The organism is Streptomyces viridifaciens (assembly GCF_001888885.2).
GTDB lineage: Bacteria > Actinomycetota > Actinomycetes > Streptomycetales > Streptomycetaceae > Kitasatospora > Kitasatospora aureofaciens.
Map to the genome: position 1 here is coordinate 7,405,557 of NZ_CP090841.1, position 53,626 is coordinate 7,459,182.

Consider the following 53,626-nt stretch of genomic DNA (forward strand, 5'->3'; position numbering starts at 1 on the left):
TACCGCCACGTCTACTCGCCGGTGCTCGGCAAACGCGAGCTGTACGAGACCTCCGGCCACTGGGACCACTACCGCGACGACATGTTCCCACCCATGGAGCTCGGCTCGGAGGAGATGGTGCTGCGCCCGAGCCTGTGCCCGCACCACGCCCTGATCTTCCGCTCCCGCCCCCACAGCTACCGGGAACTTCCGCTTCGGATGGCCGAGTTGGGCGGCATGTACCGCTCCGAACTGTCCGGTGTGCTCGGCGGCCTGACCAGGGTCCGGGCCATCCAGCTGAACGACGCGCACGTCTTCTGCACCCCCGAGCAGGCCGCCGACGAGGCCGTCGCCGCCCTGGAGCTGATCCGCGAGGCGCACCGCGCGCTCGGCGTCGTGCCGGTTCGCTACCGGCTCTCGCTGCCCGGCGAGGGCGGAAAGTACGTGGCCGATCCCGGGCTCTGGCAGCGTGCCACCGCGCTGCTGACCGACGTGCTGGAGCGCTCCGGGGTGCCGTTCGAGGCGGCGGAAGGTGAGGCCGCGTTCTACGGTCCCAAGATCGACGTGCAGATCGCCGACGGCGCCGGGCGCGAGTTCACCCTCTCCACCGTGCAGATCGACTTCCACCAGCCCGAGCGCTTCAACCTCCACTACATCGGTCCGGACGGAGCCAAGCACCGCCCGGTGATGGTGCACCGCAGCGTGATCGGCAGCGTCGAGCGGGTGGTCGCCCACCTGATCGAGCTGTACGGCGGGGCGTTCCCGGCCTGGCTCGCGCCCGCGCAGGTGGTGCTGCTGCCGATCTCCGACGCCGAACTGCCGCAGGCCGAGCGGCTGCGGCAGCGCTGCCTGGACCTCGGGCTGCGGGCCGAGGTCGCCGGTCCCGAGCACGGCAGCCTCGGCGCCCGGATCCGGGAGGCCCGGTTGGTGCCCTACCAGGCGGTGATCGGCGCCAAGGAGGCGGTGGACGACCGGGTCGCGCTGCGGCTGCGGGACGGCCGCCGACTGGATCCGATGCCTGCGGAGGAGGCCTGGTCGCGGATCGGCGCGCTGGTCGCGGACTGCGGCGCCGAGCTGTGGCGGGACGAACCCGCCCGGTGAACCGGGGGCATACGTACGACTAGTGCGATGCCCGGTGTGTCGGCGGGGCCGGGGGCGGCGACCGCCCGTCGAATGAAGGCGCGGCGGCCGAGTCCACGGCCGCCGCTGTCCCCACGGACCGGAGGTACCCGTGCGCAGACCGCGTAGGTTCGTCGTTCCCGTCCTCACCGCCTGTCTCGCCCTCGCCGGGGCGGTGGCCGCCGCCCCGGCGGGTTCTGCCGGGCTCCGCCCGCTGCCCGTACCGGAGGTCCAGTACTGCGCCGCCGTCCTCGGTCATCTGCCCGGCGCCGACGGCGTCCCGCCGGTGCTCGGCCGTGCCTGCTCACCGGACTCCGCCGCCGACGCGCTCGCCCGGGCCGACCACCGTCCCCGCACGCCGGAGCAGCCGGCCGACCGGACGCTGCTGTTGGAGGAGTACAAGGACATCAACTACGGCGGCGGCGTCGTCTACTCCTTCTACGGCGACGCCGGAGGCTGCGACTCCACCGGCTACCACCTGGTCAACTACTTCGATGTGGCGCTGAGCGTCTCCTCGATGAAGGGCTACCACAACTGCAACACCGTCCACCTCTGGTCGACGCTGGGCAAGGAGGAGACGCTGGGCCTGCCGGCCTCCTACCTGGGGCCGGACTTCAACGACGCGGTCCGCGAGTTGCAGGTGTTCCACAGCTGAGCGCTCAGCTGTCGCCGGCCGCCGGGGGAGTACGCCCCGGCGGCCGGTCCGGTGTTCGGCCCGACGCCGGGTCCGATGTCCGGTCCGACGTCGGGTGCGACGTCCGCGCGGCCCTCGGCCGGTCAGTAGGACTGCAGTTCGATCAAGCGACCCTCGGGGTCGCGCAGATGGGCGCTGCGCAGGGTGGGGCCCCACTCCGGGCGGTCGGTCGCCGGGGCGACGAGGGCGCCGCCGTGCTGGAGGCAGAGGGCGAGCGCCTTGTCCACGTCGTCGACCCGGAAGACCAGCATGGCGGCGTCCTGGGCGGGGGCGGTGGGCTGGGCGGGCAGCCCGTCGGTGCCCAGGGCGGCGGCCATCGAGCCGCGGTCGTAGAGCGCCAGGACGGCCTGCTCGTCGACGTCCCAGTTGGCGTACGGACCCTCGGGCGCGCCCTTGACCAGGTTGGCGCCGGTGAGCGCGGGCAGGACCGCGCGGTAGAAGTCGAAGCACTCGGCGAAGCGGGTGACGAGCAGGCGCGGGTAGAGGGCGTCCACGGTCGAACTCCTGGGATCGAAAACGGTGGGTCGGAACCCACTATAGGAAGAGACCCTAGAATTCCGCCATGGACTCCGAGACCCCCGCGCCGTCCGACGGACTCCCGCCGACCCTGCTGGAACTCAGCACCTTCCTGCTCGCCCGGATCGGCCGGACCGCGCGCGGCCGGCTCGGCGAGCAGCTGGCCGAACGCGGCCTGCGGCTCTGGGACATGGCCGTGCTCGCGGCGCTCGCCGACTTCGGGCCGCAGGCGCAGCGGGACCTGGTGCGGCGGCTGGGCATCGACCCGAGCGACCTCGCGAAGGTCGCCGATCAGCTGGGTGCGGCCGGGTACGTCGAGCGCAGCCGGGACCGGGCGGACCGGCGGCGGGTCTCGGTCTCCGTCACCGAGGCCGGGCGGGCGCTGCTGGCCGAACTGGAGGCGCGGGCCCGGGCGGTGCAGGACGAGGTGCTCGCGCCGCTGGACGAGGGGGAGCGGCGGGTGCTGCAGGGACTGTTGCGGCGGGTGAACGAGGGGGCCGCGCTGCGGCGCGGACCGGTGTGAGCTCAGGTGGTCGGCGGCGCGGGTCGGCGGGCGCCCGCGAACTCGCCCGCCCAGCGCGGGAGGTCGAGTACCTTCTCCACCCGCGCGACCAGCGTGCCGGTGCGCTCGGCGTGGATCATCGCGCCGTCGCCCGCGTAGACGCCGACGTGGTGCAGCGGGGCGTCGGGGCGGGAGAAGAACAGCAGGTCGCCGGGGGCGAGGGCGTCGCGTTCGACCGGAGCGCTGCGGTTGAACTGGGCGACGGTGTAGTGCCCGAGCTCGACGGTCCCGTGGCTGGCGCGGTACCAGCAGTAGAGGGACAGGCCGCTGCAGTCGAAGCCGACCGTGCTCTCGCCCAGGCACACGCCGTTGAGGTAGCCGTTGTCCTGGTCGCAGAAGCCGAGGCCGGGCCCCAGCCGGTCGCCGCCGCCCCAGGCGTACGGGACACCGATCTGCGCGGCGGCGACGGCGGCGACCCGCTGGCCCAGCGCGGCGGCGGGCTCGGACGGGCCTGCGGCGTGGGCGGGTTGGGCCGCCTGGCCGAGCGCCGGGACGATGCTCGCGCCGAGCGCGAGGCCGAGCACGCGGCGGCGTCCGACTCCGGAGGCCTGGTCGTGGCCGGGCGGTTGGGGCTCCATCGGTCGGCTCCCGGGTGGTGGTGGCGGCCTGTGCCGCGGCGCTGGTCGCCCTGTTGGCGTGGGCGGGCACCAGGATCGCGGTCCGGTGGCTCGGTCCGCCATCACCCGCACAGGTGAATCATGAGCACACGGGCCTTGGCGGGGCCGGGAGTTCGCCGGAAATCGTTTGACGCTCATTCGTGAGGGGCCAACGATGAGCGCGGACGTTCGGTCGCGATCCTCGGAGGGCCCCATGAGCAGCGCCGTCAAGCTGATCCGCAGCACCCGTCTGACCCCGGCCGTCGACTACGCCTACGCGGCGGTCGTCGACGCTCCGGCCCGCTCGCTCTGGCTCGCCGGGGCCTGTCCGCTGGACGAGGAGGGGCGCACGGTCGCCGTCGGCGACTACGAGGGCCAGACGCACCAGGTGATGCGCAATCTGACAACCGTGCTGGAGGACGCGGGCGCGGGGCTCACGGACATCGCCCGGACCACCGTGTACGTGGCATCCAGCGATCAGGCGGACCTGGTGAAGGTGTGGAACGTGTACCGGGAGTACCTGGGCGAGCATGACGCCCCCAGCACGCTGCTCGGCGTCACGGTGCTCGGCTACACCGACCAGTTGGTGGAGGTGGAGGCGGTGGCCGTGCTGCCCTGACGGCGGTGGTCGACCCCGGCGTTCGGTCGGCTGCCGTCCGGTCCGGTGCCGTTCGGACGGGTGCTGCTCAGGAAGAGGCGCCGGCGAGCAGGGCATCGAGCTTCCGGTAGCCCTCGACCACGCCATGCTCCATTCCGCTGGCCAGGATCGCGTCCCGGGCCGCCAGGCTGTCGACCACCGACAGCACGGTGACCCGGGTGCGGCCCTCGCCGACGGCTTCGAAGACGGCGGTGTCCAGCGAAACACCGTCCGGCACGCCCTCGAAGGTGAAGGTCTGGACGAGCCGGGTGGCCGGCCGGACTTCGTGGAAGGACCCGTAGAAGGCGGCGACCTCCTGGCCGTCACGGTGCATGGAGTAGCGGTAGTGGCCGCCGGTGCGGCCGTCCCAGTCGTCGATCTTCATGTCGAGGTCCTCGGGGCCGAGCCACTGGGCGACCAGCTGGGGCTCGATCCAGGCCCGGAACACCCGCTCCTGCGGGGCGTCGAACTCGCGGACAATCCGGATGGTGGGCAGCGTCGGGTCCGCTTCGATCCGGGTCTCGTGGGTGGAGGTGGAGGTCATGACGGGGCTCCTCGAGTGGGGTCGGGGCGGGGTCGGGTACCAGCGTTCACCGGACCGGTCGGGTCCGGGGGCGGGGTCGGGGGCGGGGTCGGGTGAGTGTCCGGTGCCGGGTGGGCGTCCGGGGTCGCGTCTGCTGCGGCGCCCGGGGCGGTGTCGCGATCGCCCAGGGCGGAGAGCACGGCGTCCAGGCGGCTGAAACGTGCCTCGGCCTGGCGGCGGTAGCGCTCGATCCAGCTCGTCATCAAGTCGAACACCTGCGGCTCCAGGTGGCACGGCCGTCGTTGGGCGTCCCGGCTGCGGCTGACCAGCCCGGCCTCCTCCAGCACCTTGAGGTGCTTGGAGACGGCCTGCATGGACATCGCGTAGGACTCCGCCAGTTCGCCGACGGTCGCGTCCCGGACCGAGAGCCGGGCGACGATGTCGCGCCGGGTCGGGTCGGCCAGGGCGACGAACGCCCGGGAGAGCTGGTCGACGGCCACGGCACACCTCTGTTCATCCTCAACCGTTTGGTTGAGAACAACGGTACTCCGGCCTCGCCGCGTATTCAACCAATTGGTTGCGGGGGGTCGGGGGCGCGTCCCGGGTGGGTTTCGGGTTCCTGATGGGTGGCCGGCGATCAGAAACCGATCATTCGGTTTCTGATCCACAGGGCTCGGTGGAAGGAGTGGGGGTCGGCGGATTGCCCGGAAGGCCCGGATTCCGCTTGACCGAAGAGGGGCTGACGGACCGTGGGGGCGGGCCAAGCGGTGGGGTGGGTGGAGGGGCCGAGCGGGCTGATGGCCCGACATTGCTTGTAGCCCGTCGGTGGCCCGCAGCTAAGATACGGGGTGTTTGGTTTTGTTTCCGGGGCTCAGGGCGGGGTGGTTGCGGTGGTACGGCAAGAACGGGCGCTCCGGACGCGTCGGCTGATCCTGGAGGCTGCGGCGACGGTCTTCGACGAGTTCGGGTACGAGGGCGCCACCATCGGGGAGGTGGTCTCCCGCGCGGGTGTGACGCGTGGAGCCGTGTACTTCCACTTCGCCTCGAAGCGGGAACTCGCGCAAGGTGTCGTCGAGGAACAGTTCGTCCAGGACGGCGTGCCGGAACGCAGCTGCAAACTCCAGGAGTTCGTGGATACCGGGATGACGGTCGCGCACCTGATGCCGCGTAACCCGCTGCTCAGCGCGGGCGCTCGGCTCTCGCTCGGTCAGGACGCGTCCGACGACTTCGGCGGCGGGGCGATCCCCGGCTGGATCGGCCGGATGGAGGCGCTGCTGGTTGCCGCCGGTGAGCGCGGCGAGTTGCTGCCGCACGTCGTTCCGGCCGACACCGCGTGGCTGGTCACCGCCGCCTGGACCGGAGTTCAGATCCAGTCGCAGAAGCTCTGTGGCCGGGCCGACCTGGAGCGGCGGGTTTCCGGTCTGTTCCAGCACCTGATGCCGAGCGTCGCGGTGCCCGGCGTGCTCGGCTCCCTGCAGATGGGCCCGGACCGCGGTGCCCAGGTGGTCACCGAGGTCGCGGCGGCCCGGGCGGCGTGGGAGGGCGGCGGAGGGTCGTCGGCGAAGTCGCGGACCGGGGGCGAGGTGGTCGTGAACGGGGCCGGTGCGGGCTGACCGAACCCGTCCCGAGTGGCTCGGTTCCGGACGGAAGCGCCCCGGGGCCACGGGGATCCGAGGCCGCCTTCGCCTTGCCCGGGGGTAGGCCGTCTGCTCGGCGAGGCGCTCGCCGTGCGGGGCGGCCCGGTCTTCGCCGATGTCCCGGTCGGCGGTCACCGTCTCGTCCCGCCGGGCAGCTCCGGCGGGCGCCGCAGCGGGCCGATGGCGCCGCAGCTCGCCCAACCCGGCCCGCCCGCGGCGGACGGGTCGAATGATGCTCCTATGGGCTGTCAAGCGGCGGTGAGCCAGTCGCGGTAGGCGATGGCGAGGTCGTCGTCTCGGCGGATCCCGCGTTCGAGGGCTGAGATGGTGGTCGGCCAGACCCCGAAGTGGTGGGCCACGGCGGTGAGGGTGATGTTCTTGGACTGCCGCAGGGGTCGCAGGTCGGCGATGCCGGGGACGGTGACCGTAGTCGTCAGGCAGCGGAACATCTCCCGGGCGATGGCTCGTTTCAGGAGCCGGATGATCTCCTTCTTCGTCCGGCCGGCGTCGGTCTGTCGTGCCACGTATTCGCGGGTGCGGGAGTCGCTGGACATGCGGACCAGGGCGATGCGGTAGAGAGCGGCGTTGGCTGCCCGGTCACCGCCTCGTGAGAGGCGGTGCCGGTTGGTCCTGCCGCTGGACGCGGGGACCGGTGCGGCTCCGCAGAGCGCGGCGAAGGCGGCCTCGGTGCGCATGCGTTCGGGGTTGCCGCCGGCGGTGATCAGCAGCTGGGCGGCGGTGTCAGGGCCGACTCCGTAGGCGGCCCGCAGGCCGGGGTTGTGGACGCTGACCTCGGCATCCAGGGCCCGGGTCAGGGCCTCGTGCTCGGCGGTGAGCTCCTTGGCGCGTCGGGCGAGGCTCTTCAGCGCGGTGAGGACCGCGACGTGGACCGCGTTCCCGGCCGGCCGCAGCCGGGCCAGGGCGTCGGTGCGCTCCGCCGCCTTGAGCCGCCCGTACTTGGCACGGATGGTCTCGGGCGCGGTGATGAGGAGGTGGCCGATCTGGTTGAGGGCGGCGGTGCGTGCCTTGACGGCGGAGCGGGCTGCGTTGTGCAGGGCGCGTATGCCGGCGACAGTGCCGTCCTTGGGGGCGCTGGAGGCGCGTCCGGACAGGGCGGCCCGGGCGGCAGCGTAGGCGTCGATGGGGTCGGACTTGCCGATGCGGCGGCGTTCGGCCCGGTCGGGCCGGTTGACCTCGACGACCCGGTGCCCGTGGGAGCGGGCAGCGCGGGTGAATCCGGCTCCGTAGGAGGACGTGCCCTCCACGCCGATCGCGAGCACGTGACCGTGGGCGCCGAGGAAGGCCAGGGCCGCGGCGTATCCGGCAGCGGTGGTGGTGAACTCGGCGTCCGCGAGGTGGCCGCCGTTGTCGCTGATGACGGCGACGTGGAGGGTGTCGGCGTGGGAGTCGACCCCGCCGAACACATCCTGGCCCGCCGGGTCTTCTACGACCGCTGATGTCATGCTGATGACGCCTTCCCAACCGGAGGTTGGCGCCGGCCGGGTGGCGCAGACAGGACATTGAGGGGGCTTCTGGACCAAGCTCCTATCAGGTCATGTTCCGCCCGGCCGGAGCCATGAGAACAGGTCCCGGCGGCCGGACAGAACAATCGGAAGACAGCCCAGCAGGGCGTCAGTCAGTGCCCGAGTCACGACCACCGGAACCTGAGTATCAGCATCAATGTCAGTGCTGCTCGCCATGATGACGGTATGAAGGACGCAGCCACCACGGCCATCCCCGCCGCCCTCGCCTCCCCGGAGGCCTACGCCGACGCCGTCGCCACCGCCGTACGGGCCGCCGCGGCGTACTACTCCGACGGTTCCACCGCGCTGGGGGACGACGAGTACGACGCTCTGGTCCGGGCGGTCGAGGCCTATGAGCGCGAGCACCCCGACCAGGTGCTGCCGGAGTCGCCCACCGGCAAGGTGGCCGGGGGAGCGGCGGTCGGCGACGTCCCGCACAGCACGCCGATGCTCTCGCTGGACAACGTCTTCTCCGCCGAGGAGCTGGAGTCCTGGGCTGCCGGGCTGGAGCGCCGGCTCGGCCGGCCGGTCGCCGCCTGGTGTGTCGAACCCAAGCTGGACGGTCTGGCCGTCGCCGCCCACTACCGGGAGGGCCGGCTGTACCAGGTGCTCACCCGGGGTGACGGCCTGGCCGGGGAGGACATCACCCACGCGGCCGACGCCGTGCTCGGCCTGCCCGCCCGGCTCGCCGAGCCGCTCGACGTCGAACTGCGCGGCGAGGTGCTGCTCACCCACGAGCAGTTCGAACAGGCCAACGCGGTGCGCACCGCCCACGGCGCCACCCCCTTCGCCCACCCGCGCAGCGGCGCCGCGGGCACCCTGCGCGCCAAGGACCGCCCCTACCGGATCGAGCTGACCTTCTTCGGCTACGACGCCCACGGCCTGCCCGTCCTCGGCCACGTCGAACTGCTCACTCGCCTCGCCGAACTCGGCGCCAACACCGCCGCCAGCACCCACGCCGCGCCGCTCCGCTGCGCGACCCTCGCCGAGGCCGAGCAGCGGATCGAGGAGATCGCCGCCCTGCGCGCCGCGCTGCCGTTCGGGATCGACGGCGTGGTGGTCAAGGCGGACGCGGTCGCCGACCAGGAAGCGGCGGGTTCCGGCTCCCGGGCGCCGCGTTGGGCGGTGGCCCGCAAGCTCCAGGCCCATCACAAGGTCACCCGGCTGCTCGGGGTGGAGTGGAACGTCGGCCGCACCGGCATCATCGCGCCGCGGGCGGTGCTCGACCCGGTGGTGATCGACGGCGTCACCGTCACCTACGCGACCCTGCACAACCCCGCGGACATCGAGCGCCGCGGGCTGATGATCGGGGACCAGGTCTTCGTCTACCGCGCCGGGGACGTCATCCCGCGGGTGGAGGCGCCGCTGGTCGACGAGCGCACCGGCGCCGAGCAGCCGATCGCCTTCCCCGAGGTCTGCCCGCGCTGTGGCGACGCCATCGACCGCGCGGAGCAGCGCTGGCGCTGCGTGCGCGGCCGGGGCTGCCAGGCCGTCGCCTCGGTGATCTACGCGGCCGGGCGCGACCAGCTCGACATCGAGGGCCTCGGCGGCACCCGGGCTGTGCAACTGGTCGAGTCCGGACTGGTCGCCGACCTCGCCGACCTGTTCACCCTGACCAAGGAGCAGTTGCTCACCCTGGAGCGGATGGGCGACACCAGCGCCGACAAGCTGCTCGCCGCCATCGAGACCGCCCGCGCCCGCCCGCTGAACCGGGTGTTCTGCGCGCTGGGCATCCGGGGCACCGGGCGGACGATGTCGCGCCGGATCGCCGCGCACTTCGGCAGCATGGCCGCGATCAGGGCCGCCGACGCCGTGGCGCTGGCGGGCGTGGACGGCATCGGGGTGGAGAAGGCCGCCGTGATCGTCGCCGAACTCGCCGCGGTGGCAGAACTTTTGGACCGGCTGGTGGAACAGGGCGTGGGGACGCAGGTGTCCCGGCCGGTGTTCGCGGCGCCAGCGGCCGACGTCGCTGCGGCCGTCACCGGCACGGCCGTCATCGGCGAGGGAGTTACGGGCGAGGGGATCGCGGACGAGGGCGCCACGGCCGGCGGCGCGGCGGCCGGTCCGCTGGCGGGGAAGAGTGTCGTGGTCACCGGCAGCATGACCGGGGCCCTGGCCGCACTCTCCCGCAACGAGATGAACGAGCTGATCGAGCGCGCGGGCGGCAAGGCGTCTTCCTCGGTGTCCAAGCGCACCAGCCTGCTGGTCGCGGGCGAGAAGGCGGGCTCCAAGCGCGCCAAGGCGGAGGAGCTCGGGGTGCCGATCAGCAGCCCGGAGGAGTTCGCCGTCCTGGTGGCCGACTTCCTCGGCTGAGCCACCCGCCGAGCCCGCGGCCGCGACGCAATGGCCGTGATGCCACGGCCGTCACGCCACGGCCGTCACGCCACGGCCGTGATGCCACAGCCGTGACGCCACGGCCACCGAGCCTTGGCCGGGGCGCCTCGGCCAAGGCATGCGGGGGTTGATCACGGCCGGGGCGGGTGCGGTAGGGTGACCGACGCTGAACACGACCGCGAGCCAGGGAGGTGAGACCCATTACCGGTATGTCCGAGCGGGTGCTCCCGGAGCGCGGCCGTGCGGGCGCACCGCGCGCGTAGCGCGGGCGCACCGACGCGGCGTCGGCCCTGGCGGGAGCCCTGACGGAGTCCTCCGTTCTCCTCCCGTCCTCCCCAAGGGGTCCCCTTGCCCGTCTTCGTCTCCGCCGCTCTCCGTTCCTCCGTCGTCTCCCAACTGCGCTCCGCCGGCTGCGTGTTCGCCGAGGACGAGGCGCGCATCCTGCTCACCGCCGCCGCCACGACCGCCGAACTCGCCGCCATGGTCCGCGCCCGCGCCCAGGGCCGGCCGCTCGAACACGTCGTCGGCTGGGCTGAGTTCGCCGGTCTGCGGATCGCCGTCGACCCCGGGGTGTTCGTCCCGCGCCGACGCAGCGAGTTCCTGGCCGCCGAGGCCGCTCGACTCGCCGGACCCGGCGCGGTGGTGGTCGACCTGTGCTGCGGCAGCGGCGCACTCGGCGCCGCCGTCGCGGCCACCACCGGTCGCCCCGTCGAGCTGTACGCGGCCGATCTGGACCCGGTGGCCGTCCGCTGCGCCCGCCGCAACCTGGCGGGGACGGGCGCCCGGGTCTTCGAGGGCGACCTGTTCGCCGCCCTGCCCGACGCGCTGCGCGGCCGGGTCGAGGTGCTGATCGCCAACGTCCCGTACGTGCCGACCGGCGAGATCGAGCTGCTGCCGCCCGAGGCCCGGTTGCACGAGGCGAGGCCCGCGCTGGACGGCGGGACGGACGGGCTGGACGTGCTGCGCCGGGTGGCCGCGGCGGCGCCGCAGTGGCTGGCGGCCGGTGGCGCACTGCTGTTCGAGACCAGCGATCGGCAGGCGGACGGCGCGCTGGCGGTGGCGCGGGAGGCCGGTCTGGCGGCGGCGGTGAGCCGCGAGGAGGAACTGGACGCCACCGTGGTCACGGCGACCCTGGGCTGAGCCGCGGCGGATCCCGGAGGACCCCTCATCCGTCGCTCCGGCCACCGGACCCCCGTGCCGGTGGCCGGAGCGACGGTCGGTCGACCGTCCGACCGGGTCGACCGTTCGGCCGGTCAGATTTTGGCGCCGTACACGTGGTCGACCGGGATGGTGAGCAGCACCCGGCGGTCGGCGACCATCGACTCGCGGTACTCCGCCCAGTCCGGGTGCTCCCCGGCGGCCCGCCGGTAGTAGTCGACCAGCGCCTCGACCTCGGGCCCGTGCGGGTCGGTGCCCGGACCGGTGAGGGTGGCGACGCCCTCGGCGGTGGCCCATGACCGCCCGTCCGGCCCGGTCACCTCCAGGCTGACCCGCGGGTCCCGGCGCAGGTTGGCGGTCTTCGCCAGCCCCTCCCGGGTGGAGATCAGGATGACGTTCGCCTCGCGGTCGTAGAACGGCATGATCGGGGAGAGCTGGGGCCGTCCGTCCGCCTTGATGGTGGCGAGGATGCCGAGGCGGCTCTGTGCGAGCAGGGCGTGGGGGTCGTGATCAGTGGCGGTCATGCGAGCAATCATGGGGCCTCACACCGGTGTGAGGGTCAAGGCCGTGCAGGCGTGTTGTCCCCCGCGCCTGACGGATTCGGCGGTCGGCATGTACGGGGACGCGGCGCATCCGTGAGCGGTCGCGGGTAGTTCTCGCCCGCCGCCCGCCGCCCGCCGCCCGCCGCCCGCCGCCCGCCGCCCGCCGCCCGCCGCCCGCCGCCCGCCGTGCCGGTAAGCCGGTCAGTCGGTCAGTCGGTCCCGAGCTTGCGGACGGCCCCGGCGAGCGCCTCGGCCGTCCGCCGCACATCCGCCTCCGTGGTGCGCCAGTTGCTGAACGCGGCGCGCAGGGCGGGCAGGCCGGCGTAGCGGGTGGGGGTCAGGAAGGCCTCGCCGGAGAGCTCGGCGGCGAGGGCGGCGAGGCGCTCGGGGGTCGGGTCCTCGGCGAGGGTGAAGCAGACGACGTTGAGACGGACCGGGGCGAGCAGGCGCAGGCCGTCGATCGCCTCGATCGCCTCGCCGAGCGCGCGGGCGCCGGTGGTGCAGCGCTCCACGATCTCGCGGTGGCCGGCCCGGCCGTAGGCGCGCAGGGTGAACCAGGCGGCCAGGGCGCGCAGCCGGTGGGAGTTCTCCGGGGTGAGGTGCACGAGGTCGGGGTGCTCGCCGATCGGGCCGAGGTAGGCGGCGGCGTTCTGGAAGACCCGGGCCTGGAGGTCGCGGCGGCGGGTGAACTGCACGGCGCTGTCGTAGGGCACGTTGAGCCACTTGTGCAGGTCCACGCAGACCGAGTCGGCCCGGTCCAGCCCGGCGACCAGCCGCGCGTGCTCCGGGGAGAGGGCCGCGAAGGCGCCGAAGGCCGCGTCGACGTGCAGCCAGAAGCCGTACTGCTCGCGGAGCGCGGCGATCGCGCTCAGGTCGTCGAAGTCGACCGTGTTGACGGTGCCCGCGTTGGCGACCACGATGCACGGGCCGTCGGCCTCGGCGAGCGCCCGCTCCAGCGCGGCCACGTCCACGGCCTCCCGGCCGGGCAGGGTGGGGACGACGGTCAGCGCGGCGCGGCCGAGGCCCAGTACGGACAGCGCCTTGGACACGCTCGAATGCGCGCTGCCCGACAGCACCCGCACCCGGCCCAGCGCGGCCACCCCGTCCTCGGCCACGTCCACCCCGAGCCGCTCGCCCAGCCACTCCCGGGCGACCGCCAGGCCCACGGTGTTGGACATGGTGGCGCCGCTGACGAAGGCGCCGCTGTGCGCGGAGGAGAGCCCGAAGAGCTCGCGCAGCCAGCCGACCGTCTCCCGCTCCAGGTGCTGTCCGGCCGGGTCCAGCGAGGAGTTGGAGTTCTGGTCGGCGGTGGCGGTCAGCCAGTCGCCCACCAGTGCGGCCGGGGTCGCCCCGCCCGTCACGAACCCGAAGTAGCGCGGCCCGGTACTGGCCGACAGCCGGGGTTCCCAGCGCTCGTCGAACTCCGCCAGGGCCGCCCGCAGGCCCCCGCCGTTCTCCTGCAGCGGGCCTGCCGGCGTGGGCCGGTCGGCCTGCCGCGGGATCACCGGCCGGTCGTCGAGCCCGGCGAGGAAGCCGACCGCCCGCTGCCGGGCCTCCTCCAGGAGGGCGGGCAGTTGGTCGAGGTCGGAGGCGAGGTCGGGGTGCATGGGGTTTCTCCGTTGATCGGTTGTCAGGCCGAGGGTAGTGGCGCGCGGAGATCGTGTCGCGGGCCAATCCGCGGTCGGTGGCCTGGGCGTCCCGGGTGGGCGTGTGCCTGGTGTGGGCCCGGGGGGTGGGGACCGCTCGCCGGTGGTAGCGGAGCGTGAGGATTCCTCCGCCGCGGTTGGGGCACGCGCGATGCGACCGAGGAACCGGCACGAGGCGAGGAGGTAACGGTGAACGACATCGCGCAGGGAGGCGCCGGAGGTGTGCCGCTGCACCACGGCTCCGAGGAGGACGGCAGCACCGATCCCCGGGCTCCGGGTGTGACCGGCCGGGACGATGACGGATCGGGCGGCTCCGGCGGGTCAGGGACGACCGGTGGGTCCGGTGCGTCCGGACAGGCGCCTGAGGACCCGGTCGAGGACCAGGGGGACGCGACCACCGCGCAACCCGGCCGGGCGCGCCGGCTCGGGCCCGACGAGTCGGGGGAGACGGAGGTGTCGGACGACGCGTGATCCGGTCGTCGGACGCGTCCACCGCCGCCTGGCGGCCGGGGTCTGCGGACCCCGGCCGCCAGGCGCCCGAGTGTGTGCCGCGTGTGTCGCGTCCGCTCCGCGCCGGGAGGGTTTGGCGCGTCCTCGCGGCGGTACACGCGCCCCGGGGCGGCTTCGGACACCGGACCGCACCGGCCGCTCCGTGCCGAGAACCGTCCGGTCGACTTCGGGAGGACCCTGTGATCGTGCCCCGCGTAGTGGCCCGGCCGTCCGCAGCTCCGGCGGCGGTACGAGACGGGCGTGTGCGTCGTGACGGCTACGCCCGGCTGAGCGCCGCCGATCTCGGCATCGACACCGAGACGTTCGCGACGGACTTCGAGGGCCTCACGGACGCCTGTCGCGACCTGCCCCCGGACCCGTACGCACGGCGGACCAACCGGTTCCGCCGCTACTCCCACGCCGTCCACCTGCCCTGGACCGGGGAGCTGTCCTACGTTCCGGGCGCTCCCGACGACGAGTTCGGCACCGCCACCGAGTACTGGCAGGACGAGCACAACCCCGAGTACCCGCGGATGCGCCGTCGGTTGCCCGACATCCCGCCCGCCCTCCACGGCAACCGACTGCTGGACGCCCTGATCCGTGCCGATCTCGACCACGCCCTGTGGCTGGAGGACCTGCACCGCGTCCCCGTCTACGTGGGTGTCCACCTGATCGCGCTCGCCGTGCGTGACCGCGAGCAGGTCGCGGTGTCCTCGCCGAACTGCCTGCACCAGGACGGTGGTTCGCCGGCGACGTTCACCTTCGCCCACCTCCTCGGGCGGCGCAACGTCGAGGGCGGCGAGAACGTCATCGCCACCCCGGAGAGCGCCGGTCGGCAACCCGACGACCTGCCCCCGGGGGCCGTCCACGACCGGTTCTTCCTGACCGAGCCCCTGGACGGCTACGGTGTGCACGACCAGCGGGTCAGCCACTACGTCGGCCCGGTCCGTCTCGGTGACGAGGAGGGCGACGGGCGGCGCGAGATCCTCATCGTCGGCATCGCCCCGTACGAAGCCGGGCTGTAGCCGGGCGCGCCCGTTCCCGCGGCAGGGTCGGGCCCGTTGTCAGACCTGCCCGCTAGCCTCCGAACGGATGTCCCGGAACGGAACGGACGGAACGGACGGAACGGCCGGGGCGGACGGGAGGGACGGGGCACATGGGAGCGAAGACCGGGGTGTCCGAGGACCGGCCGGTGCCGCTGGTCTGCTGCTGGCTGGCGTGGATCGCGGTGAACACCGGCGACCAGGCCGAGGTGATGGACCTGTTGGGACTGTCCGCGCCGCTGCCGGTGTCGTTCGAGGTCGGGGTCGACACGGTGGACGGCGACGGCCACCCCTTCTCCGACGACGATCCGCACGACGGCTTCCGCCGGGTGTTCGTCACGCCGGAGCTGGCCGGGTGGACGCTGGTGGCGGGAGCCTGGTGCGATCCGGTCGACGCCGAGCGGGCCGCGGACGTCCTGGCGGCCTGCGAGCGGTTGAGCGCCCGCTACGGGCGGGCCCAGGCGTACTGGTACAGCGCGCAGAACGACGGCTCGGCCGTCCTGGTCGCCGAACAGGGCGTGGCCGTACGGCGGTTCGGCTTCGTCCCGGGCGAGGAGACGGCGCACCTGGAGCTGGGTGCGCCGTTGCCCTACGAGCAGCGGCGGCGTGCCGAGCTGGGGCTGCCCCCGCTCGCGGCGGGCCAGGTGGACCCCGAGGAGCAGGCGGACGACTGGGAGTGGGAGCTGCTCGAACTGGCACCCCGTCTGGCCGGGGAGTTGAGCCTCGACCCCGGGGCGATCGGACCGGACACGCCGGTACGGGGCACCGGCGTGCTGGCCCTCACGGAGTACGGGCGTCGGCTGGGCGTGGCCGAGTGACCGGAGCTGTCGGCGGGGCCGGTCAGCGCGGGCGTCGGGGCAGTTCGGCCTGCCGGACCGGCCGGGAGGTGAGCGCGTAGATCGCGCCGAGGCAGGAGAGGCCGCCACAGCCCAGGAAGACGGGCGCGGCGCCCCAGGCGCCGATGGCGGCGCCGACCAGGGGGTAGCTGAGCGGGGCGACGCCGACCATGGTGAGCATCACGACGGAGGTGACCCGGCCCAGGTAGGCGGGGTCGGCGGTGGTCTGGACGAGGGCGCCGTCCAGGCTGCCGAAGACGCCCGCACTCAGGCCGACGAACGCGGCGAGCACGGCGGCCGACCACAGCGCGGGGAGCGAGCCCATGGCGGCCGCGCCCAGGCTGCCGAGCAGCAGGGTGACGGCCATGGTCAGGCCGGCCCGGGGCAGCCAGCCGGCGACGGCGAGCAGGGCGGCGCCGGCGGCGGCGCCCGCGCCGAAGCAGGCGACGATCAGGCCGAGGCCGGACGGGCCCCAGCCCCGTTCGGCGTTGAGGAGCACCATGCCGACGTTGAGGGTGCCGATGAGGCCGAGTTCGCAGACGGCGCCGACCAGGACCAGCGGTCCGAGCAGGCGGTGGCGCCGGAGGTAGCGCAGGCCGTCGCGCAGCTCGGCACGGGCGGTGCCGGATCCACCGGGCGCGGCCCGGTCCTCGTGCGGCTCCAGGGGCCGGATCCGTACGGACAGCAGCAGGGGCAGCGACAGGGCGAACAGCCCGCCCGCGACGGTGAAGGCGACGGCCGGGCCGCCGAGGGCCATGGCCAGGCCGCCGATCGGCGGGCCGGCGATCTGGCCCAGGCGCATCGCGAGCGAGCGCAGACCGGTGACGCGGGCCAGCTGGTCGGGGCTGGTGAGGCGGGGCGGCAGGGCGCCGACGGCGGGGACGAACAGGGCGTCGACGGCGCCGAAGACCAGAGCCACCGCGATCAGCAGCCACAGGGCGGGCGTGGTCAGGGCGACAGCGGCGGCGATGGAGAGGATGAGCAGGCAGCGCAGCGCGTCGCTGCCGAGGATCACCCGCCGCGGGTCGAGGCGGTCGGCGACCACCCCTCCGCCGAGCATCAGCACCGCCCGGGGCAGCGCACCGGCGGCCATCACCAAGCCGAGCTCGGTGGGGCCGACGGTCTTCTGGGCCGACCAGCCGAGGGCGAGGAAGTAGACGGTGTCGCCGACCAGGGAGGCGGTGTAGGCGGTGAGCCAGCGCAGGACGTTGGCGTCACGGTGCGCGGGGAGAGCGGGGCGTACGGACGGTGCCGTTTCCAACGTGGCCATGGGGGCGGGCTCCTGTGGGTGGGCGGACGCGTCAGGGGCGGAACGGGAAGCCGTACAGGTGGACGGACACGTGCTCGCGGTTCTCGCTGTCGCCGGCCGCCTTGGCGGCCCTGCCGCGCTCCCGCCAGCGGCGGCCCAGGGCCTGCAACTCGTCGTTCAGTTCGGCGAGTTCGGCGGCGGTGAGATCGAGCAGCCACTCGGAGGTGAAGGCCGCGTCCGTCCACTCGCGGCCCCAGGCGGCGCCCTGGTCCAGGTAGGTGCGGACCTGGGCGGCGCGGCTGTCGAGCAGGCCGCGGGTGACGGCGCCGACCGCGGCCGCGCCCTCGGGCGTCCCGGCGAGGTCCGACTCGCGGAAGCCCCAGCCCTCCTCGGAGGCGACCTGCCACCACCGCTCCCGTCCGTCGGCGCTCTGACCGGTCGCCTCGACGACGAAGTCGAGTTCGGCCAGCTTGCGCAGGTGGTAGCTGACCAGGGACGGCGCCTGGTCGACCTGCTCGGCGAGCTGCGAGGCGGTGGCGGTGCCGGCCGCGTAGAGCAGGCGATAGAGCTGCATCCGCAGGGGGTTGGTGAACGCCTTGAGGCGGGAGAGGTCGGTGATCCGCTCCGGCCGGGGGGTTTCGGGCATGCCTCCACGGTAGGTGCGAAAGGAAAGTTGCGCAATGAAAACTGCGCAATAAAAATTTCGGAGACCTCAGGGGCTCCGGGACGCGGTCCGGAGCCCGGCCACGGGTTCGCCGGGTCGGGCGCCGTGATCGACCGAGCCCCCGTCCGCAGTCGCGGACGGGGGTGTGCGGGTCCGGTCGGCCGCTCGGGCTCAGCCCGCCGCGCGGTAGGCCGTACCCACGCGGTTGGGGGTTGCCCGGTTGTAGAGACCGGTGCCACCGCGGTCCGCGGAGAGGGTGAACCACGCGTAGCGTTCGACGAAGGGGAGGCCCTGGAGCATCGCGGTCGACTTCGTCACGAACGCGGCCTGCTGTTCCGGTGTCGGATACCTCGGGGTGCCGCTGGAGAAGTCGATCAGGGCGTACTCGGTGAGCCAGATCGGCTTGTTGTAGCGGTTGTGGACCGCCTGGAGGTAGCTGCGCAGTTGACCGGTCGCGGCGTCGGCGCGGAAGTCCGAGCCGTACCAGTGCAGGGGGACGAAGTCGACCTTGTAGTGGCGGGAGGCGGCGCCCTTCATGAACCGGTCGAGCCAGCCGCCCGCGACGTCGCCGCCGCCGGCCACTGCGGGTGCGCCCAGGCTCATTCCGGTCGACTGGAGCCGGGGCCACAGGTCGAGGGCCCGGGACACGTTCATGTTCGCCTGCGCCGGCAGGTCGGGTTCGTTGAACCCGAGCAGCGTCGTGCCCTCCTTCCTGGCTGTCGCGAGCTGTGCGTCGGTCACCGAGGCCGCCCCCCAGATCATGGGGACGAACTCGACGCCGGCCGGCGGCTTGATCTGCTGCCGGTCCGAGGCCCAGGTGAAGAACCAGCCGACCCCGGAGTCAGCCAGTGCCCCGGTGGCGTCGGTGAAGTTCCAGGCGCTCACGCCCTTCTTCTTCACCGGGGCGGCGGACGCGTCGGCGGTACTGCCGACCGTGAGGCAGGTCAGCACCGCGAGTAGAACGGCGAACAGGCGTGTTCGACCCGGCAAGACGTTCCCCTCCTTCGATCACGCGGGTCCGAAGGTGACGGTGAAGCCGCTGCAGCGGCTGCACTGCTGCATCACCTTGTTGCCCGGCACCTGGTCCTGCTTGGACCAGGTGTAGGCCTTGGGGCACTTCGCGCTGAGCGCGCGGCTGTAGTCGCTGGGGGTGTCCCGGCTGGGGTTGGTGCACAGTACGGGCTTGCCGTCCGGCCCGCGCGTCAGGTCGGCGGGTGGGCAGTAGGGCAGCAGGTTCGTCGCGCAGCCCCGCGTCTCGCAGCCTCCGCCGGCCGGCGCGGCGTTCACCGGAGTGATCGTGATCGGCAGCGAGAACGCGTTCACGTAGCTCACGTCGTACCAGGGAGCGGCGCCGTCCTTGCTGTCGAAGTTGAACTCCGCGAGACCGACGGGCTGTTCGCCCGTCGTGCAGTGGTCGGCCGACGGGCCGCAGTCACCCACCCGGCAGTGGAAGGTGCTGCCGGAGGCCCCGCCGCAGCCCTGCCGTGCGAAGAACTTTCCACGCCAGTGGAACGGGGCGGCCGTCTCGGGAATCGCCACCGTCGCGGACTGCCCGGGAGCGAGGACCGGTAGCCGGGTGAACTGCTTCGACCCGTCGGCGTTGACGCCGCTTCCGATCCAGAGCTTCTGGGACGAGTGATTCACGAACGTCACCGTGTGGTTGACCGCCGCAGCCGCGACCGGCGCGGTACGGGGGAGCACTGCCGCGCCCGTCGCCGGCCCCGCGCCCGGCAGCACCACGGTCAGTGCGGCAGCGGCCGCCGCGACGAACAGCCTGGTCAGGAACCTGTGCATGACTTCTCCGTTCCGCTCAGCAGGTCAGGTTGGTTCCGGGGGAGGTGCCGAGGATCTGCGCGAACCTCTGGTACAGGTCGACCCTGTCCTTCATCTCGGCGGTGTTCCTGCCGTTGCACTCGACGGCGCCGTTGATGCTGCGGATCGTCTGGCCGAAGCCGGCGTCGGTGACGATCGCCTGGTGGGCCGTCATGGAACCGGGCCCGGTCTGGGTGTTCCAGTACCAGAGCGCGGTCTTCCACGCGACCTGAGGATTGGTCTGGACCAGGTCGGGGTTGTGGAGCAGGTCGATGTGCAGGGCGTCCCCCGCCGCCTTGTAGTTGAAGTTCCAGCTGAGCTGGAGCGGCCCTCGTCCGTAGTAGGCCGCGCGTCCCGCCGGACACCCGTAGGGCCGGGCGGCGTCGCAGTACGTCGGATAGTTGGCGGTGTTCTGCTCCACGACGTGGCGCAGGCCGCCGGTCTCGTGGCTGACGTTCGCCAGGAAGGCCGCCGCTTCCCGCCGCTTGACCTGATCGTTCCCGGTGTGTGCGAAGGCGGGGTAGGCGCTCATCGCGCCGACCAGTGCCTCGTAGGTGTAGAACTGGTTCCTGTTCGGGAACATCCGGCCGAACTGGGCCTTGCTCACGACGAAACCGGCCTGGTCCGCCGCCGTCGCGTGCGTCGGTCCGGCCGTCGACTCGTCGGAGGCGGAGGCGGAGGCGGAGGTGGAGGTGGACGCGGAGGCGGCGGTGGGCAGGGCGATCGCCGATACGGCTGCCACTGCCGCGGCGATCCTCAGGGCTGAGCGTCGAAGGGACATGCGGGACCTTCCTCGCGTGGTGACGGATTCTCCGAATGACCGTGCCGGGGGCGCCGGATGATCGTCCGGCGGCGGATCCGTGGAGACATCCGTGAGACTCACTGAGGTTCCGGAGTGCCGTACGCCGCCGGGCCGCCCCTCGGTGATCCGGGCGTGACGTGCGCGACGTTTGGCGCCCCGCCCGAGCCGGTTAAGGTCATGTACATGCGGATTCCGTACATGGTCGGCGTGACCGGTCGGGGAGCCGAACGAGCACTGCTGGCGGACCTGGTCGCCGATGTCGCGGCCGGCCGTGGGGGCAGCCTGCTGGTCGAGGGCGAACCCGGCATCGGCAAGTCCGCGTTGCTCGCCGCACCGCTCGCCGCGGCCGGGGCCGCCGGCTGCGAGGTCCTGTTCGGGCAGTGCGACGAGCTGGGGCAGCGGCTTCCGCTGTCGGCCATGACACGACTCCTCGGCGTGCCCCCGCGTTGGGCCGACCCCCGGCACGCGGAGGCCGCACCGCCGTCTCGACGGCCGCACACCTGCGCGGACCGGGACACGCACCTCCTCGCCGCCGATCCGGTGGCGGCCGCCACCGAGCAACTGCTGACCCGTGTCGACCGGCTGTGCGCGTCCGGACCGGTGGTGCTGGCACTGGAGGACCTGCAATGGGCCGACGAGACGACCCTGCTGATGTGGCGCCGCCTGTGCCGGACCGCAATGCGGCGGCCGCTGCTGGCCATCGGGACCTGCCGGCCGGTGCCCCGCCGGCCGGGCCTGGCGCGGCTGCGCCGGGAGCTTCGCCCCCAGGGCGGACGGGTGCTCTCACTCGACCCCCTGAGCGAGGCGGGCGTGTCGGAGCTGGCGGGTGTGCTGGCCGGCGGAACCCCCGGGCCGCGGCTCACGGCCCGCCTCGGCTCGGCGGCCGGAAATCCGCTGTACATCAGGGAGTTGCTGGACGCCCTCGCCCGCGGCGGATCCCTGCACCGCGCCGCCGGCACGGTGGAGCTGTCCGCGGAGCGCGGAGACCCGGGTGACCTCCGGTCGCTGACGGACGTCATCGCGGACCGGCTGGCCTGTCTCTCGGCCAGGGCCCAACAGGCGCTGCGCGTCGCCTCCCTGCTCGGACCCGAGTTCTCGGCAGCGGAGCTGACGGCAGCGGCGGGAAGCGGTGACCTCCTGACGGTGGTGGAGGAGGCGCTGAGCGCGGGCGTGCTGGAGTCGGCCGGGCCCCGGCTGCGGTTCCGTCACCCCCTGCTGGGAGAGGTGCTCCACGAGACCATCCCGTCCGCCCTGCGCGCGGGGCTCCTGCGGCGGGCGGTACAGGAGCTGACCGCCGCCGGGGCGCCGATCGAGCGCGTGGCCGCGCTGATCCTGCCGGCCGTGCGGGAAGCCGACGGCTGGGAGTGGGAGTGGCTCGCCGACCACGCGGCGCAACTGGTCGACCGGGCCCCGGCGCTCGCTGCCGACCTGCTCGAACACGCCCTGCGGCAGACGGACGCGGACTGTCCGAGGCACCACCTGCTGGCCGACCGGCTGGCGGCGCTCTACTTCCGCACCGGGCCCGTCGAGCGCGCCGAGCAACTCGCCCGTAGCATCCTGCTGGCGACCTCCGACCGCGAACTCGTCGGACGGGCCAGGTGGTTGCTCGCCGGCGTCGCGCTGCGGGCCGGCCGCTACCAGGACGTGGAGGCGAACTGGCAGGCGGCCGTCGGCGACCCGCGGCTCGGGCCGCGCTGGAGGGCAGGCCTGCTGGCCCTGCTCGCGCTCGCCCGGGGCTTCCAGGGCCGGCTCGGCGCGGGCCGCACGGCCATGACCGAGGCACTCGCCGAAGGGGTGCGGCTCCACAGCGCCACCACCATCGGCTACGCCCTGAACGCGGGCGCCCTGATCCGCAGCCGGGAGGGCGACCAGGCCGGTGCGCTGGCCCTGGCCGACCGCGCGCTGGCGGAGATCGGCGACGACCGCGAACTCGTGGACCTGAGGCTCATGCTGCTCGGCCACCGGGCTGTGGCGCTGGACGGCCTCGGCCGCCCCCAGGAGGCGGAGGAGACCCTGGCGCACGCCCGTACCCTCGCCGGGCGGACCGGGGAGACGCTGCTCTCCATGAGCCTGGTCAAGATCGCCGAGAGGCACTACGAGCACGGTCGCTGGGACGACGCCCAGGCGGTCCTGGACGAGGTCACCGACCTCCCGCAGGAGCGCTGGCAACTCGCCCGGCACAGCCTGCGGACGCTGATCAGCGCCCGGCGGGACAGCGGGCAGGAGGCCGCCGGCCACCCGGACATCCTGGATGCCCGGACGGTGCCGCCGACCTGGCCCGTCGCGGCCTCCTACCGGATCGTGGCCCGCAGCCTCGCCCTCGAACGCACGGGCAGGCCCCGCGAGGCCCTCCAGGTGCTCGCGGCGCTGCTGGCCCCCGCGTACGAGTACGACACCAGGAGGCATCCGGAGTGGCTGGCCGGCCTGGTCCGCCTGGCGCTGGCCGTGGACGACCGGCGCACGGCGCGGACCGCGGCGCTCGCGAGCCGACGCAACGCCCACATCGAACCGCTGCCCGCCACGCGGGCGGCCGCCCAGTGGTGCCGCGGACTGCTGCACGACGACCCGGCCCGGCTGCTCGTCGCGATCGACCACCACCGCACCGCCGACCGCCCCCCTGACCTCGGAAACGCCCTCGAGGACCTCGCCGTGCTCCACGCGGCGTCCGGGGACCGCGACGCGGCCCGCGCCGCGTTCGGAGAGGCCCTCGCGGTCTACGCCGAGCTGGGCGCGGTCTGGGACGCGCGGCGCGCCGCCGCCCGCATGCGCCCCTGGGGAGTGCGGGCCGGGATCCGGGGACCGCGGTCCCGGCCGGTCTCCGGCCGGGACGCGCTGACGGTGACGGAGCAGCGTGTGGCCGAACTGGTCGTGCAGGGGCTGTCCAACCCCGACATCGCCGCGATGCTGCTGCTCTCGCGTCGCACGGTGGAGACCCATGTCTCCCACATCCTCGGCAAGCTCGGCGTCCGCTCACGCCGGGAGGTCGCCGCGGCGACCGGGGCGCGCAGCCACCGGGCCGCGGCCCGGTGATCAACGGTCGGCCGAAGGGCTGACGGTGCGTGCCGGAGCGCGCCCGCGTCCTGACCGCGTGCCAGGAGGGTGTCGAGGGCGGCGAAGAACTCCTCGCCGGTCGCCGGGGTCAGCACGCCGGCGACCCGGGCGGCGGCCAGCACGTTGTAGTCGCCGGCCACCGACTCCAGAGCAGTCTCCAGCACCCGGGCCAGTGCCGATGCGGGATCGGGGTCGTGGGCGGCCGCCCGGATGACGGGCCGCACCCGCTCGTCGAAGCGCGCGTCCAGCACGGCCCGCAGGGATCACGGCCTTGTCGGGGAAGCGGCGGAAGAGCGTGGCGGCCCCGACACCGGCCCGGCGCGCCACGTCGTCCAGGTGGGGGTCGTGGCCCTGTTCGGTGAAGACCTCCCGGGCAACCGCCTCTTCCGCCCAGCCCCACCGAGAAGGACCACAGCCGTGCCAGCCCTCGCACTCACACCCCCGGAAGCCGCCCGCTGGGCCGCCCGCGCCGGACTCCGCCTGCCCGCCGAGCGCCACGCCGCGGTGACCGTGGTCGCCGACCACATCCACCACGTTGTCGCCGTCCTGCGCGAACTGGACTTCGAGGACGTCCCGCCCGCCGCCGCCTACCACCCCGTGCAGGAGGAGCACCGTGCAGCCGTATGAGCTGTCCCTGGCCGCCGCCGCGGACGCGATCCGGGCCCGGCGCCTGTCCCCGGTAGAACTGGTCGACTCCGTCCTCGGCCGCATCGAGGAGGTGGAGCCGCACCTCGGCGCCTACGTCACCGTCACCGCCGAGCGGGCGCGCCGGGCGGCGGCCGAGGCCGAACACGAGGTGGCCCACGGCCGCTACCGGGGACCACTGCACGGCATCCCGATGGGGCTGAAGGACCTGATCGACGTCGACGGGATGCCCACCACCGCCAGCTCCCGGGTCCGCGCCGGCCACCGCGCCGGGGCGGACAGCACGGTCGCCGCGCGCCTGGGCGCGGCCGGCGCCGTCCTCCGAGGCCGTCTCCGACGCCTACGTGCGCCTGAGCGCCCCCGCCAACATCACCGGGGTGCCCGCCCTGACCGTCCCGGTCGGCCACGACCCGGCGGGCCTGCCGATCGGCCTGCAGCTGCTCGCCCGCCCCCTCGGCGAGCCCGTACCCCTGCGGGTCGGTCACGCCTACGAGTCGACGCGGCCCGCCCGGGCCCTGGCCGGAGCGGTCTGAGCGGTCTGGGCGGGCGCCCGGGCCCGCGGGCGCCCAGCCCGTCAACTCCCCGCAGCGGTTAGCCTGTTCCCCATGCCGACCACCCGCCCCGCAAGTCCGGCCGCCGTGAGCCCCGGCGGCCCCACCGTCCGCGACCGCCTGCTCGAACTCGGCTCACCGCGCGCGGCGGCGGCCGTGCTCACCGGGACGAACGCGCTCTACCTGCTGCTCGTGGTCTTCGGGAACGTCACCGACTTCGCCACCAACCAGCAGTTCGTCCAGCACGTGCTGGCGATGGACACCACCTTCCGCGACCAGGACCTGATGTGGCGTGCCGTCACGTCCCCGGGTCTGCAGAACGCGGCGTACGTCGCGATCATCGCCTGGGAGGCGCTGAGCGCCCTGGTGCTGACGGCGGGGACGTTCGCCTGGTGGCTGCGGCCCGCAGTGGCACGCCGGCTCAGCACCCTCGGCCTGCTGCTGATGCTGCTGCTCTTCGGGGCCGGGTTCATCGGGATCGGCGGAGAGTGGTTCGCGATGTGGCAGTCGAAGGCGTGGAACGGCCTCGACGCGGCGATCCGCAACGTCACCCTGGCGGGACTGGCCCTGGTGGTGGTGAACCTGCCGCACCGCACCCGGGCCCCGGCGGAGTGAGGGAAACAGTGCTCCGCCGGCCCGGCTAGGGTGTCCGGCATGCCGCTCGTCGACGTGACCCACGCGCCCACCGTCCCCGAGTCCTCCCTGCGCGAACTGGGATCGGTGCTGCCGCATCTGGTGTCCCTGGCCGTGGAGTGCCCCGAGGAACCGTACGACGGCGATCTGCGGCCCGGAGACGTCGAGATCCGCTTCCGGTCGCTGGGCCCGCTGGACCGGAGCGGGCTGGCGGTGGAGATCGAGATCAAGTCCAAGTGGTTCGCCAGCAGGGAGGCCAACCGGCAGGAGCGGGTGGACGCGCTCCACGAGAGCATCCGCGCCGCGACCGGGCTCGTCGACTTCGGCGTCTACCTGTCACTGCCGATCGCCGCCTGGTCCCAGGGGGACTGACCGCTCACGCGCCCCCGCTCCATCGTTGCCGACTGCTCGCCGCGCTGCTCGCCATGCTGGTCACTTCCGAACGTGACACCATCGACAGCTACGCCCCGGGCAGCCGCGGAGCCCATGAGCCTGCCCGCGCAGCTGCTGCGCGCCTTCCTGCCACCCCGCACCGTCCGGCACCGACCGGGGTCGTGTCCACCGCGGTCCTGGAGCCCGCCTACGACCTCGGTGGGCGGATCCCCCCGGTGATGCCGCAGCGTGACGGCGGTCGGCCGGTCGGTGATGCTGACGTTGGTTGCGTGGTGAGTGCGCTCACACGGTAATGCTGTGTACGACGACGGATAGTGGTGTCCGTTTCCGCTGCTCGAGGACCGCTCGGTGAACGGGTGAGGACGGGCTCGGGCAGGAGCGGAGGGGGTTGCCGGGCGCCGTCGGCCCGCCGCGGAGCCCCACCGACGAATCGGTTCCGGACTCCCCGGCTACGACGGGGGATCGTTCCGGGGAGCTCTTGGCGGTCGCCGAACCGGTCTGGCAGCTTGGCATTTGTCGTCAGCCAGACCGGCTCCTGTCCCGCCGGATGCGCTAACCGCCGAGTCACACCCCGCGACCGTTATGGCCCCTGTCCGGCCGCGGTCCAAAACGGGGGGCTCGGCCCAACCCGATTGAGGTCTTGCTCTACATGCCCGCTTTCAAGCTCCGTATGCGTACCTCTGCCGCGATCCTGGCCGGCGCCGCCGGTGTGACCGCCCTGGGTGCCGCCGTGGTCCCCGCCGTGGCCTCGGCCGCGGACGCCTCCCCGCAGGCCGTCGCCGCCCGGATCGTCCCGGCGAACCAGCTGGCCTCGTTCAGCCAGATCGTCTCCCACGAGTCCGGCTGGAACGTGACCGCGACCAACCCGAGCTCGGGCTCCTACGGGCTGGGCCAGGCGCTGCCGGCCTCCAAGATGGCCTCGGCGGGCGCGGACTGGAAGACCAACCCGGCCACCCAGATCAAGTGGGCGCTGGACTACATGAACACCCGCTACGGCAGCCCCAACGCCGCGTGGACGTTCTGGCAGAACCACCACTGGTACTGAGCCGACCATTCGGCTCCTCCCGCCTCGGCGGTCGGACAGGGGCCGCCGGGGTGACCGACGAGGGCCCGGGCCCGCGCCCATGCGCGGGGGCCCGGGCCCTCGTGCTTCTCCCGGCGCCGTCCTGCACGCCCGTCGCCAACGGCAGCTACCCCGACGAGCTGGACGGGCCCGACGAGTTGGACGAGCCCGAGGAGCTCAGGCACTGCCATCCGCCCGGCTGACCCGCGCCCGGCGAGTGGAAGTAGGCGGTGACGGTCTTGCCGTCCTTCTGCAGACGGGTGTGCCAGTGGTCGGCGAGTGCGTCGACCAGTGCCAGGCCGCGCCCTCCGGTGGCTTCCGGCGTCGCCGCCCGGGGGCGGGGGAGCCGGCTGCTGTGGTCGTGGACGCTCAGGTGGAGGCAGCGCCCGTCCCAGGTCAGCACCAGCTCCGCGTCGCTGCCGGCGTGGACGTGGGCGTTGGTGCTCAGTTCGGACACGGCCAGCACGACCGCGTCCGCGAGGGCCGGCGCGTCCCGGTTCCAGCCGAGGGTGTCGAGATGCCTCCTCGCCCACTCCCGACCGGCCCGTACTCCCGCGCCGAGCGGAAGCCGCCGGGCCCATCCCACTCCACTCCTCCTGGACATGAAGGCCTCCCTTCAGGTGCGTGCCACCTTCGTGTGCCCGCATCCGGCGGCCGCATGCGACCGGGATCACGTCCCGCCCGCTGACCACCGCTCAGGAACGCGGCCGCAAGCCGCCGGTGGCGATCCCGTGCTTCCGCGCCGGAGGGGGAGGGAGGGCGGGAGGGCGAGCCGCCGGCATGGAACCGGAGCCTGCGGGAAGGCGGTCGTCACGGAGCGCGTCGCCGAACAGGCGGCGCCGTGACACGAGGAGAGACATGAGCGCCAGCAGGATCTGGGAGTTCCGTTCCGAATCCGGCCACGTCTCGGGCACCGACCTGGTCGGCTTCCACGTCGAAGCCACCGACGGCCCCATCGGCAAGATCGACAAGCACTCGGAGGAGGTCGGCGCCTCCTACCTCGTGGTCGACACCGGCCCGTGGATCTTCGGAACCCGGGTCCTCCTGCCCGCGGGCACCGTCGCCAGGGTCGACCAGCACGACAAGAAGGTGTACGTCGACCGCACGAAGGACGAGATCAAAAACGGCCCCGTGTTCGACCCCAACCACGGCACCGGCACCGACTACCGTGCGGGCTACGACGCCTACTACGGCCCCTTCTACGTCGGTCCCTTCCTCTGACCTCTGACCTCTGACTTCTGGTCTCCGACCTCTGGCCTTCGGCCCTTGACCGGCCCGCCGGTGCGCCGTGCTCCCGGTCGCACCGGCCGGCCGGACAGTCCGTGGCGCGGGCTCAGCAGGCCTGTTCGGCGGCCGGGAGCGGGGCGCGGGTCGTCTCCCGGACGGTGGGGAGCAGGAGGACGGCGAGATTCGCGGTGCCCACCAGGGCTGCGCCCAGGAGCAGAGGTGTCGTGGTCCCGATGCCCGCCGCGAGGGGCGCGGCGACGGCGAGGCCGAGCGGTCGGGCGGCGAAGGAGATCAGGGTGTCGAACGATCCCACGCGGCCGAGGGCTTCGGGCGGGATGCGGCGTTGCATGGTGGTCTCCCACAGCGGGTTGAGGACGCCGACTCCGAACATCCCGGCGAAGTAGGCGGCCGTGACGACCGGGACCGGTAGCAGAAGGGCGAACGCCGTGAGCGGGAGTGCGAAGACGGCGGCGCCGACGGCGACGCCGACCAGCGGTTGGCGGATAGGCAGCCGGGAGGCGGCGTAGACACCGGCGACCGTGCCCACCGTGCCGACCTCGGCGATGACGACCCAGGCGGTGTCCCCGCCCAGGTGGCGTACGGTGATCAACGGGCCCAGGGTGAGGAGGACGCCCGCCGTCAGGTGCCAGACGCCGTGCCCGAGGACGTTGGCCAGGAACCAGGGGTGGCGGCGGGTTTCGGCCCAGCCCTCGCGCAGTTCTCCCAGGAAGGCGCTCCGCTCGGCGCGCTGGAGGGAGCGGTCCGGCCGCAGGCCGCCGAGAGTGGAGGCGGACGCGATGAACAGCGCGCCGGTCAGCAGGGAGGACCACCCGGCCCCCACCAGCAGCATCAGGCCGCCGGCTGCCGCGGGAGCCGCGATCTGGGCGAGCCCCTGCGCGGCCCCGAGTTGCGCGTTGGTACGAAGCCGCTCGGCGCCGGTTACCACGGCGGCGACCAGCGTACGGACGGCCGGTGTCCCGAAGGCCACGGCCGCGCCCGTGATCGCCGACAGCACGGCCAGATCGGGGATCCGCAGCCCGCCGCCGAGCAGTTCCGCCCCGATCGCGAGTTGTGCGGTGGCGCGGACCAGGTCCGCGGTGAACACGACCCGCTGCGGGGGGAAGCGGTCGGCGACCACTCCCGCGACGGGCAGCAGGACGAGCATGGGGAGTAGCTCGCAGGACAGCACGAGGCCGAGGTCCGTCGCCGAGCCGGTGCGGACGACGGCGAGGGTGAGGGTGGTCGGGATCAGCGCGGTCGCCAGGGCCGCAAGGGTGCGCCCTGCCAGTAACCGACGGATCGGAGAGGTCATGACCCGCACGGTACTTCGTCGGCTCGGCGTCACAGGCGGAGGGTGGCGTCGCCCGGTTGAGCCGCTCCCACAGCGCGCCGCGGTCCCGGTGCCGTGGCGGGGTGTCGACTGTCGTGCCGCGAGTCCCGCAATCGGTTCGGAGGCGTCCGTCACCGGGTGAGGGTCGGGACGGCGCCGCACTCGACGTGGTCGACGTGAACGCTCGGCAGACCGCGGGACCAGGCGGCGGCGACGGTTGCGAGCTGGGCGCGGGGGACTGGGGCGGGGCCGAGGCCGATCGGGAAGTGGATGCGGTCGTCGCCGGTGCGGTAGGGGTGGGGCCAGGCGTGGAGCTGGGCGGCACCGGCCTCCTCCAGGGCGGTGAGCAGGCTGCGGAGGCGGCCGCGGACGGCACCGGCGGACTCCCGGTCGGTGGTGATCACGGCCCAGGCGGCGTGGCGGCGGTGCAGCGGGGGTGGGGTGAGCAGGGCGGGCCAGGGGTCGGGGCTCGTGGAGGTGAGTTCCCAGGCACGGTAGAGCTCCTCGGTCAGCAGGTCGCGGGTGTCCGGGCCGACCTGGGTGGTGCAGCTGCGGACGGGGGCGGAGGGTGTGAGGACGGTCAGCGGGGCGCGACTTCGGTCGGTGAACCCGTCGGTGAACTCCTCGGTGAACTCGCCTGTGAGGGAGACGGGTTGGCGCCAGTCCCAGGAGGCCCAGGTTTCGGTGAAGCACCGGAACAGGTCGTCGTGCGTGGCGTCGGCGGAGCCGGTGGCGCCCGGGGCGTCGGAGGCGTCGAGGACGGTACGGGCGGCGAGCACCGACCAGGCCAGCGAGGGAAGTTGGCCGAACGGTGCACCGTCCAGGCCGCGCGCCCGGGCCCAGGCCTTGACCTGCCGGGCCAGTCGGACGAAGCGGGGGTGCCGGTCCCCGAGTGCCGACAGGATGGCCTCGGCGTCCGTCACGGCGCTCAGCGCGACGGCCGCCCCCCCGCCCACCTCGACGCGCCGGGGCACGGCTCGGGCGGGGTCGAGGGCGCCGGTGAACACCAGGGCGAGGTCGACGGTCAGCCCGTCCGCCTCCAGTCGCAGCCCCGGCACCCGGGCGCCGCGCACCTCCCGGACCTGCCGGGCCTGCGGCGCGGCGGCCGCTACCCGGGTCAGCACCCCGGGCAGGTCGGCCGGCCCGGGGAGCGCGGCCACCAGGTCCAGGTCGCCGTCGTCCAACTGGCAGCCCAGGCGCCGCGAGCCCACCGTGTGGACGACGCCCTCGGGCAGTGCCGAGGCGATCCGCCGGGCCAACTCGGCGGCAGCGGACGTGCGTTCGGGTGCTTCGGCGTGCAGCGACACCACCGGTTCCTCCGGCAGCACCCGTACCTCGCCCGTCCCCAGCGTGACCACCGCGCGCGGGCGCATCGGCTCCTCGCCCCGGCGGGACAGCACCACCAGCTCGCCCACCCGGGCGTTGGTGGCGCTCAGTCGGGCCGTGCAGTCGGCGGCCACCCGCTGCGGGTCGGCGCTGCGCCCGAGGCTGAGGTGCGGGGTGAAGCCCTCGGCCCGGCCTCGGCAGCGGGGGAAGCGGCGTTCCAGGGCGTGCCGCAGCGCGGCCCAGGGTTCGGGCGCGGCGGCGGCCGGGTCCAGCCAGACGGTGGCGTCCTCGCGGTGGCCGAAGGTGTGCACCCCGTCCAGCCGGGCGGTGAACGGGGCGACCTCGGCGGCGGCCGCGCCGAGCAGCGGCAGGGCGCGGTCGAACGCGGACTCCGGGACGAAGCCGAACAGCAGGTTGACGTGCGGGGGCCAGCGACGGATCTGGGGGTCGTGGGCGGCGCGCAACTGCTGGATCGGCGGCCATAGTTCCTCGGGCGGCAGCCAGGCGACGGCGGTCCGGGGGGTGGGCGTGGTGTCGAGCGTCTCCGGGGAGGAGGCGTCGCCGAGGGCGAGGTCGACGGCCACGCCGTAGTGGTCGGAGGGGTGGAGCCCGTCGGGGCCCGGCCGGTCGCCGAGCAGCGCGGCCGCGGTGGCGCGGGCGCGGTCGGAGCGGTGCAGCACGCGGTCGATCCGGCCGGGCCGGCCGGTGAGCGAGGAGACGGCGGCCAGCGGGTTGACGGTCGGGTCGAAGGTGGGGGTGTCGTCGGCCGGGCCGTACACCTGGGTCCAGGCGTCTCGCAGGCCGAGGGCGGCGGCGGGGCCGGCCGGGCCGGAGCGGGCGTCGTTGAAGTCCCCGAGCAGCAGCAGTTCGCCCTCGACGGCGGCCAGTCCCTCGGCCAGCCGGGCGAGTTCGGCCTGACGGCGGGCGGGGCCGTCCGTCGAGTGGTCGCTGCTCAGGTGGACGGCGGCGACGGTCAGCGGCCCGTCGGCGGTCCGGAGGGTGACGGCGGTGACGGCCTTGTGCGGGCCGAGGACGTGCCGTCCGGCTTCGAGCACCGGGAGCCGGCTGAGCAGCAGCAGGCCGTACTCGGCCACGTCGCCCCCGGACGGGTCGCCGCCGAGGGTGTAGCCGTCGCGGACCCAGGGGGCGGCCAACAGCTGGGCGGCCAGCGCCGGTTCGACCTCCTGGAGTGCGATGACGTCGGCGTCGGCGGCCTCCAGCTCGGTGAGCAGCAGCGGCCGGCGGCGGGCGGTGGCGATCCGGTCGGCGTCGTAGCGGTCCCACAGGGTGTTCCAGGTGACCACGCGCACGGTGTGCGGGTCGGCCGTTCCGGTGCGGGCCTCGTGGGGCCGCCAGCCGCCGTCCGCCCGCCAGGCGTACGGGGTGACGGCGGTGAAGAAGGGGGAGGGGAGGTGGCGCGGTTCGGTGCGGCGCCCGGCCTCGGTGGTGTCCAGGACGTCGACGCCGGTGGTGCGGTCCCAGACCACGACGCCGTCCGCCTCGACCCAGCGGACCCGGTGCCAGGGCACCTCGCCGGAGGCGGCGAAGGCCTCCAGCGGGACGCGCTTGGTGCGGTCGTCGCGCTGCCGCACGCCCAGGGTGAACCGGGCCGGGTCGAAGCGGGCGTCCCAGCGGATGCGCTGGCAGACCTGTTCGATGGGGCGCATCAGTACTCCTCGGAGTCGAGCGAGCCCGCCGTGTCCCCCACGGTGCCACCCGGGCCGACGTACCAGGTGCGGTGCGCCTGGCCGGGGTGGGGCGGGCTGAAGCGGTGCAGTTGGGCGGTGAGGACCTCGGACGGCACCGGGTGCGGGCGCACGGCGTTGCGGCGCAGCAGTTCCTGCTCGCCGACCAGCAGCACCACCTGGGTGACCAGGGCGTCGCGGCGCCGGGCGATGCCGTGGACGTGGGAGCGCTGCTCGCGGTTGAGCGAGGTGGCGTCCCAGACCACGGTGGCGGCCGCGTCGGCCAGGGCCGTGTCCAGTCGGGCCAGGCCGGTGCGCAGCACCTCGGGGTTGTGGCGCTGGTCGGCGCGCGAGCCGAGGGCGGCGCGCAGGTCGTCCAGGCTGATCCGGGTGGGGACGCCGGGCAGTGCGGCGGCGAAGGTGCTCTTGCCGCTGCCGGACGGGCCGCTCAGGTGGACCAGACGGGGGAAGCGGCCGTCCCGCCAGCGCCAGGTGGCGGCGACCGCCTCCTCTACGGTGCTGATCCGGCCGAGCGCGTACGCCTCGCGGGCCTGGGCCCAGCAGCGGTCGGCGGCGTCGGCGGGGTCGGCGGCGTCGGGGCCGTCGGGGGCGAGGTCGGCCAGGGCCTCGCGCAGGCCGGTGCGCAGCCAGGCCAGCGGATCGGCGTCGAGCAGTCCGGCGTCCTCGGCGTGCAGGGCGGACCAGGCGACCTGCTCGCGCTCGGCGGGCCCGGGGGCGGCGGCCGCGGCCACCGCGTGGAGCACGCCGAGGTCGGCGGCCGCGGCGAGCCTGACCAGGCCGGCGCGACGCTCCTCGTCCGGGTACGGCTGCTGGAGGCCGGAGTGGAGGCCGACCAGGTCGGCGACCCGGCGGGCCAGCGGCAGGCCGAGCCGGTCGGCCAGTCGGGGGGCGAGCTGTGGCGCTGCGGGTCGGGGAGAGAGCTGGGAGGCGGCTCGATCCCGACGGGTGGTGCGCAGCGCGGTGGCGAGCACACCGGCCAGTCGGGCGTCGCCGGTGCGGCCCAGCTCGTCCAGCCGAGCGGACACGTCCGCCAACTCATCCGCCGAGCAGTGGAGTTCGGGAATTCCCAGCGACTCGGCCAGCAGCGGGAGTTCCGGCAGCTGGCCGGAACGCACTTCCCATAGCGCGGCGGTCGGGCCGAGGCCGTTCTCCACCACGGCGGCGTGCATCCAGTGGGTGTCGGTGCGGACGTGCTGCGGACGGACCCACTTGGCGATCCGTCCGCCGAACTCGGCCCGGGGGAAGCCCCGGACCGTCCGGACGACGTAGCCCTCCTGCCGGTCCAGGTCCAACCGCAGGGCGCGCAGCGCCCGTTCGTCGTAGCGGCCGCGCCAGAGAACCCGGGGCGTCGGGACGCCGAGGCGGCGCAGGAAGCGGACGGTGTCGTCCCAGTCCAGGCAACGGTCCTGGTCCGTCCAGACCGAGAAACCGTGGAACCAGCTGTCCAGGTCGGTGTACGGGATGGAGTGCCGGGCGAAGAGGTTCTCGCCGCAGACCCGCCAACCGGCCGGGATCCGGGGGCCGATCCGACTCTGCAGGCCCTTGACCCAGGCCCGGGAGGGGTGGTGGGCGGAGTCCAGCGAGCGGGCGTGCAGGCCGTCGGCGTAGAGGGTGGTGTTCTCGCCGTCCAGCTTCTCGGTGACGACGACCTCCGACCCGGTCAGGCCGGAGAGGTCCCCGGTCCGGATGTCGTCCGCCGCAGCCCCCGGTGACCACGGGAGATGCGGCGTCCGGGGGTAGTGCACACGCATGTCCGGCTCCCTGTACGTCCTTGATCCGGCGGCCACTGTAGGAGCGGACGGAAGGGACGGGCCACCGAATATCGGACTGCCGTGCGGCTCAGCCGATGCGGTGCTCGCGCCAGAAGGGCGTCAGGTCGACGGGGGTCGCGGCCTGGGCGGCGGCCTTGAAGTCGGCGGTGGTGGAGACGCCGTACCAGTGCGCGCGGGCGTAGTCGCGCAACAGGCCGGCCATGGTGTCCGCGCCGATCAGGCGGCGCAGTTCGTGGAGGGCGCAGGAGCCGTGGTCATAGATGACCGGCACGTAGCGGTCCGGGTGGGTGTCCCAGTAGCTCATCGGGTTGGTGAGGCGTTCGTCCGCGGACCGCCAGGGCGTCCTGGTGGTGCAGCCCTCGCCGGTGTCGCCCATGGCGACGGCCATGGCGTACTCGGTGAAGGACTCGTCCAGCCAGGGCGCGCGGTACTGGTCGTCGCCGACGATGCCGTACCACCACTGGTGCGCCAGCTCGTGGATCACGGCCGAGGGCCGGATCCAGTCGAGGACGAAGCCCGGGTACTCCATGCCGGCGAAGTCGAACCGGTTGTCGAGCACGAGGGCGAGGTCCCCGTACGGGTAGGCGCCGTAGCTGGCGGAGTGGGCGTCGATGGTCCGCAGGGACAGGTCCAGCATGTCCTGGGCGTCCTTGGGAGTGATGTCGGCGACCGAGTAGACGGCGATCCGGACGCCGTCCGCCGACCGGCCCGCGATGCGGCTGAACGGCCCGGCCGCCCAGGCGAATTCGCGGACCTTGCGAGCGCCGATCCGGGTGAGCGTGCGGCCGGGCTCGCCGGGCGTGTCGACGGCGGTGCCGGTGGCGGGGACCAGCAGGTCGGTGGGGTGGTCGAGGGTGACGGCGAAGTCGGAGCTGAGGCCGTAGAAGGACTCGCCGAGCTCGGAGTACGGGTCGAGGTGCCAGCCCGCCTCGTCGCGGACGGCGAGGACGGGCAGGGCGTTGCCGATGAAGCTGAAGGAGCCGTCACGGCCGAAGCGGTCGATGCCGTCCGGGACGTCGATGGTGAGGTCGAACTCGACGGTGCCGGAGGAGCCCTGGGTCAGCGGGTGGGGGAGGGGGACGCGCAGGGCGGTGCAGCCGACCTCGTAGCGACCGCGGGTGTCCTGCGGGAGCAGGGTGGCCTGGGTGACCTGGGTGGTGCCCAGACCGGTCACCCGGACGGACGGGTTCGCACAGCCGCCGCGGAAGTTGTCCCAGAGCCGCAGGTACACCTCCTGGAGGGGGTCGGGCGAGACATTGCTGAAGGTGATCCGCTCGTGGCCGTGCCAGTGTGCGCCGGTGGCGTCGCTGCTCAGGTCGACGGTGTAGGCGGGGGCGCCGGGGGTTCGCGTCGGGTCGCCGGCAGTGGCCGCAGGGGTGGTGGCAACGGCTCGGCCGGGCGGGGCGGCGGCCGCCGTCAGCAGTACGGCGAGGACAGCGAACAGGGGGTGTAGGCGGAGGCGTCGCACGCCGTGGTCTCCTGTCGTCGAAAGGGGAGGCAGGGGGTGGTGCCGGGTAGGGAGGCGCCCACCACCCGGAGCCCGAGTCGCCGACACCGATCTTGGGAACGGCCTCGACCACCGCGGGGACACGCACCAGCTCCTCCGTCGGAGTGATCCGCCGGGCCGGGAGGTTCCTCCTTCCGTGGGTCAGACCAGGAGCTGGACCAAGGCGTCGGCGACCTGTGCCGCACCGGCGGTGCCGACCGACCGCGTCATCGCCGTCCAGTCGGGGCCGGGCGTGTCGGGCCCGGCCCCGTCGGAAAGGCGTCTGAGCTTCTCGACCAACCCCTGCCGTACGGCCGTCGCCGTCCGGTGGCGGCCGAGGTGGGCGGCGCGGGCGATGCCGCCGTGGATCAGGTCGAGGGCCTTGTCCACGCCGTGAGTGCGCAGCGCCAGTGCCTCGTCCTCGTCGAAGACCGCCGCAGGCCAGCGGACGCGCACATCGGTGCCGAGTGCCTGGCTGTGGAACCGGCCGTTGAAGATCTGGCTGAGGTTCTGCGGCGGCAGGCAGAGCGTGGGAGTCCCGAGCTGCCCGGCCTCCAGGAGGGTGGTCAGGCCAGGGGAGGTGAGCAGCACGTCGCACTCGGCGAGGCGGCCCAGGAAGTCCTCGTGGGGGAGGGCACCGACCGTGGTGGTGGCCGGATGCGCGCAGGAGTCCACCAACTGCGCCGCCAGCCAGGCGGGCAGGTTGCCCGCGATGTGCACCTCGGTGATTCCGCTCGCGGTGAGTGCCTCCAGGGCCGGAGGCAGGACCAGCCGTGGATAGTCGGCCCAGTCGGCGAGTTGGGGCGCGCGCAGGCCGCCGAGGTTGAGCAGGGCACGCCGGGGGTGCGGAGTCGGCGCGGTGCCGCGCGCGACTCCGCCGTCGGCGATCACGGCGTCCACCCAGCGGAGGTGGTGCACGTCGGCCAGCACCCGGGCGCCCTCCCGCGGCAGCTCCACGCACCGCTGGACGCAGTACACCTCGGCGTCCAGCGGGAGGCCGGGGCGGTCGCCGTCCGTCCACAGGAACGGCAGGCTGTCGACGAACACCACCGGCACCCCACAGGCCCGCAGTGCCTTCGCCAACCCGCCGTCCAGCACCACCAGCGCCGCTTCCACGCGCTGCGCCTGGACGATCCGTCTCAGCTCCGCGTTCGAGCGGTCCGGGAGGTCAAACCAGCGCTCCACCGGCTGCTCGGCGAGCACCGATCTCCCCAGCCCGGAGGCCAGCCCGATGAATCTCAGCCGGTGGCCCCCGGTGCCCCGGAGGGCGGACAGCACCGCGCTCAACTTCCCCGAACTGCCCCAGCCGAACTCCACCCCGGCCACGGCAACCGTCCGGGTCTCCGCCTTCGCCCTCATCCGTGTCAACTCCCCCGCCCGCACGCGATTTCCTGTCGTTCCGTATTCGTACCAGGCCAGGCGTCCACGTTTGGTTCGACTGCCTACGGAAAATCGAAAGCTAACCACCCCACAAGGTGAAGCCTTCCGCTCGCCAATTGACGAAATGCGCTCCATGGATCGAGGAGGCCGGCTCGCCGTTCGCGCAACACGCGGGCAGGAACGTCCCTGCGGCGCCCGGGCGCCGTACCGGGCTGCAATGGGGCCAGACCCGGCCGAACGCCGACGGCACACCACACGAGAGGACCGCCCGATGGAGCAGCCGACGACCGCCGACGCCGACCCGGTGCGCGTACTGGAGACCTCGGGCACCGACTATCGCCGGGCCTTCGACCTCTTCCTCGCGGGCACCGACGAGAAGCCCCGCACCCACGCCCGGCTGAGCGAGATCGCCACGTCCCTCCCGCACCGCCGGGTCCTGCTGGACCTCGGCGCCGGGGACGGCCGCACCACCGCGTACCTCGCCCGCCACTTCGAGCGCACGATCGCCGTCGAGCCGAGCGCGGCCATGCGCGAGAAGCTCGCCGCCGCCTGCCCGGACGCCCTGGTCATCCCCCACCCGCTGGACCGCGCCGCCCCGCCCGAGCCGGCCGACCTTGTCCACCTCTCCCACGTGCTCTACTACGTGCCGCAACCGGACTGGCTCCCCACCGTCGCCCGCGCCCTCGGCTGGACCGCCCCCGGTGGCGCCATGCTGATCGTCCTGCAGAACCCCGACAGCCCCTGCATGCGGATGGCCGCCCACTTCACCGGCGTCCGCTACGACCTGCGCCCCCTCCTCGACCGCCTGCGCGCCCAGCATCCGGCCCACGACTACGCCCTGGAGACCCTCGCCCTCCACTACCGCACGCCCCACCTCACCGAAGCCGTCGACGTCGCCGAGTTCATGGTCAACGTCGCGGACCTCGCCACCCTCGACGCCCGCCCGACTCGGGCCGCCCTCGCCGCCTACGTTCAGCAGCACTTTGCCCGGCCCGACGGCGGCTACGCCATCGGCCACACCCAGGACATGCTGATCGTCCGCCGTGCCGAGGTCTGATCTCCTTCTCGGTCACGTCACGGCGGTCCGGGTGCCGAGGCCAGGAAGACCACGGCCGTGATCCTGGCCGTCGCGCGTTTGAAGCGGGAGCGTCCTGGCATCTGCGAGGCGCGCTCGACGAGGGCGGTCCAGGTGGGGAGCCCAGGTGGGGAGCCAGAGCGCCGTCAGTGGTGCGTGGGCAGTGGCCGTCGAGTGCTCGGCCCCGCTCCGCCGAGTCCGGCGGACGCCCGTCAACTCGCCCTGGCCCGTGCGCTGCCACCGACTCCCTGAGCGGTCCGCAGCGCGAACAGTTGCGCGCCTGCACCGCGCCCCGGTGCGTGCGCTACTCCGTGAAGAGCCATGGGCGGCAGGGGTACTGCAAGCCGTCCTGCGGCGACCGTGCCCGGGTGGCCCGGCACTGCCGGCGGCAGCGCACGGCGACTGATGGGGGCACTCTCAGCCCTGACCTCCCGGTGGGATTCCGGTTGCGCGGGTGAGGGAAAAGTTTGGCGGGGCGCCCAGGAAGTCTTGTATGGTTCGTCGCGAATCATCCAGAGGGGTGGAGGGACCGGCCCTACGAAGCCCCGGCAACTCCCCGGTCGACCCGGCGTCCGAAGTACGCGCCATGCCGTCCGGGTTCAGTGCCAACTCCGGCCTGTCGCCAACGTGGCGCGGGAAAGATGAGGAGACACGGTGCTCTCTGTGCTGTCCTTCGCCCGGGCGCTTCCCGCCCCGGCCCTTCCGCATACCCGTCTCGTGTCCGGCGCAGGCAATCGGCCGCTTCCGCAGGCCCGTCCTCGCTGACCACCCCGCTCCCCACCCCACCGGAGCGTCCGTGAGCCGGACCCAGACCCACCCGCGGCTCACGGGATTCGAGACTGGAGTACCCGTCCATGGAGAACATGGAGAACACGAGCGGCGTCGGCGTGCTCGACAAGATCACCTCGATCCTCGGCACGCTGGAGGCCGGCCCGGCCACCCTGGCCGGGCTCGTCGACGCCACCGGCCTGGCGCGGCCGACCGCCCACCGGATCGCCGTCGCGCTGGAACACCACCGCCTGCTCGGCAGGGACGTGCAGGGCCGGTTCGTCCTCGGTCCGAGACTCGCCGAGCTGTCGGCCGCCGCCGGTGAGGACCACCTGCTGGCGGCGGCCGGCTCGGTCCTCACCCACCTGCGCGACCTCACCGGCGAGACCGCCCAGCTGTACCGCCGGCAGGGCGAGGTGCGGATCTGCGTGGCGGCCGCCGAGCGTCTGTTCGGGCTGCGCGACACCGTCCCGGTCGGCCTCGCCCTGCCGATGAAGGTCGGGTCGGCGGCCCAGGTGCTGCTGGCCTGGGAGGAGCCCGAGCGGCTCCACCGCGGCCTGCAGGGAGCCCGTTTCACCGCCACCGCCCTCAGCGGCGTACGGCGTCGCGGCTGGGCCCAGTCCATCGGGGAACGCGAGCCCGGGGTGGCCTCCGTGTCCGCCCCCGTGCGCGGCCCGTCCAACCGGGTGGTGGCGGCGGTGTCCGTCTCGGGCCCGATCGAACGGCTCACCCGTCACCCCGGGGCCCAGCTCTCCCGGGCCGTCGTCGAGGCGGCGGCCCGGCTCACCGAAGCCCTCAACAGGACCTGACCGGCCTTCCGGCCTTCCGGGGCTCCGGCTCCTCTCCTACTCCTCGTCCTGTTCCTCCTCGAGCAGGGCGGCGAACCGCGCCAACGGATCCCCGGTGAACGGGCGCAGCGCGGGGGCGAGGAGGCGGGCGCCGGGGAACCGGAGGCCGCCGAGGAAGGCGAAGCGGGTGGTGCGGTCGGTCTCCGGGCGGGCCGCCATCCCGCCGAGCACCAGGCGGCTCTGCATCAGGCACCAGCCGGGTGCGAGGTCGATCCCGAACGTGGCCCGGAGCCGGGTGTGGCCGTGGATCCGGGCCCGGAGCGAAGTCGTCGGCAGCGAACCGGAAGGTGCGGGGCGGTCGAGCCGCACCGTGCGGACGTCGGGGATCCAGAGCGGCATGGTGCGTTCCAGGTCCTGGGCGAGCGCCCAGACCCGCTCGAACGGCGCGCCGAGGACGGTCTCGCCGATCCGGGCCGCCCCTGGTGCGGTCGCGGCGATCACGTGCAGCCGCCGGACCGGGTCGAAGTCGGCGACGGGCCACTGCGGCATCGGCGTCGGGGATTCGGTCACTGCTGCCACGCCTTTCGGAAGCTGAGTCGGGCCCGCGAGAGCCGGGACTTGACCGTCCCGGGCGCGACCGCGAGCAGCGCCGCGGTCTGTCGTTCGTCCAGTCCCTCCAGGTCGCGCATCAGCAGCACGGCGCGGTGCGCGGGGGAGAGCCGGGAGAGCACGTCGCGGATGTCCGCGGCGAGCTGGGGATCGCCTGGTGCGGGGACCTCGCCGAGTTCGGCCGGCCGCGAGCGCGCCGCCCGGTTGGCGCACCGCACCGCCTCCCGCACCGCGATGGCGCGGACCCAGCCGTACAGCGCTGCCGGGTCCTGGAGTTGGCGCAGCTTGCGGAAGACCACGATCAGCGCCTCCTGGGTCGCGTCGGCGCCGTCGTCCAGCGCGATCGGGCCGCAGAGCCGGCGGACGTACGGGGTGATCAGGTCCAGTAGCCGGCCGACCGCGAGTTGGTCGCCGCCCTGGGCGGATCTCACCAGCTCGGCGAGGCCGGGCGGTGGCTCCTGCATGGTGCTGTCTCCGCTCTTTCCTCTGCTGTCGGTCGTCCGTCGGGCGACCGGGGTCCGTAGAGGGAGGGCCCGGAGCGGCGAAACGTTCCCTGCGGATTCCGCCCCGGGCAAGTGTTCCCCGTCACAGGAACGGATCGGTCGGCGGGGTGCTCCTTCGGGTGTTCGAGCGTCCTGAGACCCCGTGAGGTGACGGCATGAAGTCGACGAAGATCAGCAGCAGGGCCACCGCGGTCGGCGCGGTGCTGGCGGTGGACGGCCTGGTCCACCTCTACTGGGCCACCGGGCGGACCTGGCCGGTGGACGGCACCACCCGGCTCTCGCAGCTGGTGCTCAACACCCAGGTGCCGTTCACCCCGCAGGGGCTGGTGCCGCTCGCGGGGATGCTCTTCTCGGGGGCGACGCTGGTGCTGGTTCGGGGCGGGTGGCTGCCGGCCCTCGCCCGCCGGCTGCCTGCGGTTCTGCCGCGCTGGGGGAGCCGTGCGGTGGCGTGCGGACTGCTCGCCCGCGGCGCGGTCGGACTGGTCTGGGTTACCGGCGCCTGGGCGGACCCGGGCGACACCTTCTACTGGCTCAACCTGGCGCTCTACACCCCGTTGTGCCTGCTGCTCGGCCGGGCGGCGTGGCAGGTCTCCGCCGCGGTGACGACGGCTGCGGGCACGGCGCCGGCGGGGGCGGTGCGGGCCTGAGCCACCGGAACCCGAACGGCGTCCTGCGGTTCCGCCTCAAGGGGCAGGAGCCGCAGGACGCCGTCCGTCCAACCGGACCGACCGGGTCAGCGCCGCAGGTGCTGGACGGCGCGCGGGGCGGCGACGGGCGCCGCGGCGCGCGCCGCCCGTGCGCTTGGCGCGCCGGCGGCCGGGCTGCGCAGGGTGCCGGGCTGGAAGCGGCCGCTGTACACGTCGGTGGCGTTCAGCGGCTCGGCGTTGGCGGTCACCATCACCGGCCGGATCTGGCGGCCGTCGTTGATCAGTGACTGGTAGTCGCCGAGGAAGTGGCCGCCGGCGAAGGGTGCCTGGAGCCAGTCGAACACCGGCGAGATCTGCCGCTCGACCGGGCTGTCCTCGCCGCCGCGCGGGAAGCTGAGCAGCCAGGCGGCCGTGGGCAGGGTGGTGGTGTTGCCCGCGGTGAGGTAGCGCAGGTCGTAATAGCTGACGGCGACGGTGCCGTTGGCGGTCACGGTGATGGAAGGGGTGAACGCCGGGGCGCCCGGGGCCTGGTTGATCCGGGTCGGGCCGCTCCAGGTCCGGCCGCCGTCCGTGGAGTGCACCAGCTGGACGGCGTCGTACTGGCCGCCGGTGAACTCCGAACCCTCGTACGCGAGGTAGAGCTCGCCGGTCTGCGGGTCGACGGCCACGCTCGGCAGCCCGGCACCGGCCCGGAGGGACTTGGTGGCGTCGGCGGGCGCGTTCGGGTCGACCTCGGGGACGGAGGTGTCGGCGGCGACCCGGACCGGCTGGCTCCAGGTCCGTCCCTGGTCGGTGGAGGTGACCATGCCGAAGTGCACGTCGCTGACGGTGGTGGCGGTCCCGTCGGTGAAGGTGATCGAGTCGAAGAAGTCGTACAGCGTGTCGGTCCGTGGGTCGACCACGATCTGGTTGCCGATGGTCTGGGTGTTCGGCGTCGTGCTGGTGACGACGAAGGGCTTGGCCGGGCTCCAGGTACGGCCGTGGTCACGGGTGACGGAGATGTAGCCCGGCCCGTCGAAGTACGGTGCCGGGCTGGTGACCTGGTCGACCCGGTCCCAGACCTGGTAGGCGACGCCCGGGTGCACCGGGTCGGCGGTGACGGCGTTCTTGTCGTCGGTGATCGCCGGGTCGTTGTCGCTGATCAGCTCGGCGACGTGCTGCCAGCTGCGGCCGCCGTCGGTCGAGGTGGCGGCGGCCACCGCGCCGCGCGGCGTGGTGGCGTCGAAGACCAGGGCGCTGGCGTAGGCGGTGCCGTCCGGGCCGAAGCTCACCCAGCCGTCGGAGGCCCGCTGGTAGGCCAGCCCGCCCGGCGCGCAGTGGGTGAACGGCAGGGCGGTCTGGGTGAAGTGCACGCCGTCCGTGGTGTAGCTCGAACTCAGGCCGCGGGCACCGCCGTTGGACCAGCGGTCCTGCTGGTAGATGGTGATCGTGTCGGCCGGGTCGAGCGGGTTGGAGGCGGCGAACGGTTCGTCCTCGGCGGAGGGGTAGTTGGTGCCGGGGCCGTCCGCCGTGAGGTCGCACGTGGCGTACGGATCGCCGGGCGAGATCAGGGCGAGCGGCGGATGCGTCGCGCCCGCGCCGTCCGTGTTCCCATCGGTCGTACTCGCACCGGCGGGTGCGCCGCCCGCGACGGCGGCGAGGACGAGCGCTGCGGCCGCGGTGGCGAGCGACGCTCTGGTGCGGAACTGCATGGAGACCCCCATGGTCGTCGGCGGAAAACTGCCTGGTGTCCCGGGTGGTGCTGCGCTGTTCCGGTACCGAACTGGAGTTGATGTTCGGTCGGCCGCGCGAGTCTATCCAGGCCCGGGTGCCGCGCCTACGGTCGGGACACGCTTCTTACCGTCGCGACACCGCCCCACCGGCCGCCGGTACGACTTACCTCCGGTGGGAGGGGGCCGCCGGTGCGACAACCGCTCCGGCGCGAGGGACCTACCGTCCGCCCTCCGACAGTGCACGCTCGACGGTCCGCAGGGAGGTGGCGGACTGCTCCCAGTCGTGCCACCAGAACAGCCCGCCGTCCCGGCTCACCTCGGCGGCCAGCGCCGCCAGGTGCGCCCACGGGCCCGCCGGGATGCCGAACTGCGGGCGTGTTGCCAGTAGTTGAGCCGACTCGGCGTCGACCGGCACCATGCCGACCAGCGGGACCGGTTCGTCGTCCGCCGTCCGGCCGGTGCCGTGGAGCGTCGGGTGCAGGGTGATCGGGTCGAGCAGCAGGGCGAGGTCGGCGACCCCTACGGCTCCGGCCCGTCCTGCCGGGCGGGGCGACGGCCGTTCAACCTCCTGCCAGTGGAAGCCGGCCGGGATGCGGAAGCCGGCGAGGGCGGCGAGTGACCACGGTGCGGTCCGGTCCGTAGACCTCCTCCAGTCGGTCCAGCAGGACGGGCAGGTGGCGGTTGGTGAACCTCACCGCCGCGCCGGTCACCGCGGGCCGTCAGCGTGGCGGCCGGGAGGGATCGCCGACCAGGTCGGCGACCAGGGCGCGCGCGTAGGCCTCGTCGGTGTTCGGCACGGAGAAGACGACGCGGAAGTAGAGCGGGGCGACGATCCGGTCGAGCAGCCGTTCGAGCGGGGGAGGCGTCTCCCCCCGGGCGCGGGAGGCCTCGAGGACCGTGTCGAGGCCGGCGGTGGCGCGTTGCAGGCATTCTCGGCGGCCGCTGCGTCGCTCGTCGATGTCGGGGGAGACCTCTGCCCGGAACTCCACGGCGGGGACGCCGCGATCGAACGCGCCCGGAAGATCGCCTCCTACGGTGTCTCCTTCGAGCTGCTGCACGTCCTGGTCAGCCGCGACAACATGGCCCTGTCGCTGCACAACACCGCCCAGCGCCCGGACGCGGTCCTGGACGAGTACCTGGCCACCGTCTGCCGCCTTCGCGACGGCAGGATCGCCGACATCGAGACCTACCTGTCCGACGTCCCCGGCATGAACGCCTTCTTCGTCTGACCGCGGGCCCGGGGCCGGCGGTCGCCGCCGCCGGCGGAACGGGGCCCGGTGCTCGCCCGACAAAGGCGGTACGGGAAATGTCGGGCGAGGGGGAGCCGTGTCGCCGCACCATGGGGCCATGGATGACACGACGTTGATTTCCTCCTTCCTGCGCGACGGCTTCGTGAAGCTGGAGGGCGCCGTCGCGCCGCGTGTGGCCGCGGACTGCGCACGGTTGCTGTGGCGGGAGACCGGCTGCGACCCGGACGACCCGTCGACGTGGACGCAGCCCGTGCACTGGGTGGCCGGCATGGCGCAGGGACCGTTCGCCGCCGCACCCAACTCGCCCTCGCTGCACCGCGCGTACGACCTGCTGGTCGGCGGGGGGCGCTGGGAGCCGCGCTACTCGCTGGGCTCGTTCCCGCTGCGCTTCCCGCACCAGGAGGAGCCGGACGACGCGGGCTGGCACATCGAGGGCAGCTACCTGCCGGAGGGCGAGAACTGGTACTTCACGAACCTGCGCTCCAAGGGCCGGGCGCTGTTGATGCTGTTCCTGTTCAGCGAGGTCGGGGAGGACGACGCTCCGACCCGGATCCGGGTCGGTTCACACCTGGACGTGCCGAAGGTCCTGGCACAGTACGGCGAGGAGGGGGCGAGCGGGCTGACCCTCGCGCCCGATCTGGTGGCGGCGTCCGAGCACCGGCCGATCGCGCTCGCCACCGGTTCCCCGGGTGACGTCTTCCTGTGCCATCCGTTCCTGGTGCACGCGGCCCAGCCGCATCACGGGCTGCGGCCGCGTTTCATGGCCCAGCCGCCGCTGATGACGGCCGAGCCGTACGAGCTGGAACGGGCCGACGGCGCGTACTCGCCCGTGGAGACCGCGATCCGCCAGGGCCTGGGCCGGGACACCCCGGGCCACGCTTCCTGACGGACCGAGGGCCGTCCCGCCGAGCCCCGTCCGCGCGGCCGCCCCCGGCAGGTGCAGCCGGTCCACCGGATCAGGGAGTGCGACCCTCGGGGCCGGCGGATCACAGGCCGCACGCGGGTTGCCGGTTACCGGGACACGCTCCTAGCGGTTCACCGCCCGCATCCCGTCCTCGTCGTAGCGCTCGCCCGCCGCCTCGGGCAACTCGGCCTCGATGCGCGCCAGTTCCTCGTCCGTCAGCTCGACGTCGACCGCGCCCGCGTTCTGCTCCAGGTAGGTCCGGCGCTTGGTGCCGGGGATCGGCACGAGGTCCTCGCCGCGGGCCAGTACCCAGGCGATCGCCAGTTGGGCCGGCGTGACGTCCTTCTCCGCGGCGATCTGCTTCACCTTCTGCGCGAGCCGGAGGTTGGCCGCCAGATTGGCCTCGGTGAAGCGCGGGTTGCCGCGGCGGAAGTCGTCCTGGTCCAGTTCGTCCGGGGAGCTGAAGCGGCCCGCGAGGAAGCCTCGGCCGAGGGGGGAGTACGCCACGAAGCCGATTCCGAGCTCCCGGCACGCGGGGAGCACCTCGGCCTCCACGTCCCGGGTCCAGAGCGAGTACTCGCTCTGGACGGCGGTGACCGGGTGGACGGCGTGGGCGCGGCGGATGGTCTCGGCACTCGCCTCGCTCAGCCCGATGTACCGCACCTTGCCCTCGGCGACCAGTTCGCCGAGCGCGCCGACGGTCTCCTCGATGGGCACGGCCGGGTCGACCCGGTGCTGGTAGTAGAGGTCGATGCGGTCGGTGCCGAGCCGCGCGAGCGACCCGTGGACGGAACTGCGGACGTGCTCGGCGGAGCCGTCCTGGCGGCCCACCGTCGACATGTCGCCCGGCACCGCGCCGTCCATCCGGTAGTTGAACTTCGTGGCGATCACGTACTCGTCACGGTGTCCCCGGACGGCCTCGCCGACCAGGGACTCGTTGGTGAGCGGTCCGTAGACCTGCGCCGTGTCGAGGAAGGTGATGCCCAGTTCCAGGGCGCGCCGGATGGTCGCGACGCCCTCGTCCTGGTCGGCCGTGCCGTAGAAGGCGGACATCCCCATGCAGCCGAGGCCGATGGCCGACACCTGGAGGTCCCGCAGACTGCGCTGTTGCATGTGACGTGCCAGCCTTTCCCGTTCGTCCTTCCCGCGGCCCGACGCTCTTGCGACGCCCCGCTCCGGGCGCACCGGCCGGGCCGCGTGCCCTGGGAGAGGACCATACGGGGCCCGCGCCGTCCGACGGCGGACCGGCACGGCCGCAGACAGGTCCCCGGCGGGGCGCCCCGGCGACGGACGCTCGGCGTCCGCATCCGCGCGCCGATTCGGAGGCATGTTTCCCGCCGATCGGGTCATCAGCATGAGCGTCCCCAGTAGACGGACCAAGGAGATGACAGACCCATGGGTGCCCTTCTGCTCGTACTGCTGCTCGCCGTCGTGCTCTTCGGTCTCGGCTTCGCGGTGAAGGTGTTGTGGTGGGTGGCGCTGTTCGTCCTGGCGGTGTGGCTCCTGGGCTTCGTGGTCCGCACCGTTGACGATGCCGGCGGCCGACGCCGCTGGTACCGGTGGTGAGCACCGGAATCGGCGCAGCGGCGGCCCCGGGTGCGGTGACACCCGGGGCCGCGGCTCGACGCGTCGCCCGGGCGGCACGCGTTCCCCCTGTCCGCGCACTCCGTCCGAAACGGGTGGTCCATGAGCGTGCTCGACGGACTCGACGACTACCAGCGGCGGCACCGCTGGGCGGGTCTCACGATCGCGGTGGTGTACAAGTTCATCGACGATCAGGGCACCTACATGGCCGCCCTGATCACCTATTACGGGTTCCTGTCCCTGTTCCCCATGCTGCTGCTCCTCGTCGCCGTGCTGGGATTCGCGCTGCACGGCGACGCCCAGTTGCAGCAGCAGGTGCTGCATTCCGCCCTCAGTCAGTTCCCGGTGATCGGCGACCAGATCGAGCACAACATCCGGTCGTTCCAGGGCAGCGGCTTCGCGCTCGCCGTCGGCATCGCCGGCAGCCTCTACGGCGCGCTGGGCGTGGCGCAGGCGCTCCAGAACGCCTTCAACACGGTGTGGGCCGTCCCGCAGCACAGCCGCCCGAACGCGCTGACCGCCCGGCTGCGCGGACTCGCCCTGTTGGGAGTCCTCGCCGTCGCGGTCATGGCCTCCACGGTCCTGGCCGCCCTCACCGCCACCGCACACGGCTGGCCCGCCTGGATCGACCGGTGCGTACGGATCGCCGCCGTCCCGCTGTCGGTCGCCGTCGGTACCGCCCTGCTGCTGGCCGGCTTCAAGCTCCTGACCAACAGCCGGCTCCGGGTGCGCCTGCTGTGGCCCGAAGCCCTGGCGGCTTCGCTGACCTGGCAGGCGCTGCTGCTGGTCGGTACCTACTACGTGGGGCACGAACTGCGCGGGGCGACGGCCACGTACGGGCTGTTCGGCATGGTGCTCGGCCTGATGGCGTGGATCTACCTCGGCGCGCTCACGCTCGTCGTCTGCGCGGAGAGCGCGGCAGTGCGAACCCGGGGGCTGTGGCCCCGGGGCATCACGGCGCCCTTCGCCGATCACGCCCCGCTGACCCGGGCGGATCGGCGGGCCTACACCTCCTACGCCACCGCCGCCGCCTACAAGCCCGACGAGGAGATCCGCGTGGACTTCCCCCCACCCGGAGCGCAGCGAGGCGACGGCGGCCGTCCTCCCTCTCCGGCGGACAGCTGAACCACCGCTGAACCACCGCGTCGCCCCTCATGACGCGTCGGGCCCGACCGCCGACGCGCGTTGCCGACGTGCCGACGTGCCGCCGGGCGAGCCCGGCAATCCCCACCCGCTACCCGCACGACCAGAAGGACCGCTTCGCATGAGGAAAGCCCTGAACGATCTCGACGCCCGGCTGTTCGTCAGGGTGGCGTCCCGCCGCCTGCGCGGCACCGACCCGTGGCTTTCCCGCCTGACCCGCGCCGCCGATCACGGCAAGCTGTGGATGACCGGCGCGGCGCTGCTGGGCGCCACCGGCAATCGGACCGCCCGGCGGGCCGCCCTGCGTGGAGCCGGTTCCCTCCTGCTCGCCTCCGCTCTCGCCAACGTCGCCGCCAAGGGCCTCACCCGCCGGCCCCGCCCCGCCCTCGACCCCGTGCCCGTCGTACGGCGGCTGCTCAAACAGCCCGCCACCAGTTCCTTCCCCTCCGGGCACTCCGCCTCGGCTGCGGCCTTCGCCACCGCCCTCGCCATCGAATCGCCGCTGCTGGGCGCCATCGCCGCTCCCGTGGCCGCCGCGGTGATGGCCTCGCGCGTCTACGTGGGTGTCCACTATCCCGGCGACGTCCTGGCCGGGGCCGCTCTGGGGGCGGGGACGGCAGCGCTCACCCTGCGCTGGTGGCCGCGTCGCAGCGACCACCCGGCCAGCACGGCCGCTCCCGTGGTCAAGGCGCCCGCCCTGCCCACCGGTGAGGGCCTGTACCTCGTCGTCAACGGCGCTTCGGGCTCCGGAGCCCTCACGGGGGCCGACAGCGCGGAGCGGTCCGTCGAGGAACTGCGCCGGGAACTCCCCGACGCCCACATCCGGCTGTGCGCGGACGGCGACGACCTGGCCGCGCTGCTGGACCAGGCCGCGGCACTCGCCGTCACGTCGGACGGGGCGCTGGGCATCTGCGGCGGCGACGGCAGCGTCAACCTGGCCGCGGCCGTCGCCGCCCGGGAAGGCCTGCCACTGGCGGTGTTCCCCGGCGGCACCCTGAACCACTTCGCCGTCGACCTGGGCACTCACACCCTGCGCGCCACCGCCGACGCGGTCAAGGCCGGCAGTGCCTGCGCCGTCGACGTCGCACTGGCCACCGGCGACCACGGCGACCGGCAGCTGTTCCTCAACACCTTCAGCATCGGGATCTACCCCGAACTCGTCCGAGTCCGCGAACGTCTGGAGAGGCGCCTGGGCAAGTGGCCCGCCCTCGCCGTCGCTCTCGTCCGCGTCCTGGCCGGCGCCGAGCCCGTACGCCTGACCGTCTCCGGTGTCCCGCGGACCCTGTGGATGCTCTTCGCCGGCAACGGCACCTACGACCCACCCGGCTTCGCGCCCACCCACCGCACCTCACTGGACGGCGGCCGGCTCGACATCCGCGCCGTCGACGGCAGCCACCCCTTCGCCCGCACCCGCCTCCTGCTCGCCTTCCTCACCGGTACCCTCGCCACCTCCCGCGTCTACCGCGAGGCGCGCCTGGCCGCCCTCGACCTCAGCGATCTGCACGAGGTCCGGAACCTCGCCGTCGACGGCGAGGCCTTCCCCGCCCCCGACCGGCTGCGCCTGTCCAAGGTCACCGCCGCTCTGACCGTCTACCGGCCCGAACGTCCCGCCATCCCCTGAGCGCCTCTCCGCGGTGCCACCGCGGGAGGAGCTCCCCGCGCCCCGCCGGCCCGGCGGCGGCCGGCGCCCCGGCTCGGCGCTCGGGCGGACCGCCGGCGACGGCCACCGGCTGGACGCTACTGGGCACCGGAAACGGCACCGTCAAGGCGGTCCGCGCCCGTCGGGCGGCCCTGGGACAGTCCGTCACCCTGCTGTCCGTCGACCTGATCCGGTGAGCGCGGGCCGGCAGGTTCCGGCACGGCGGGAGCCGGGTGGTGCTGCCCGTCGCCGGGTGTCCGCAGCAGGGTGGCGAGGAGTTCGGCGACGGTGGGGCCGGCGTCGGCGGGATGGCGTAGCTGCTTGCCCGCGAGGACGCTGTAGTGGTTGGTGCGGCCGCGGCGTTCGTGGCTGAGGTATCCGGCCTGTTCGAGGTCGGTGATGATGCGCTGGACGGCGCGTTCCGTGAGCAGGCAGCGGGTGGCGATGTCGCGCACCCGGATGCCGGGGTCGCGGGCTATCTGGACGAGGACCCGGGCGTGGTTGGTCAGGAAGGTCCACTGCCGCTCGGCCGCCGTTGCGTCGTTCATGTATCCACGATAAGACTCCTGTTTCATGACCGCTGAAACATGACAATGGATTCGTGCATTGGTTGACATGTCTGGCGGATCGGCGAACAGTGAAGGTAACGCGGATCGTCATGGCGATCCGTGCGGCGGCTCTCGTACGGAGATGGTGGACGTGGATCCGATGAGCAGGGAAGGGCTGGAGCGGCTCAGGCTCCTGCTGGCCGAGCGGGTCGGGTCGCCATGCGAACACGGCGAGGAGGCGGCGCGGGTGGAGCCGCTGCGTCGGCAGGTGTATCACGCGGTGACCGGCATAGACGCCTACCTCAGCGCGGTCGAGGCGGGCAGCTCCACGGTGGTGGGACTGCGTGAGCGGGCCCAGGACCTGTGGGCGGACCTGGAGCGCATCGCACTGCCGTGTTCGCGAGCCCCGGACACCGGCGGCAGCCGGCGCCCCACCACCTGCTGCCAGGAGCCGCAGTGACCTTGCTCCCCTTCCTCTGCCTTCTCGCAGCCGTTCTGCTCCTGCTGCTCTTCGCACGGCGCTTCCGCGATGACCGGCGTCGCTTCGGCAACGGCGTCCTCCTGGGCCTGTGCACCGTCCTGGTGTTCGCCGGCTCCTTCCTGGTGCTCGACCGCTTCCACCGCCCGGTGGCCCAGGCGGTGGCGGGCGCCACCGGCGTCGCGGCCGTGGCGGGCGCGACGGCCGTCGCCGGAGCCCTGATGGCCAACGGCATCCGGATGGTCCGCGCCGAAGGCGGTCGCCCGGCCAACCTCCTGTCCCCACTGGCGGGCCTCGCGGTCCTGGCCGCACTCGCGCTCGCGGTCGTCGCCGCACGCACCGAGCACGGGCCGCTGCGCGCCGCGGCAACCGCTGCCCTGCTGGTGGCCGGCTACGTGGGGTTCCTCTTCCTCTGTTTCGTCGGTTACGCCGTGCTCTACCAACGGGTCACGGCACGCCGCCCGGTCGACTTCGTGGTCGTCCTCGGCGCCGGACTGGCGGACGGATCCACCGTCCCGCCGCTCCTGGCCTCGCGACTCCAGAAGGCCCTGACCCTGTACCGGCGCCAGGCGGCGCAAGGACGGCCCCCGACCCTGGTAGTCTCCGGCGGCAAGGGCTCGGACGAGCGCGTATCCGAGGCCGAGGCGATGGCCGACTACCTCATGGCGCGGGGCGTCCCCGGCACGCACATCCTCCAGGAGAGCGCCTCGACGAACACCGGGGAGAACGTAGCGTTCAGCCGGGAGCTGATGGAGCGGATCCGCCCGGGCTACCGCTGCGCCATCGTGACCAACGACTTCCACTCGCTGCGAGCGGCCATCCTCGCGCGCCGGGCCGGGGTCCCGGGCGAGGCACACGGCGCGCCGACCGCGGCCTACTACCGGCCCAGCGCGACCCTGCGGGAGTTCGTGGCTGTCCTGGCGGCCTACCCGCTGACGAATCTGGCGGTGTGCGCGGTGCTGGCCGCGGCCGGGGTCCGGGCGGGCCGGTCCGGCTGAGCCGGAGGGGCCGGGCCGCCGGGGGCTCGGCGACGCCCGCGCCCGTGCGCGGCACCGTCGGCGATGCCGGCCTCCGTGGGCGGACGGGTACCGGCACCTCGGCGTCGCGGGCCCCACCCCACCCCCGGACCCTCCCTGGTGTTCACACACGGCCGGCGTCGGCCCCGCGCCGCTCCCGGGCGGTACGTCCGGGTCGCGGTCCGGTGGCCGACGCCGTTCGGTCGCCGCGGCCCGGCCGCGGGGCGGTGTGCCCCGGGTGCGTTACGGGCGCGGGACCGTGCCGTCCGATTCAGGTGGTGGTGGCGGTGACCCTGGGGTCGTTGGCGTAGACGGGGTTGTCGTCACGCTCGTACTGGGACAGGGCGAGTCCCATGCAGAAGAACGTGGGCGCCCATTCGCCCACGAAGATGCCCCAGCGGTCGGCACGCTCCACGCCGGCGGCCTCGGCCTTGACGGAGACCATCCAGGAGACGAAGGACAGTCCGATGGAGGCCAGGCCGGCCATGTAGGCGTGCTCGGATTTCACTCCGGCCTTGTGCAGCTTCTCCATGATCATGAGAACGACTCTCCGCTCTGAAGGGGTGTGCACAGCTGTCCGGGCGACTGCCCGGATGCGGGCGCCCTACACGGGATCGGCGCGAGGTTCGGGCACGGTCTCCTCGATCGGCGGAATCGGCCGTCGGGGGGCGAAGTCACCGAAGAGGCCACTTCACGGCGCGGGGTGCGTCGCGCCGGCTACTGCCGGGTGGGGCCGGCGGCGGCCTCAGGCCGCCTGCTGGGAGGCGGCGGCCGTGGGGTGGAGATCGGCGAGGGTCAGGCGGTGGGCGGGTTCCTGCGGGAGGACGATCCGGCGGGTGACCGCCCGGTCGGGCCCGACGTGCAGGAGTTCACCGGGCTCCATCAGCAGCCAGTGCGGGTTGTCGTCCATGCGTTCGCTGGCGACCACCGTCGCCGGGGTCCGGGCGAGGTCGCCGGAGTGGACGCGCATGCGTCCGGCGGCGCCGGCGTGGTCCAGCTGGCGGTTGCCGTGGTGCCCGCCGGGCCGGCGTTCGAGGACGTGTAGTTCGTGGGTGTCCGGGTACCGCAGCGCCCAGAGCTGGTCGCTCGTGGCGAGGACGATGTTGAGGGCGTAGAGGGGCAGGTGGCGGGCCGTCCAGCGGGCGGCGGCCACGATTCCGGCAGTGACGTCCCCACCGTGTGCGGTGGTTTCCCGGGTGACCAGGGCGAAGAAGCGTTCGGAGTCGGTGTCGCCCTTGACGAGTGACCGGTCCGCGCCCAGGTGGGCGTCGAGCCGGTCCAGGTCTTCGATCACCCCGTTGTGGGCGAACAGTCGGCCGTTCATTTCGAAGGGATGGGTGTTGGACTCCCGCAGGGCTCCGGTGGAGGCGTAGCGGATGTGGGCCAGGAACGTCGCCGACTCCACCGTCGCCGCGTCCTCGGCGAAGGCGCGGTCCTGGAACGCGGCGACGGGGGCCTTGTGCACCTGTGGCGTCCCGTCGGCGGTGAAGTAGCCGAGCCCGGTTCCGTCGGGCTCCCGGCGGCTCTGGTCGCTCAGGTTGTCGGGGGCGTCCAGCAGCCAGAACGTCGCGCGGCTGCGCCGGGGCGCGCTGCTCATGCCGAACAAGCGGCACATGGGGTCCTGCCTCTCCTGGGAGTGCGGGGGTGTCAGTGCCGTCCGGGCCGCTTGGGGTTCTTGGTCTCGGCTCCGTGAGCGAAGCCGCCCGCGTCGTCGGCGCTGCGTTGCGGCCCGCTCTGGTGCTCCAGGCGTTCGAGTACGCGTTTGAGGTCGGCGAGCAGCAGGTCGGCGAGGTCGTGGCTGAAGCCGTTGCGGACCACGATCCGTAGGACCGCCAGGTCGGTGCGGTTCTCGGGGAAGGTGTAGGCGGGCACCAGCCAGCCGCGTTCGCGTAGCGCGGCGGAGACGTCGAAGACGCTGAAGGCGTCGATGCCCTGGCGGATCCGGAAGGCGAAGACGGGGGTCTGGCTGCCGTCGGTGATCAGCTCGAACGGTCCGAGTCCGGCGATCTCGCCCGCCAGTCGGGTGGCGACGTCGCGG

General features: G+C 73.5%; 58 protein-coding genes, 1 pseudogene and 1 riboswitch (2 of these 60 only partly in view). Of the genes and pseudogenes, 30 read left to right on the forward strand and 29 right to left on the reverse strand.

Annotated features, from left to right (window positions below; translation table 11 throughout):
- A protein-coding gene (gene thrS, locus BOQ63_RS40335; RefSeq protein ID WP_046385473.1) for a threonine--tRNA ligase crosses the window boundary here: on the forward strand, window positions 1-1,080 show its 3' portion. The gene continues 198 nt to the left of window position 1, outside the view; the window shows 1,080 of its 1,278 coding nt (coding positions 199-1,278); its start codon lies beyond the left edge, outside the window; it ends in the stop codon at window positions 1,078-1,080.
- Window positions 1,081-1,210: 130 nt separating this feature from the next.
- Window positions 1,211-1,753, forward strand: coding sequence for a hypothetical protein (locus tag BOQ63_RS40340; protein ID WP_030555592.1), 543 nt, complete (start codon window positions 1,211-1,213; stop codon window positions 1,751-1,753).
- A gap of 122 nt (window positions 1,754-1,875) precedes the next feature.
- Here the strand turns inward: BOQ63_RS40340 and BOQ63_RS40345 are convergent, their stop codons facing one another.
- On the reverse strand, window positions 1,876-2,286 hold the full coding sequence (locus tag BOQ63_RS40345) for a VOC family protein (RefSeq protein WP_072655963.1): 411 nt from the start codon (window positions 2,284-2,286) through the stop codon (window positions 1,876-1,878).
- 68 nt (window positions 2,287-2,354) lie between these two features.
- Here BOQ63_RS40345 and BOQ63_RS40350 point away from each other — a divergent pair, with 68 nt between their 5' ends.
- Complete coding sequence (locus BOQ63_RS40350; protein ID WP_046387336.1) at window positions 2,355-2,831, forward strand: MarR family winged helix-turn-helix transcriptional regulator; 477 nt, start codon at window positions 2,355-2,357, stop codon at window positions 2,829-2,831.
- Between the two features lie 2 nt (window positions 2,832-2,833).
- Here the strand turns inward: BOQ63_RS40350 and BOQ63_RS40355 are convergent, their stop codons facing one another.
- Window positions 2,834-3,448 carry a C40 family peptidase gene (locus BOQ63_RS40355; protein ID WP_030285748.1) on the reverse strand — a complete coding sequence of 205 codons (615 nt, stop codon included), beginning with the start codon at window positions 3,446-3,448 and terminating at the stop codon, window positions 2,834-2,836.
- A gap of 232 nt (window positions 3,449-3,680) precedes the next feature.
- On the opposite strand from BOQ63_RS40355, the gene BOQ63_RS40360 reads away from it, so the two are divergent.
- On the forward strand, window positions 3,681-4,085 hold the full coding sequence (locus BOQ63_RS40360) for a RidA family protein (protein WP_030285747.1): 405 nt from the start codon (window positions 3,681-3,683) through the stop codon (window positions 4,083-4,085).
- Between the two features lie 67 nt (window positions 4,086-4,152).
- Here BOQ63_RS40360 and BOQ63_RS40365 read toward each other — a convergent pair whose 3' ends face one another.
- Window positions 4,153-4,647: an SRPBCC family protein gene (locus BOQ63_RS40365; protein ID WP_030285745.1), complete on the reverse strand. Its 495-nt coding sequence runs from the start codon at window positions 4,645-4,647 to the stop codon at window positions 4,153-4,155.
- Window positions 4,644-5,126, reverse strand: coding sequence for an ArsR/SmtB family transcription factor (locus BOQ63_RS40370; RefSeq protein ID WP_079183975.1), 483 nt, complete (start codon window positions 5,124-5,126; stop codon window positions 4,644-4,646). Before BOQ63_RS40370 ends, BOQ63_RS40365 begins: the two co-directional genes overlap by 4 nt.
- A 390-nt stretch (window positions 5,127-5,516) precedes the next feature.
- Between BOQ63_RS40370 and BOQ63_RS40375 the strand changes: the two genes are divergently transcribed.
- On the forward strand, window positions 5,517-6,239 hold the full coding sequence (locus BOQ63_RS40375) for a ScbR family autoregulator-binding transcription factor (protein WP_072655965.1): 723 nt from the start codon (window positions 5,517-5,519) through the stop codon (window positions 6,237-6,239).
- A 272-nt stretch (window positions 6,240-6,511) separates the two neighbouring features.
- On the opposite strand, the gene BOQ63_RS40380 is transcribed toward BOQ63_RS40375, so the two are convergent.
- Window positions 6,512-7,726, reverse strand: a complete 1,215-nt coding sequence (locus tag BOQ63_RS40380) for an IS110 family RNA-guided transposase (RefSeq protein WP_072655681.1) — start codon at window positions 7,724-7,726, stop codon at window positions 6,512-6,514.
- Window positions 7,727-7,972: 246 nt separating this feature from the next.
- On the opposite strand from BOQ63_RS40380, the gene ligA reads away from it, so the two are divergent.
- Together ligA and BOQ63_RS40390 are read left to right on the forward strand one after the other, a co-directional pair.
- The gene (ligA, locus tag BOQ63_RS40385; protein ID WP_072655966.1) at window positions 7,973-10,099 is read left to right on the forward strand and encodes an NAD-dependent DNA ligase LigA; all 2,127 of its coding nucleotides are present in this window, start codon (window positions 7,973-7,975) and stop codon (window positions 10,097-10,099) included.
- A 369-nt stretch (window positions 10,100-10,468) separates the two neighbouring features.
- Window positions 10,469-11,260, forward strand: a complete 792-nt coding sequence (locus BOQ63_RS40390; RefSeq protein ID WP_030285738.1) for a putative protein N(5)-glutamine methyltransferase — start codon at window positions 10,469-10,471, stop codon at window positions 11,258-11,260.
- Window positions 11,261-11,373: 113 nt separating this feature from the next.
- Here the strand turns inward: BOQ63_RS40390 and BOQ63_RS40395 are convergent, their stop codons facing one another.
- Window positions 11,374-11,802, reverse strand: a complete 429-nt coding sequence (locus BOQ63_RS40395; protein ID WP_030285737.1) for a PPOX class F420-dependent oxidoreductase — start codon at window positions 11,800-11,802, stop codon at window positions 11,374-11,376.
- Between the two features lie 227 nt (window positions 11,803-12,029).
- Window positions 12,030-13,427 (reverse strand): pyridoxal phosphate-dependent decarboxylase family protein, encoded by a 1,398-nt coding sequence (locus BOQ63_RS40400; RefSeq protein ID WP_030555588.1) that lies wholly within the window; start codon window positions 13,425-13,427, stop codon window positions 12,030-12,032.
- Window positions 13,428-13,655: 228 nt separating this feature from the next.
- On the opposite strand from BOQ63_RS40400, the gene BOQ63_RS40405 reads away from it, so the two are divergent.
- From BOQ63_RS40405 to BOQ63_RS40415, 3 genes are all read left to right on the forward strand, one after another.
- Complete coding sequence (locus BOQ63_RS40405) at window positions 13,656-13,937, forward strand: hypothetical protein (protein ID WP_030279123.1); 282 nt, start codon at window positions 13,656-13,658, stop codon at window positions 13,935-13,937.
- 281 nt (window positions 13,938-14,218) lie between these two features.
- The gene (locus tag BOQ63_RS40410; RefSeq protein ID WP_072655967.1) at window positions 14,219-14,980 is read left to right on the forward strand and encodes a 2OG-Fe dioxygenase family protein; all 762 of its coding nucleotides are present in this window, start codon (window positions 14,219-14,221) and stop codon (window positions 14,978-14,980) included.
- A gap of 131 nt (window positions 14,981-15,111) precedes the next feature.
- Complete coding sequence (locus tag BOQ63_RS40415) at window positions 15,112-15,816, forward strand: hypothetical protein (protein ID WP_078867055.1); 705 nt, start codon at window positions 15,112-15,114, stop codon at window positions 15,814-15,816.
- Between the two features lie 22 nt (window positions 15,817-15,838).
- Here BOQ63_RS40415 and BOQ63_RS40420 read toward each other — a convergent pair whose 3' ends face one another.
- From BOQ63_RS40420 to BOQ63_RS40440, 5 genes are all read right to left on the reverse strand, one after another.
- Window positions 15,839-17,104, reverse strand: a complete 1,266-nt coding sequence (locus BOQ63_RS40420; RefSeq protein ID WP_030279129.1) for an MFS transporter — start codon at window positions 17,102-17,104, stop codon at window positions 15,839-15,841.
- Window positions 17,105-17,135: 31 nt separating this feature from the next.
- The gene (locus tag BOQ63_RS40425; RefSeq protein WP_030279131.1) at window positions 17,136-17,729 is read right to left on the reverse strand and encodes a winged helix-turn-helix domain-containing protein; all 594 of its coding nucleotides are present in this window, start codon (window positions 17,727-17,729) and stop codon (window positions 17,136-17,138) included.
- A 189-nt stretch (window positions 17,730-17,918) separates the two neighbouring features.
- Window positions 17,919-18,737, reverse strand: coding sequence for a glycoside hydrolase family protein (locus BOQ63_RS40430; RefSeq protein WP_072655968.1), 819 nt, complete (start codon window positions 18,735-18,737; stop codon window positions 17,919-17,921).
- Between the two features lie 18 nt (window positions 18,738-18,755).
- The gene (locus BOQ63_RS40435) at window positions 18,756-19,541 is read right to left on the reverse strand and encodes a thaumatin family protein (protein WP_030555580.1); all 786 of its coding nucleotides are present in this window, start codon (window positions 19,539-19,541) and stop codon (window positions 18,756-18,758) included.
- A 16-nt stretch (window positions 19,542-19,557) separates the two neighbouring features.
- Window positions 19,558-20,340, reverse strand: a complete 783-nt coding sequence (locus BOQ63_RS40440; protein ID WP_072655969.1) for a chitinase — start codon at window positions 20,338-20,340, stop codon at window positions 19,558-19,560.
- Between the two features lie 204 nt (window positions 20,341-20,544).
- Between BOQ63_RS40440 and BOQ63_RS40445 the strand changes: the two genes are divergently transcribed.
- Window positions 20,545-23,391, forward strand: coding sequence for an ATP-binding protein (locus tag BOQ63_RS40445; RefSeq protein WP_454131413.1), 2,847 nt, complete (start codon window positions 20,545-20,547; stop codon window positions 23,389-23,391).
- Here BOQ63_RS40445 and BOQ63_RS40450 read toward each other — a convergent pair whose 3' ends face one another.
- A complete protein-coding gene (locus BOQ63_RS40450) occupies window positions 23,392-23,910 on the reverse strand; it encodes a helix-turn-helix domain-containing protein (protein WP_078938989.1) in 519 nt (172 codons plus the stop codon). It abuts the gene before it with no gap.
- On the opposite strand from BOQ63_RS40450, the gene BOQ63_RS40455 reads away from it, so the two are divergent.
- The 6 genes and pseudogenes from BOQ63_RS40455 to BOQ63_RS40480 all read left to right on the forward strand — a co-directional run bounded on the left by BOQ63_RS40455 (window position 23,830) and on the right by BOQ63_RS40480 (window position 26,679).
- A complete protein-coding gene (locus BOQ63_RS40455) occupies window positions 23,830-24,039 on the forward strand; it encodes a hypothetical protein (RefSeq protein WP_072655971.1) in 210 nt (69 codons plus the stop codon). The two genes, BOQ63_RS40450 and BOQ63_RS40455, sit on opposite strands and share 81 nt — an antisense overlap.
- Window positions 24,026-24,388 (forward strand): annotated as a pseudogene (locus BOQ63_RS40460) (amidase family protein); the annotation flags it as partial. The gene BOQ63_RS40455 and the pseudogene BOQ63_RS40460, both read left to right, overlap by 14 nt.
- A gap of 13 nt (window positions 24,389-24,401) precedes the next feature.
- Entirely contained in the window at window positions 24,402-24,590 is a 189-nt protein-coding gene (locus tag BOQ63_RS40465; RefSeq protein WP_072655972.1) for an amidase family protein, read from the forward strand.
- 72 nt (window positions 24,591-24,662) lie between these two features.
- Window positions 24,663-25,223 (forward strand): DUF2165 domain-containing protein, encoded by a 561-nt coding sequence (locus BOQ63_RS40470; protein ID WP_078938987.1) that lies wholly within the window; start codon window positions 24,663-24,665, stop codon window positions 25,221-25,223.
- Window positions 25,224-25,262: 39 nt separating this feature from the next.
- Window positions 25,263-25,613 (forward strand): hypothetical protein, encoded by a 351-nt coding sequence (locus BOQ63_RS40475; protein ID WP_072655973.1) that lies wholly within the window; start codon window positions 25,263-25,265, stop codon window positions 25,611-25,613.
- A 691-nt stretch (window positions 25,614-26,304) separates the two neighbouring features.
- Window positions 26,305-26,679 (forward strand): aggregation-promoting factor C-terminal-like domain-containing protein, encoded by a 375-nt coding sequence (locus BOQ63_RS40480; RefSeq protein ID WP_051835457.1) that lies wholly within the window; start codon window positions 26,305-26,307, stop codon window positions 26,677-26,679.
- 145 nt (window positions 26,680-26,824) lie between these two features.
- Here the strand turns inward: BOQ63_RS40480 and BOQ63_RS40485 are convergent, their stop codons facing one another.
- Window positions 26,825-27,301 carry an ATP-binding protein gene (locus BOQ63_RS40485; RefSeq protein ID WP_046386946.1) on the reverse strand — a complete coding sequence of 159 codons (477 nt, stop codon included), beginning with the start codon at window positions 27,299-27,301 and terminating at the stop codon, window positions 26,825-26,827.
- Window positions 27,302-27,555: 254 nt separating this feature from the next.
- Between BOQ63_RS40485 and BOQ63_RS40490 the strand changes: the two genes are divergently transcribed.
- Window positions 27,556-27,918, forward strand: coding sequence for a PRC-barrel domain-containing protein (locus tag BOQ63_RS40490; protein ID WP_072655975.1), 363 nt, complete (start codon window positions 27,556-27,558; stop codon window positions 27,916-27,918).
- A 112-nt stretch (window positions 27,919-28,030) separates the two neighbouring features.
- Here the strand turns inward: BOQ63_RS40490 and BOQ63_RS40495 are convergent, their stop codons facing one another.
- The 5 genes from BOQ63_RS40495 to BOQ63_RS40515 all read right to left on the reverse strand — a co-directional run bounded on the left by BOQ63_RS40495 (window position 28,031) and on the right by BOQ63_RS40515 (window position 36,903).
- Window positions 28,031-29,236 (reverse strand): MFS transporter, encoded by a 1,206-nt coding sequence (locus BOQ63_RS40495; protein ID WP_046387114.1) that lies wholly within the window; start codon window positions 29,234-29,236, stop codon window positions 28,031-28,033.
- Window positions 29,237-29,385: 149 nt separating this feature from the next.
- Window positions 29,386-32,247 (reverse strand): RNA repair domain-containing protein, encoded by a 2,862-nt coding sequence (locus BOQ63_RS40500; protein ID WP_454131409.1) that lies wholly within the window; start codon window positions 32,245-32,247, stop codon window positions 29,386-29,388.
- Complete coding sequence (locus BOQ63_RS40505) at window positions 32,247-34,037, reverse strand: RNA ligase family protein (RefSeq protein ID WP_454131407.1); 1,791 nt, start codon at window positions 34,035-34,037, stop codon at window positions 32,247-32,249. The genes BOQ63_RS40500 and BOQ63_RS40505 overlap by 1 nt, the downstream gene beginning before the upstream one ends.
- Before the next feature lie 88 nt (window positions 34,038-34,125).
- On the reverse strand, window positions 34,126-35,526 hold the full coding sequence (locus BOQ63_RS40510; protein ID WP_232790777.1) for a M1 family metallopeptidase: 1,401 nt from the start codon (window positions 35,524-35,526) through the stop codon (window positions 34,126-34,128).
- 180 nt (window positions 35,527-35,706) lie between these two features.
- Window positions 35,707-36,903, reverse strand: coding sequence for a hydroxymethylcytosylglucuronate/cytosylglucuronate synthase (locus BOQ63_RS40515; protein ID WP_030279156.1), 1,197 nt, complete (start codon window positions 36,901-36,903; stop codon window positions 35,707-35,709).
- A gap of 292 nt (window positions 36,904-37,195) precedes the next feature.
- On the opposite strand from BOQ63_RS40515, the gene BOQ63_RS40520 reads away from it, so the two are divergent.
- The 3 genes from BOQ63_RS40520 (at window position 37,196) to BOQ63_RS40530 (ending at window position 39,576) form a co-directional block, all read left to right on the forward strand.
- Window positions 37,196-37,981, forward strand: coding sequence for a class I SAM-dependent methyltransferase (locus BOQ63_RS40520; RefSeq protein WP_030279158.1), 786 nt, complete (start codon window positions 37,196-37,198; stop codon window positions 37,979-37,981).
- Window positions 37,982-38,151: 170 nt separating this feature from the next.
- Window positions 38,152-38,457, forward strand: a complete 306-nt coding sequence (locus BOQ63_RS40525) for a CGNR zinc finger domain-containing protein (RefSeq protein ID WP_499504945.1) — start codon at window positions 38,152-38,154, stop codon at window positions 38,455-38,457.
- A gap of 47 nt (window positions 38,458-38,504) precedes the next feature.
- Window positions 38,505-38,647: riboswitch (SAM riboswitch) on the forward strand.
- Window positions 38,648-38,862: 215 nt separating this feature from the next.
- The gene (locus tag BOQ63_RS40530) at window positions 38,863-39,576 is read left to right on the forward strand and encodes an IclR family transcriptional regulator (protein ID WP_030279159.1); all 714 of its coding nucleotides are present in this window, start codon (window positions 38,863-38,865) and stop codon (window positions 39,574-39,576) included.
- 36 nt (window positions 39,577-39,612) lie between these two features.
- Here BOQ63_RS40530 and BOQ63_RS40535 read toward each other — a convergent pair whose 3' ends face one another.
- Window positions 39,613-40,125 carry an SRPBCC family protein gene (locus BOQ63_RS40535; RefSeq protein WP_143174866.1) on the reverse strand — a complete coding sequence of 171 codons (513 nt, stop codon included), beginning with the start codon at window positions 40,123-40,125 and terminating at the stop codon, window positions 39,613-39,615.
- A complete protein-coding gene (locus BOQ63_RS40540; RefSeq protein ID WP_030279163.1) occupies window positions 40,122-40,628 on the reverse strand; it encodes an RNA polymerase sigma factor in 507 nt (168 codons plus the stop codon). Before BOQ63_RS40540 ends, BOQ63_RS40535 begins: the two co-directional genes overlap by 4 nt.
- Window positions 40,629-40,822: 194 nt before the next feature.
- Between BOQ63_RS40540 and BOQ63_RS40545 the strand changes: the two genes are divergently transcribed.
- Window positions 40,823-41,314, forward strand: a complete 492-nt coding sequence (locus BOQ63_RS40545) for a DUF3995 domain-containing protein (protein WP_051746582.1) — start codon at window positions 40,823-40,825, stop codon at window positions 41,312-41,314.
- An 86-nt stretch (window positions 41,315-41,400) separates the two neighbouring features.
- Here BOQ63_RS40545 and BOQ63_RS40550 read toward each other — a convergent pair whose 3' ends face one another.
- Both BOQ63_RS40550 and BOQ63_RS40555 read right to left on the reverse strand, forming a co-directional pair.
- A complete protein-coding gene (locus BOQ63_RS40550; RefSeq protein ID WP_360466189.1) occupies window positions 41,401-43,005 on the reverse strand; it encodes a sialidase family protein in 1,605 nt (534 codons plus the stop codon).
- 238 nt (window positions 43,006-43,243) lie between these two features.
- Window positions 43,244-43,444, reverse strand: coding sequence for a hypothetical protein (locus BOQ63_RS40555; protein ID WP_072655977.1), 201 nt, complete (start codon window positions 43,442-43,444; stop codon window positions 43,244-43,246).
- A 57-nt stretch (window positions 43,445-43,501) separates the two neighbouring features.
- Here BOQ63_RS40555 and BOQ63_RS40560 point away from each other — a divergent pair, with 57 nt between their 5' ends.
- Complete coding sequence (locus BOQ63_RS40560; RefSeq protein ID WP_167395855.1) at window positions 43,502-43,645, forward strand: hypothetical protein; 144 nt, start codon at window positions 43,502-43,504, stop codon at window positions 43,643-43,645.
- Window positions 43,646-43,745: 100 nt separating this feature from the next.
- On the opposite strand, the gene BOQ63_RS40565 is transcribed toward BOQ63_RS40560, so the two are convergent.
- Window positions 43,746-44,015, reverse strand: coding sequence for a TetR-like C-terminal domain-containing protein (locus BOQ63_RS40565; protein WP_499504828.1), 270 nt, complete (start codon window positions 44,013-44,015; stop codon window positions 43,746-43,748).
- A gap of 90 nt (window positions 44,016-44,105) precedes the next feature.
- Between BOQ63_RS40565 and BOQ63_RS40570 the strand changes: the two genes are divergently transcribed.
- Window positions 44,106-44,255, forward strand: coding sequence for a hypothetical protein (locus BOQ63_RS40570; protein ID WP_454131398.1), 150 nt, complete (start codon window positions 44,106-44,108; stop codon window positions 44,253-44,255).
- Window positions 44,256-44,373: 118 nt separating this feature from the next.
- Complete coding sequence (locus BOQ63_RS40575) at window positions 44,374-45,162, forward strand: phytanoyl-CoA dioxygenase family protein (protein WP_072655978.1); 789 nt, start codon at window positions 44,374-44,376, stop codon at window positions 45,160-45,162.
- 141 nt (window positions 45,163-45,303) lie between these two features.
- Here BOQ63_RS40575 and BOQ63_RS40580 read toward each other — a convergent pair whose 3' ends face one another.
- Window positions 45,304-46,293, reverse strand: a complete 990-nt coding sequence (locus tag BOQ63_RS40580; protein WP_030279175.1) for an aldo/keto reductase — start codon at window positions 46,291-46,293, stop codon at window positions 45,304-45,306.
- A 282-nt stretch (window positions 46,294-46,575) separates the two neighbouring features.
- Between BOQ63_RS40580 and BOQ63_RS40585 the strand changes: the two genes are divergently transcribed.
- The 3 genes from BOQ63_RS40585 (at window position 46,576) to BOQ63_RS40595 (ending at window position 49,528) form a co-directional block, all read left to right on the forward strand.
- Window positions 46,576-46,746, forward strand: coding sequence for a hypothetical protein (locus BOQ63_RS40585; protein WP_030279177.1), 171 nt, complete (start codon window positions 46,576-46,578; stop codon window positions 46,744-46,746).
- Between the two features lie 120 nt (window positions 46,747-46,866).
- Window positions 46,867-47,889 carry a YihY/virulence factor BrkB family protein gene (locus BOQ63_RS40590; RefSeq protein WP_046385404.1) on the forward strand — a complete coding sequence of 341 codons (1,023 nt, stop codon included), beginning with the start codon at window positions 46,867-46,869 and terminating at the stop codon, window positions 47,887-47,889.
- A gap of 139 nt (window positions 47,890-48,028) precedes the next feature.
- Window positions 48,029-49,528, forward strand: a complete 1,500-nt coding sequence (locus BOQ63_RS40595) for a bifunctional phosphatase PAP2/diacylglycerol kinase family protein (RefSeq protein WP_072655979.1) — start codon at window positions 48,029-48,031, stop codon at window positions 49,526-49,528.
- A gap of 116 nt (window positions 49,529-49,644) precedes the next feature.
- Here BOQ63_RS40595 and BOQ63_RS40600 read toward each other — a convergent pair whose 3' ends face one another.
- The gene (locus tag BOQ63_RS40600) at window positions 49,645-50,094 is read right to left on the reverse strand and encodes a helix-turn-helix transcriptional regulator (RefSeq protein ID WP_078867059.1); all 450 of its coding nucleotides are present in this window, start codon (window positions 50,092-50,094) and stop codon (window positions 49,645-49,647) included.
- Window positions 50,095-50,254: 160 nt separating this feature from the next.
- On the opposite strand from BOQ63_RS40600, the gene BOQ63_RS40605 reads away from it, so the two are divergent.
- Both BOQ63_RS40605 and BOQ63_RS40610 read left to right on the forward strand, forming a co-directional pair.
- On the forward strand, window positions 50,255-50,554 hold the full coding sequence (locus tag BOQ63_RS40605) for a hypothetical protein (RefSeq protein WP_141763641.1): 300 nt from the start codon (window positions 50,255-50,257) through the stop codon (window positions 50,552-50,554).
- Entirely contained in the window at window positions 50,551-51,570 is a 1,020-nt protein-coding gene (locus tag BOQ63_RS40610; RefSeq protein ID WP_232790734.1) for a YdcF family protein, read from the forward strand. Before BOQ63_RS40605 ends, BOQ63_RS40610 begins: the two co-directional genes overlap by 4 nt.
- 289 nt (window positions 51,571-51,859) lie before the next feature.
- On the opposite strand, the gene BOQ63_RS40615 is transcribed toward BOQ63_RS40610, so the two are convergent.
- The 3 genes from BOQ63_RS40615 to gad all read right to left on the reverse strand — a co-directional run.
- Window positions 51,860-52,126, reverse strand: a complete 267-nt coding sequence (locus tag BOQ63_RS40615) for a hypothetical protein (RefSeq protein WP_030279188.1) — start codon at window positions 52,124-52,126, stop codon at window positions 51,860-51,862.
- A 207-nt stretch (window positions 52,127-52,333) separates the two neighbouring features.
- The gene (locus BOQ63_RS40620) at window positions 52,334-53,203 is read right to left on the reverse strand and encodes a class II glutamine amidotransferase (protein ID WP_030279190.1); all 870 of its coding nucleotides are present in this window, start codon (window positions 53,201-53,203) and stop codon (window positions 52,334-52,336) included.
- Between the two features lie 32 nt (window positions 53,204-53,235).
- On the reverse strand, window positions 53,236-53,626 hold the 3' end of the coding sequence (gene gad, locus BOQ63_RS40625) for a glutamate decarboxylase (RefSeq protein WP_030550316.1). Its footprint extends 1,037 nt past the window's final position; 391 of the gene's 1,428 nt are visible here — the last part of the coding sequence; its start codon lies beyond the right edge, outside the window — the gene reads right to left on this strand; it ends in the stop codon at window positions 53,236-53,238.

Excerpts from the sequence above, each read along its gene's own strand:
- BOQ63_RS40490 (WP_072655975.1), top strand. The coding sequence starts at position 27,556 with ATGAGCGCCAGCAGGATCTGGGAGTTCCGTTCCGAATCCGGCCACGTC.
- BOQ63_RS40420 (WP_030279129.1), bottom strand. The coding sequence starts at position 17,104 with ATGGCCACGTTGGAAACGGCACCGTCCGTACGCCCCGCTCTCCCCGCG.
- BOQ63_RS40520 (WP_030279158.1), top strand. The coding sequence starts at position 37,196 with ATGGAGCAGCCGACGACCGCCGACGCCGACCCGGTGCGCGTACTGGAG.
- BOQ63_RS40570 (WP_454131398.1), top strand. The coding sequence starts at position 44,106 with ATGGCCCTGTCGCTGCACAACACCGCCCAGCGCCCGGACGCGGTCCTG.
- ligA (WP_072655966.1), top strand. The coding sequence starts at position 7,973 with ATGAAGGACGCAGCCACCACGGCCATCCCCGCCGCCCTCGCCTCCCCG.
- BOQ63_RS40505 (WP_454131407.1), bottom strand. The coding sequence starts at position 34,037 with ATGCGTGTGCACTACCCCCGGACGCCGCATCTCCCGTGGTCACCGGGG.
- BOQ63_RS40365 (WP_030285745.1), bottom strand. The coding sequence starts at position 4,647 with ATGACCTCCACCTCCACCCACGAGACCCGGATCGAAGCGGACCCGACG.
- BOQ63_RS40605 (WP_141763641.1), top strand. The coding sequence starts at position 50,255 with ATGAGCAGGGAAGGGCTGGAGCGGCTCAGGCTCCTGCTGGCCGAGCGG.
- BOQ63_RS40500 (WP_454131409.1), bottom strand. The coding sequence starts at position 32,247 with ATGCGCCCCATCGAACAGGTCTGCCAGCGCATCCGCTGGGACGCCCGC.
- BOQ63_RS40425 (WP_030279131.1), bottom strand. The coding sequence starts at position 17,729 with ATGCCCGAAACCCCCCGGCCGGAGCGGATCACCGACCTCTCCCGCCTC.
- BOQ63_RS40515 (WP_030279156.1), bottom strand. The coding sequence starts at position 36,903 with ATGAGGGCGAAGGCGGAGACCCGGACGGTTGCCGTGGCCGGGGTGGAG.
- BOQ63_RS40575 (WP_072655978.1), top strand. The coding sequence starts at position 44,374 with ATGGATGACACGACGTTGATTTCCTCCTTCCTGCGCGACGGCTTCGTG.
- BOQ63_RS40550 (WP_360466189.1), bottom strand. The coding sequence starts at position 43,005 with ATGCAGTTCCGCACCAGAGCGTCGCTCGCCACCGCGGCCGCAGCGCTC.
- BOQ63_RS40435 (WP_030555580.1), bottom strand. The coding sequence starts at position 19,541 with ATGCACAGGTTCCTGACCAGGCTGTTCGTCGCGGCGGCCGCTGCCGCA.
- BOQ63_RS40530 (WP_030279159.1), top strand. The coding sequence starts at position 38,863 with ATGGAGAACACGAGCGGCGTCGGCGTGCTCGACAAGATCACCTCGATC.
- BOQ63_RS40555 (WP_072655977.1), bottom strand. The coding sequence starts at position 43,444 with ATGGTGCCGGTCGACGCCGAGTCGGCTCAACTACTGGCAACACGCCCG.
- BOQ63_RS40400 (WP_030555588.1), bottom strand. The coding sequence starts at position 13,427 with ATGCACCCCGACCTCGCCTCCGACCTCGACCAACTGCCCGCCCTCCTG.
- BOQ63_RS40445 (WP_454131413.1), top strand. The coding sequence starts at position 20,545 with ATGCGGATTCCGTACATGGTCGGCGTGACCGGTCGGGGAGCCGAACGA.
- BOQ63_RS40540 (WP_030279163.1), bottom strand. The coding sequence starts at position 40,628 with ATGCAGGAGCCACCGCCCGGCCTCGCCGAGCTGGTGAGATCCGCCCAG.
- BOQ63_RS40620 (WP_030279190.1), bottom strand. The coding sequence starts at position 53,203 with ATGTGCCGCTTGTTCGGCATGAGCAGCGCGCCCCGGCGCAGCCGCGCG.
- BOQ63_RS40380 (WP_072655681.1), bottom strand. The coding sequence starts at position 7,726 with ATGACATCAGCGGTCGTAGAAGACCCGGCGGGCCAGGATGTGTTCGGC.
- BOQ63_RS40360 (WP_030285747.1), top strand. The coding sequence starts at position 3,681 with ATGAGCAGCGCCGTCAAGCTGATCCGCAGCACCCGTCTGACCCCGGCC.
- BOQ63_RS40470 (WP_078938987.1), top strand. The coding sequence starts at position 24,663 with ATGCCGACCACCCGCCCCGCAAGTCCGGCCGCCGTGAGCCCCGGCGGC.
- BOQ63_RS40395 (WP_030285737.1), bottom strand. The coding sequence starts at position 11,802 with ATGACCGCCACTGATCACGACCCCCACGCCCTGCTCGCACAGAGCCGC.
- BOQ63_RS40475 (WP_072655973.1), top strand. The coding sequence starts at position 25,263 with ATGCCGCTCGTCGACGTGACCCACGCGCCCACCGTCCCCGAGTCCTCC.
- BOQ63_RS40415 (WP_078867055.1), top strand. The coding sequence starts at position 15,112 with ATGGGAGCGAAGACCGGGGTGTCCGAGGACCGGCCGGTGCCGCTGGTC.
- BOQ63_RS40615 (WP_030279188.1), bottom strand. The coding sequence starts at position 52,126 with ATGATCATGGAGAAGCTGCACAAGGCCGGAGTGAAATCCGAGCACGCC.
- BOQ63_RS40350 (WP_046387336.1), top strand. The coding sequence starts at position 2,355 with ATGGACTCCGAGACCCCCGCGCCGTCCGACGGACTCCCGCCGACCCTG.
- BOQ63_RS40595 (WP_072655979.1), top strand. The coding sequence starts at position 48,029 with ATGAGGAAAGCCCTGAACGATCTCGACGCCCGGCTGTTCGTCAGGGTG.
- BOQ63_RS40545 (WP_051746582.1), top strand. The coding sequence starts at position 40,823 with ATGAAGTCGACGAAGATCAGCAGCAGGGCCACCGCGGTCGGCGCGGTG.
- BOQ63_RS40590 (WP_046385404.1), top strand. The coding sequence starts at position 46,867 with ATGAGCGTGCTCGACGGACTCGACGACTACCAGCGGCGGCACCGCTGG.
- BOQ63_RS40485 (WP_046386946.1), bottom strand. The coding sequence starts at position 27,301 with ATGTCCAGGAGGAGTGGAGTGGGATGGGCCCGGCGGCTTCCGCTCGGC.
- BOQ63_RS40495 (WP_046387114.1), bottom strand. The coding sequence starts at position 29,236 with ATGACCTCTCCGATCCGTCGGTTACTGGCAGGGCGCACCCTTGCGGCC.
- BOQ63_RS40480 (WP_051835457.1), top strand. The coding sequence starts at position 26,305 with ATGCGTACCTCTGCCGCGATCCTGGCCGGCGCCGCCGGTGTGACCGCC.
- BOQ63_RS40600 (WP_078867059.1), bottom strand. The coding sequence starts at position 50,094 with ATGAACGACGCAACGGCGGCCGAGCGGCAGTGGACCTTCCTGACCAAC.
- BOQ63_RS40440 (WP_072655969.1), bottom strand. The coding sequence starts at position 20,340 with ATGTCCCTTCGACGCTCAGCCCTGAGGATCGCCGCGGCAGTGGCAGCC.
- BOQ63_RS40585 (WP_030279177.1), top strand. The coding sequence starts at position 46,576 with ATGGGTGCCCTTCTGCTCGTACTGCTGCTCGCCGTCGTGCTCTTCGGT.
- BOQ63_RS40580 (WP_030279175.1), bottom strand. The coding sequence starts at position 46,293 with ATGCAACAGCGCAGTCTGCGGGACCTCCAGGTGTCGGCCATCGGCCTC.
- BOQ63_RS40355 (WP_030285748.1), bottom strand. The coding sequence starts at position 3,448 with ATGGAGCCCCAACCGCCCGGCCACGACCAGGCCTCCGGAGTCGGACGC.